60 protein-coding genes (1 of these 60 running past the window's edge) are annotated in these 54,941 nt (G+C 66.1%); 45 read left to right on the forward strand and 15 right to left on the reverse strand.

From position 1 onward, the window contains the following. Positions 1-138 precede the first annotated feature (138 nt). Both VHO04_RS11250 and VHO04_RS11255 read right to left on the reverse strand, forming a co-directional pair. Positions 139-486, reverse strand: a complete 348-nt coding sequence (locus tag VHO04_RS11250) for a GntR family transcriptional regulator (RefSeq protein WP_257550638.1) — start codon at positions 484-486, stop codon at positions 139-141. 70 nt (positions 487-556) lie between these two features. Further along, complete coding sequence (locus VHO04_RS11255) at positions 557-1,138, reverse strand: nitroreductase (protein ID WP_329628374.1); 582 nt, start codon at positions 1,136-1,138, stop codon at positions 557-559. 187 nt (positions 1,139-1,325) lie between these two features. On the opposite strand from VHO04_RS11255, the gene VHO04_RS11260 reads away from it, so the two are divergent. The 5 genes from VHO04_RS11260 (at position 1,326) to VHO04_RS11280 (ending at position 7,096) form a co-directional block, all read left to right on the forward strand. After that, positions 1,326-2,972, forward strand: a complete 1,647-nt coding sequence (locus VHO04_RS11260; RefSeq protein WP_329628375.1) for a peptide MFS transporter — start codon at positions 1,326-1,328, stop codon at positions 2,970-2,972. A 2-nt stretch (positions 2,973-2,974) separates the two neighbouring features. Next, positions 2,975-4,393, forward strand: coding sequence for an amidohydrolase (locus VHO04_RS11265; RefSeq protein ID WP_329628376.1), 1,419 nt, complete (start codon positions 2,975-2,977; stop codon positions 4,391-4,393). Beyond that, on the forward strand, positions 4,390-5,691 hold the full coding sequence (locus VHO04_RS11270) for an amidohydrolase family protein (protein ID WP_329628377.1): 1,302 nt from the start codon (positions 4,390-4,392) through the stop codon (positions 5,689-5,691). The genes VHO04_RS11265 and VHO04_RS11270 overlap by 4 nt, the downstream gene beginning before the upstream one ends. A 148-nt stretch (positions 5,692-5,839) precedes the next feature. Further along, the gene (locus tag VHO04_RS11275) at positions 5,840-6,541 is read left to right on the forward strand and encodes an NnrU family protein (protein WP_329628378.1); all 702 of its coding nucleotides are present in this window, start codon (positions 5,840-5,842) and stop codon (positions 6,539-6,541) included. A gap of 6 nt (positions 6,542-6,547) precedes the next feature. Next, positions 6,548-7,096, forward strand: coding sequence for a DUF1003 domain-containing protein (locus VHO04_RS11280; protein ID WP_329628379.1), 549 nt, complete (start codon positions 6,548-6,550; stop codon positions 7,094-7,096). A gap of 156 nt (positions 7,097-7,252) precedes the next feature. Here VHO04_RS11280 and VHO04_RS11285 read toward each other — a convergent pair whose 3' ends face one another. Both VHO04_RS11285 and VHO04_RS11290 read right to left on the reverse strand, forming a co-directional pair. Then, entirely contained in the window at positions 7,253-8,248 is a 996-nt protein-coding gene (locus VHO04_RS11285) for an aldo/keto reductase (protein WP_329628380.1), read from the reverse strand. Then, the gene (locus VHO04_RS11290) at positions 8,245-9,492 is read right to left on the reverse strand and encodes a dicarboxylate/amino acid:cation symporter (RefSeq protein WP_329628381.1); all 1,248 of its coding nucleotides are present in this window, start codon (positions 9,490-9,492) and stop codon (positions 8,245-8,247) included. The genes VHO04_RS11285 and VHO04_RS11290 overlap by 4 nt, the downstream gene beginning before the upstream one ends. 119 nt (positions 9,493-9,611) lie before the next feature. On the opposite strand from VHO04_RS11290, the gene glmM reads away from it, so the two are divergent. From glmM to folP, 8 genes are all read left to right on the forward strand, one after another. After that, positions 9,612-10,952 carry a phosphoglucosamine mutase gene (glmM, locus tag VHO04_RS11295; protein WP_329628382.1) on the forward strand — a complete coding sequence of 447 codons (1,341 nt, stop codon included), beginning with the start codon at positions 9,612-9,614 and terminating at the stop codon, positions 10,950-10,952. A gap of 194 nt (positions 10,953-11,146) precedes the next feature. Then, a complete protein-coding gene (locus tag VHO04_RS11300; RefSeq protein ID WP_003051183.1) occupies positions 11,147-11,371 on the forward strand; it encodes a DUF1272 domain-containing protein in 225 nt (74 codons plus the stop codon). After that, positions 11,368-12,522, forward strand: a complete 1,155-nt coding sequence (thiD, locus tag VHO04_RS11305) for a bifunctional hydroxymethylpyrimidine kinase/phosphomethylpyrimidine kinase (RefSeq protein WP_329628383.1) — start codon at positions 11,368-11,370, stop codon at positions 12,520-12,522. The genes VHO04_RS11300 and thiD overlap by 4 nt, the downstream gene beginning before the upstream one ends. Before the next feature lie 166 nt (positions 12,523-12,688). Continuing rightward, positions 12,689-13,246 carry a ribonuclease HII gene (locus tag VHO04_RS11310; protein ID WP_329628384.1) on the forward strand — a complete coding sequence of 186 codons (558 nt, stop codon included), beginning with the start codon at positions 12,689-12,691 and terminating at the stop codon, positions 13,244-13,246. A 16-nt stretch (positions 13,247-13,262) separates the two neighbouring features. After that, positions 13,263-14,159: an oxidoreductase gene (locus VHO04_RS11315; RefSeq protein WP_329628385.1), complete on the forward strand. Its 897-nt coding sequence runs from the start codon at positions 13,263-13,265 to the stop codon at positions 14,157-14,159. A gap of 14 nt (positions 14,160-14,173) precedes the next feature. Next, the gene (locus tag VHO04_RS11320; protein ID WP_329628386.1) at positions 14,174-15,196 is read left to right on the forward strand and encodes a DUF2804 domain-containing protein; all 1,023 of its coding nucleotides are present in this window, start codon (positions 14,174-14,176) and stop codon (positions 15,194-15,196) included. A 221-nt stretch (positions 15,197-15,417) separates the two neighbouring features. Continuing rightward, the gene (locus tag VHO04_RS11325) at positions 15,418-16,557 is read left to right on the forward strand and encodes a site-specific DNA-methyltransferase (RefSeq protein ID WP_297662885.1); all 1,140 of its coding nucleotides are present in this window, start codon (positions 15,418-15,420) and stop codon (positions 16,555-16,557) included. Positions 16,558-16,671: 114 nt separating this feature from the next. Further along, positions 16,672-17,802 carry a dihydropteroate synthase gene (gene folP / locus VHO04_RS11330; protein WP_329628628.1) on the forward strand — a complete coding sequence of 377 codons (1,131 nt, stop codon included), beginning with the start codon at positions 16,672-16,674 and terminating at the stop codon, positions 17,800-17,802. 30 nt (positions 17,803-17,832) lie between these two features. Here the strand turns inward: folP and VHO04_RS11335 are convergent, their stop codons facing one another. Next, on the reverse strand, positions 17,833-19,266 hold the full coding sequence (locus VHO04_RS11335) for a sigma-54-dependent transcriptional regulator (RefSeq protein WP_257550607.1): 1,434 nt from the start codon (positions 19,264-19,266) through the stop codon (positions 17,833-17,835). Positions 19,267-19,632: 366 nt separating this feature from the next. Here VHO04_RS11335 and VHO04_RS11345 point away from each other — a divergent pair, with 366 nt between their 5' ends. The 4 genes from VHO04_RS11345 (at position 19,633) to VHO04_RS11360 (ending at position 24,221) form a co-directional block, all read left to right on the forward strand. Then, a complete protein-coding gene (locus tag VHO04_RS11345) occupies positions 19,633-20,754 on the forward strand; it encodes an NAD(P) transhydrogenase subunit alpha (protein WP_329628388.1) in 1,122 nt (373 codons plus the stop codon). A gap of 24 nt (positions 20,755-20,778) precedes the next feature. Next, the gene (locus VHO04_RS11350) at positions 20,779-21,060 is read left to right on the forward strand and encodes a proton-translocating transhydrogenase family protein (RefSeq protein ID WP_257550601.1); all 282 of its coding nucleotides are present in this window, start codon (positions 20,779-20,781) and stop codon (positions 21,058-21,060) included. A 112-nt stretch (positions 21,061-21,172) separates the two neighbouring features. Further along, entirely contained in the window at positions 21,173-22,642 is a 1,470-nt protein-coding gene (locus tag VHO04_RS11355; protein ID WP_329628389.1) for an NAD(P)(+) transhydrogenase (Re/Si-specific) subunit beta, read from the forward strand. 13 nt (positions 22,643-22,655) lie between these two features. Beyond that, a complete protein-coding gene (locus tag VHO04_RS11360) occupies positions 22,656-24,221 on the forward strand; it encodes an FAD-binding oxidoreductase (RefSeq protein ID WP_329628390.1) in 1,566 nt (521 codons plus the stop codon). Here the strand turns inward: VHO04_RS11360 and VHO04_RS11365 are convergent. The 3 genes from VHO04_RS11365 to VHO04_RS11375 are packed head-to-tail and all read right to left on the reverse strand — an operon-like array spanning position 24,211 to position 25,969. Beyond that, positions 24,211-24,504 carry a hypothetical protein gene (locus tag VHO04_RS11365; RefSeq protein ID WP_329628391.1) on the reverse strand — a complete coding sequence of 98 codons (294 nt, stop codon included), beginning with the start codon at positions 24,502-24,504 and terminating at the stop codon, positions 24,211-24,213. The genes VHO04_RS11360 and VHO04_RS11365 overlap by 11 nt on opposite strands. Continuing rightward, positions 24,504-25,565 carry a hypothetical protein gene (locus VHO04_RS11370; protein WP_329628392.1) on the reverse strand — a complete coding sequence of 354 codons (1,062 nt, stop codon included), beginning with the start codon at positions 25,563-25,565 and terminating at the stop codon, positions 24,504-24,506. The genes VHO04_RS11365 and VHO04_RS11370 overlap by 1 nt, the downstream gene beginning before the upstream one ends. Then, the gene (locus VHO04_RS11375) at positions 25,562-25,969 is read right to left on the reverse strand and encodes a DUF4383 domain-containing protein (RefSeq protein WP_329628393.1); all 408 of its coding nucleotides are present in this window, start codon (positions 25,967-25,969) and stop codon (positions 25,562-25,564) included. The genes VHO04_RS11370 and VHO04_RS11375 overlap by 4 nt, the downstream gene beginning before the upstream one ends. A gap of 146 nt (positions 25,970-26,115) precedes the next feature. Here VHO04_RS11375 and VHO04_RS11380 point away from each other — a divergent pair, with 146 nt between their 5' ends. Next, on the forward strand, positions 26,116-26,814 hold the full coding sequence (locus VHO04_RS11380) for an aspartate/glutamate racemase family protein (RefSeq protein WP_257550591.1): 699 nt from the start codon (positions 26,116-26,118) through the stop codon (positions 26,812-26,814). A gap of 30 nt (positions 26,815-26,844) precedes the next feature. Here VHO04_RS11380 and VHO04_RS11385 read toward each other — a convergent pair whose 3' ends face one another. Next, positions 26,845-27,246 carry a DUF2147 domain-containing protein gene (locus tag VHO04_RS11385; protein ID WP_329628394.1) on the reverse strand — a complete coding sequence of 134 codons (402 nt, stop codon included), beginning with the start codon at positions 27,244-27,246 and terminating at the stop codon, positions 26,845-26,847. Positions 27,247-27,357: 111 nt separating this feature from the next. Between VHO04_RS11385 and VHO04_RS11390 the strand changes: the two genes are divergently transcribed. The 8 genes from VHO04_RS11390 to VHO04_RS11425 all read left to right on the forward strand — a co-directional run bounded on the left by VHO04_RS11390 (position 27,358) and on the right by VHO04_RS11425 (position 35,247). After that, the gene (locus tag VHO04_RS11390; protein WP_329628395.1) at positions 27,358-28,575 is read left to right on the forward strand and encodes a parallel beta-helix domain-containing protein; all 1,218 of its coding nucleotides are present in this window, start codon (positions 27,358-27,360) and stop codon (positions 28,573-28,575) included. Further along, positions 28,572-29,594 (forward strand): SO2930 family diheme c-type cytochrome, encoded by a 1,023-nt coding sequence (locus VHO04_RS11395; protein ID WP_329628396.1) that lies wholly within the window; start codon positions 28,572-28,574, stop codon positions 29,592-29,594. Before VHO04_RS11390 ends, VHO04_RS11395 begins: the two co-directional genes overlap by 4 nt. A gap of 285 nt (positions 29,595-29,879) precedes the next feature. Then, positions 29,880-30,512 carry a maleylacetoacetate isomerase gene (gene maiA, locus VHO04_RS11400; RefSeq protein ID WP_329628397.1) on the forward strand — a complete coding sequence of 211 codons (633 nt, stop codon included), beginning with the start codon at positions 29,880-29,882 and terminating at the stop codon, positions 30,510-30,512. A 176-nt stretch (positions 30,513-30,688) separates the two neighbouring features. Further along, positions 30,689-32,566, forward strand: coding sequence for a TonB-dependent receptor (locus VHO04_RS11405; protein WP_329628398.1), 1,878 nt, complete (start codon positions 30,689-30,691; stop codon positions 32,564-32,566). A 69-nt stretch (positions 32,567-32,635) separates the two neighbouring features. Further along, positions 32,636-33,082 carry a MarR family winged helix-turn-helix transcriptional regulator gene (locus tag VHO04_RS11410; RefSeq protein ID WP_257550578.1) on the forward strand — a complete coding sequence of 149 codons (447 nt, stop codon included), beginning with the start codon at positions 32,636-32,638 and terminating at the stop codon, positions 33,080-33,082. Further along, positions 33,075-33,356 (forward strand): HPr-rel-A system PqqD family peptide chaperone, encoded by a 282-nt coding sequence (locus VHO04_RS11415; RefSeq protein ID WP_329628399.1) that lies wholly within the window; start codon positions 33,075-33,077, stop codon positions 33,354-33,356. Before VHO04_RS11410 ends, VHO04_RS11415 begins: the two co-directional genes overlap by 8 nt. Then, positions 33,353-34,219, forward strand: coding sequence for an HprK-related kinase A (locus VHO04_RS11420; protein ID WP_329628400.1), 867 nt, complete (start codon positions 33,353-33,355; stop codon positions 34,217-34,219). Before VHO04_RS11415 ends, VHO04_RS11420 begins: the two co-directional genes overlap by 4 nt. Beyond that, the gene (locus VHO04_RS11425; protein WP_329628401.1) at positions 34,216-35,247 is read left to right on the forward strand and encodes a nucleotidyltransferase family protein; all 1,032 of its coding nucleotides are present in this window, start codon (positions 34,216-34,218) and stop codon (positions 35,245-35,247) included. The genes VHO04_RS11420 and VHO04_RS11425 overlap by 4 nt, the downstream gene beginning before the upstream one ends. Before the next feature lie 131 nt (positions 35,248-35,378). Here the strand turns inward: VHO04_RS11425 and VHO04_RS11430 are convergent, their stop codons facing one another. Then, the gene (locus tag VHO04_RS11430) at positions 35,379-36,041 is read right to left on the reverse strand and encodes an HAD-IA family hydrolase (protein ID WP_329628402.1); all 663 of its coding nucleotides are present in this window, start codon (positions 36,039-36,041) and stop codon (positions 35,379-35,381) included. 60 nt (positions 36,042-36,101) lie between these two features. Between VHO04_RS11430 and glmU the strand changes: the two genes are divergently transcribed. After that, positions 36,102-37,454 (forward strand): bifunctional UDP-N-acetylglucosamine diphosphorylase/glucosamine-1-phosphate N-acetyltransferase GlmU, encoded by a 1,353-nt coding sequence (glmU, locus tag VHO04_RS11435; RefSeq protein ID WP_329628403.1) that lies wholly within the window; start codon positions 36,102-36,104, stop codon positions 37,452-37,454. 12 nt (positions 37,455-37,466) lie between these two features. Here glmU and VHO04_RS11440 read toward each other — a convergent pair whose 3' ends face one another. Further along, on the reverse strand, positions 37,467-38,087 hold the full coding sequence (locus tag VHO04_RS11440) for a tetratricopeptide repeat protein (RefSeq protein WP_329628404.1): 621 nt from the start codon (positions 38,085-38,087) through the stop codon (positions 37,467-37,469). Between the two features lie 264 nt (positions 38,088-38,351). Here VHO04_RS11440 and VHO04_RS11445 point away from each other — a divergent pair, with 264 nt between their 5' ends. The 9 genes from VHO04_RS11445 (at position 38,352) to VHO04_RS11485 (ending at position 44,797) form a co-directional block, all read left to right on the forward strand. Continuing rightward, a complete protein-coding gene (locus VHO04_RS11445) occupies positions 38,352-38,666 on the forward strand; it encodes a hypothetical protein (protein WP_329628405.1) in 315 nt (104 codons plus the stop codon). A gap of 1 nt (position 38,667) precedes the next feature. After that, positions 38,668-39,132 (forward strand): GNAT family N-acetyltransferase, encoded by a 465-nt coding sequence (locus VHO04_RS11450; protein ID WP_329628406.1) that lies wholly within the window; start codon positions 38,668-38,670, stop codon positions 39,130-39,132. A gap of 30 nt (positions 39,133-39,162) precedes the next feature. Beyond that, entirely contained in the window at positions 39,163-39,594 is a 432-nt protein-coding gene (locus VHO04_RS11455) for a ribbon-helix-helix domain-containing protein (RefSeq protein WP_329628407.1), read from the forward strand. Further along, positions 39,591-39,968 carry a type II toxin-antitoxin system VapC family toxin gene (locus tag VHO04_RS11460; RefSeq protein ID WP_329628408.1) on the forward strand — a complete coding sequence of 126 codons (378 nt, stop codon included), beginning with the start codon at positions 39,591-39,593 and terminating at the stop codon, positions 39,966-39,968. Before VHO04_RS11455 ends, VHO04_RS11460 begins: the two co-directional genes overlap by 4 nt. A 16-nt stretch (positions 39,969-39,984) precedes the next feature. After that, entirely contained in the window at positions 39,985-41,808 is a 1,824-nt protein-coding gene (gene glmS, locus VHO04_RS11465) for a glutamine--fructose-6-phosphate transaminase (isomerizing) (RefSeq protein ID WP_329628409.1), read from the forward strand. Then, positions 41,805-42,410: a hypothetical protein gene (locus VHO04_RS11470; protein ID WP_329628410.1), complete on the forward strand. Its 606-nt coding sequence runs from the start codon at positions 41,805-41,807 to the stop codon at positions 42,408-42,410. The genes glmS and VHO04_RS11470 overlap by 4 nt, the downstream gene beginning before the upstream one ends. Beyond that, a complete protein-coding gene (locus VHO04_RS11475) occupies positions 42,410-43,069 on the forward strand; it encodes an HAD family phosphatase (RefSeq protein WP_329628411.1) in 660 nt (219 codons plus the stop codon). Before VHO04_RS11470 ends, VHO04_RS11475 begins: the two co-directional genes overlap by 1 nt. Positions 43,070-43,332: 263 nt before the next feature. Beyond that, entirely contained in the window at positions 43,333-44,202 is an 870-nt protein-coding gene (locus tag VHO04_RS11480) for a dienelactone hydrolase family protein (RefSeq protein ID WP_329628412.1), read from the forward strand. A gap of 13 nt (positions 44,203-44,215) precedes the next feature. Continuing rightward, positions 44,216-44,797 (forward strand): hypothetical protein, encoded by a 582-nt coding sequence (locus tag VHO04_RS11485; RefSeq protein WP_329628413.1) that lies wholly within the window; start codon positions 44,216-44,218, stop codon positions 44,795-44,797. Here the strand turns inward: VHO04_RS11485 and VHO04_RS11490 are convergent. Together VHO04_RS11490 and VHO04_RS11495 are read right to left on the reverse strand one after the other, a co-directional pair. Next, the gene (locus tag VHO04_RS11490; protein ID WP_329628414.1) at positions 44,782-45,798 is read right to left on the reverse strand and encodes an aldo/keto reductase; all 1,017 of its coding nucleotides are present in this window, start codon (positions 45,796-45,798) and stop codon (positions 44,782-44,784) included. The two genes, VHO04_RS11485 and VHO04_RS11490, sit on opposite strands and share 16 nt — an antisense overlap. A gap of 63 nt (positions 45,799-45,861) precedes the next feature. Then, a complete protein-coding gene (locus VHO04_RS11495; RefSeq protein WP_329628415.1) occupies positions 45,862-46,452 on the reverse strand; it encodes a LysE family translocator in 591 nt (196 codons plus the stop codon). Between the two features lie 72 nt (positions 46,453-46,524). On the opposite strand from VHO04_RS11495, the gene VHO04_RS11500 reads away from it, so the two are divergent. The 8 genes from VHO04_RS11500 to queE all read left to right on the forward strand — a co-directional run bounded on the left by VHO04_RS11500 (position 46,525) and on the right by queE (position 53,238). Further along, positions 46,525-46,977, forward strand: coding sequence for an Lrp/AsnC family transcriptional regulator (locus VHO04_RS11500; protein WP_257550539.1), 453 nt, complete (start codon positions 46,525-46,527; stop codon positions 46,975-46,977). Between the two features lie 92 nt (positions 46,978-47,069). After that, positions 47,070-48,056 carry an LLM class flavin-dependent oxidoreductase gene (locus tag VHO04_RS11505; RefSeq protein ID WP_329628416.1) on the forward strand — a complete coding sequence of 329 codons (987 nt, stop codon included), beginning with the start codon at positions 47,070-47,072 and terminating at the stop codon, positions 48,054-48,056. A gap of 107 nt (positions 48,057-48,163) precedes the next feature. Continuing rightward, the gene (locus tag VHO04_RS11510) at positions 48,164-49,351 is read left to right on the forward strand and encodes an aspartate aminotransferase family protein (RefSeq protein WP_329628417.1); all 1,188 of its coding nucleotides are present in this window, start codon (positions 48,164-48,166) and stop codon (positions 49,349-49,351) included. Then, the gene (gene argF / locus VHO04_RS11515; protein WP_329628418.1) at positions 49,351-50,274 is read left to right on the forward strand and encodes an ornithine carbamoyltransferase; all 924 of its coding nucleotides are present in this window, start codon (positions 49,351-49,353) and stop codon (positions 50,272-50,274) included. The genes VHO04_RS11510 and argF overlap by 1 nt, the downstream gene beginning before the upstream one ends. Further along, positions 50,271-51,194 (forward strand): Hsp33 family molecular chaperone HslO, encoded by a 924-nt coding sequence (locus VHO04_RS11520; protein ID WP_329628419.1) that lies wholly within the window; start codon positions 50,271-50,273, stop codon positions 51,192-51,194. Before argF ends, VHO04_RS11520 begins: the two co-directional genes overlap by 4 nt. A 164-nt stretch (positions 51,195-51,358) precedes the next feature. Continuing rightward, positions 51,359-51,736: a hypothetical protein gene (locus VHO04_RS11525; protein WP_329628420.1), complete on the forward strand. Its 378-nt coding sequence runs from the start codon at positions 51,359-51,361 to the stop codon at positions 51,734-51,736. A gap of 181 nt (positions 51,737-51,917) precedes the next feature. Further along, entirely contained in the window at positions 51,918-52,601 is a 684-nt protein-coding gene (gene queC / locus VHO04_RS11530) for a 7-cyano-7-deazaguanine synthase QueC (protein WP_329628421.1), read from the forward strand. 4 nt (positions 52,602-52,605) lie between these two features. After that, positions 52,606-53,238: a 7-carboxy-7-deazaguanine synthase gene (queE, locus tag VHO04_RS11535; protein WP_329628422.1), complete on the forward strand. Its 633-nt coding sequence runs from the start codon at positions 52,606-52,608 to the stop codon at positions 53,236-53,238. Positions 53,239-53,349: 111 nt separating this feature from the next. Here queE and VHO04_RS11540 read toward each other — a convergent pair whose 3' ends face one another. Continuing rightward, positions 53,350-53,679 carry a hypothetical protein gene (locus tag VHO04_RS11540; RefSeq protein WP_329628423.1) on the reverse strand — a complete coding sequence of 110 codons (330 nt, stop codon included), beginning with the start codon at positions 53,677-53,679 and terminating at the stop codon, positions 53,350-53,352. 10 nt (positions 53,680-53,689) lie between these two features. Continuing rightward, entirely contained in the window at positions 53,690-54,343 is a 654-nt protein-coding gene (lipB, locus tag VHO04_RS11545; RefSeq protein ID WP_329628424.1) for a lipoyl(octanoyl) transferase LipB, read from the reverse strand. A gap of 108 nt (positions 54,344-54,451) precedes the next feature. On the opposite strand from lipB, the gene VHO04_RS11550 reads away from it, so the two are divergent. After that, positions 54,452-54,941, forward strand: partial view of a glycerophosphoryl diester phosphodiesterase membrane domain-containing protein gene (locus tag VHO04_RS11550; protein WP_329628425.1) — the 5' portion only. Its footprint extends 254 nt past the window's final position; the window shows 490 of its 744 coding nt (coding positions 1-490); it begins with the start codon at positions 54,452-54,454; its stop codon lies beyond the right edge, outside the window.

The following is a 54,941-nucleotide window of genomic DNA, read 5'->3' on the forward strand; positions in this document are numbered from 1 at the left end:
GGGGCAGGTGCGTCATGGCGCGCCTTTTCTGGATCGAAGCGTAAACCGAGGGTGCCCCTCCACCATGCTTCGCATGGTCCCCCTCCCCGTGCCGGGGAGGATATCTTGTCAGCAATCGGTCGAAACCCGCCGTTAGGCTTACGCCTCGCTCAGGTCGAGCAATTCGCGCGCATCCAACCCGATGCGGCGCATCTGCTGGGCGACGGGGGGCCAGATATTGGTCAGGAAGTCCTCGCGCATCAGGTCGCGCAGCCGGTCGGTCGCGCCCTCGGCGACGAACATGCCGACCCCGCGTTTCACCGTGACCAGCGCCTCGTCCTGAAAGGTCTGATAGGCCTTGGCGACCGTCAGCGGATTGGCGCCTTCTTCGGCGGCAAGCGACCGCACCGAGGGTAGCATGTCGCCGTCGCGGTAGGTGCCGTCGAGAATCGCGTTGGCGATGGTGTCGCGCAGGCGTTGATACACGGGTTTGGATTGATCGAGCATGGCGCTTTAATGCCATAAGACAGCAGCACAGTCAAATCAGGATATTAGGTAACAGAGGCCTCGTTTGATATTATATGTCCCAGGTGCTCACGACATCGTCATATTCCGGGCGCGGCCGTTCGGAGAGATCGGCGCCCGCCGTGCCGAGGAAGAAATAGCCGACGATTGTGTCTCCCGCGCGCGCGCCGAAGGCCCGGACGACCGCGGGGCTGTAGGCCGCCCAGCCGGTCAGCCAGCTTCCCACGAAACCATGCGCGTGCGCGGCGTGGAGCAGGTTCATGCCGACCGCGCCCGCCGACATCTGCTGCTCCCACAGCGGGATCTTGCTGTCCGCGACGGGGGTCGAGAGCAACACGAGCAGCGTGGGCGCCTGATGCGCGAACTGGTCGAGCGCCGACAGGTCCATGCCCGCGGCGCCGGGATTCTCATCGACCCACGCCCGCTTGAGCAATTGGGCGAATGCATCGCGTTGGTCGTCGGCGACCGTCACGATCCGCCACGGCGCGAGCTTGCCGTGATCGGGGGTGCGCAGCGCCAGCGCGATGATGGCGCGCAGCGTCGCGGCGTCGGGGCCGGGCGCGACCATGTCGCGCGCCTTGCCCGAGCGGCGAGTGGCGAGATGCGAACGGAGCGAGGAGATGTCGTTGAACATGGGGCGTCCTTTGGGCGTCTTTCCGTTGCGACGCAAGTGTTGCGAACGGTTCGCAATAAATTCGCGGCGGCCGACATGGTTTCACGCGCAATTAGATTCTTCCCTTGCGCAATTTTCGCGCTAGGTTGCCCGATATGCGCGGCGAAAAAGCCGCAGACACGACAATCGGGGTAAGGGACGCAATCGCATGAAAGACATGGCCTTGTGGAATGAAGGGGACTGGATCGCGGTCATCGCGCTCGTCCTCCTCGCGGTATTCCTCAGCATCGGCGCGCTGATCGCCGGGAGCAAGAAACCCGAATTCGCGGGTCATCCCAAGGGCCTCTACATGCTCTTCTTCGCCGAGATGTGGGAGCGTTTCTCCTATTACGGCATGCGGGCGCTGCTGATCTTCTATCTGACGCAGCACTGGCTGTTTTCGGATTCCAAATCGAACCTGATCTATGGCGCCTATACCGCGCTCGTCTATATCACCCCGGTGCTCGGCGGCTATCTCGCCGACCGTTATCTGGGGCAGCGCAAGGCGGTGCTGTTCGGCGGCGTGCTGCTCGCGCTCGGCCATTTGTTCATGGCGTTCGAGGGCGATCACGGGATCACCGACGCCGCGACCAAGCAGGCCGACGGCGCGATCAACATCTTCTGGCTCGCGCTGGCGCTGATCATCGTCGGCTCGGGCTTCCTCAAGGCCAATATTTCGGTGATGGTCGGCCAGCTCTATCGCCTGACCGACCTGCGCCGCGACGCCGCCTACACCATCTTCTACATGGGGATTAACGTCGGCGCCGCGCTCGGCACGATCCTCGTCGGTTATCTCGGGCAGAAGATCGGCTGGTCCTATGGTTTCGGCCTTGCCGGCATCGGCATGGTCGCGGGGCTGATCGTCTTCGTGCTCGGCAAGAAGGTGCTGCTCGGCGCCGGCGAAGCCCCCGCGCCGCTCGCGCGGCAGAAGGAATTCGCGATCTACGGCGTCGGCCTCGCCGCGGTCGCGGTGATGTGGGCGCTCGTCCAATATCAGGACGTCATCCAGACGCTTCTGATCGTCTCGGGTGTCGCGCTGCTCGGCTATGTCCTCTACGAAAGCTTCAAGCTCGACAAGGAACCGCGCGAGCGCATGTTCGCGATCCTCTTCCTGATCGCGCTCAATCCGCTCTTCTGGGGACTGTTCGAGCAGGCGGGCGGCAGTTTCAACCTCTATACCGACCGCTATGTCGACAAGGGCGGCGTGCCCGCGTCGGTGTTCCAGTCGATCAATCCCATCTACATCATCCTGTTTGCGCCGATGTTCGCCGCATTGTGGCAATGGCTCGGCAAGCGTGGGCTCGAGCCGTCGGCGCCCGCGAAATTCGCGCTGGCGCTGGCGCAGGTCGGCGCGGGCTTTCTCGTCTTCGTCTGGGGCGCGAACAGCGTCGGACCCGAGGTGGCGACGCCGGTGCTCTTCGTCTTTCTGCTTTATATGCTCCACACGACCGGCGAGCTTTGCCTGTCGCCCGTCGGGCTCAGCGCGATGAACCGGCTGGCGCCGAGCTTCCTCGCCTCGCTGATCATGGGCGCGTGGTTCTACATGACCGCGGTCGGCAATTTCGTCGCGGGCAAGATCGGCGAAGCGACCGGCGGCGAAAGCGGCAACATGACCAAGGAGGCGACGCTCGCCATCTATCAGGAGATCGGCCTGATCACGATCGGCGTCAGCATCGTCGTGCTGGCGCTGTCGCCGATCGTGAAGAAATGGATGCACCTCGACACGCTGCGCGACCGCGACGATGCGGTGGCGGGCGAGAGCGAGCTTGGCGAAGCGCAGGCCGCGGGTGTCCATCCCGAACCCAAGGGGGCGTGAAGATGATGAAGGGCGTGAAGGGCGGCCTGCTCGCCGCGGTATCGCTGGCGCTCGTCGGCTGCGCGGCGACGGGCACTGAAGCGAAATCGGCGAGCGACAAGCCCGCCGCGACGGCGTCGGCCGACCGGCCGGCGCGGTTCGACAAGAACCCCTATCCCTCGACCTACAAGCCCTATCCCTCGCGGCTGACGGTGGTGAAGAACGTCACCATCTTCGACGGCGAGGGCGGGCGGATCGACCATGGCTCGATCGTCCTGTCGAGCGGCAAGGTCCTGTCGCTCGGCGGCCCCGACATGGACTTGCCGACCGACGCCGACGTCTATGACGGCACGGGCAAATATCTGACCCCCGGCGTGATCGACATCCACAGCCACCTCGGCGACTATCCGAGCCCGAGTGTCGAGGGCCTTTCGGACGGAAATGAAGCGACCGGGCCGGTGACCGCCGAAGTCTGGGCCGAGCATAGCGTCTGGCCGCAGGACCCCGGCTTTACCCGCGCGCTCGCCAACGGAGGCATCACCACGCTCGAAATCCTGCCGGGCAGCGCGAACCTGATGGGCGGCCGCTCGGTGGTGCTCAAGAATGTGCCCGCACGCACGGTGCAGGGGATGAAATTCCCCGGCGCGCCCTATGGCCTCAAGATGGCGTGCGGCGAGAATCCGAAGCGCGTCTATGGCAACAAGGGCCGGATGCCCTCGACCCGCATGGGCAATATGGCGGTCGACCGCCAGACCTGGGCGAAAGCGGTCGCCTACAAGAAGAAGCTCGACGAGGGGAAAGCCGTCGACCGCGACCTAGCGATGGAAACGCTCGCGGGCGTGCTGTCGGGCGAAATTCTGATCCAGAACCATTGCTACCGCGCCGACGAAATGGCGCAGGTCATCGATATGAGCCACGAGTTCGGCTACAAGGTTTCGGCCTTCCACCACGCGGTCGAGGCCTATAAGATCGCGGACCTGCTCAAGAAGGAAGACATCTGCGCCGCGATGTGGGCCGACTGGTGGGGCTTCAAGATGGAAGCCTATGATTCGGTGCCCGAAAATATCGCACTTGTGTACAAGGAAGGCGCCTGCACGATCGTCCATTCGGACGACGCGAACCAGATTCAGCGGCTCAATCAGGAAGCCGCCAAGGCGCTCGCCGCCGGGCGCCGCATGGGGATGCAGATCAGCGACGAACAGGCCTGGACCTGGCTCGGCATCAACCCAGCAAAAGCGATCGGACTGGCCGACAAGATCGGCAGCTTGAAGCCCGGCAAGATGGCCGACGTCGTGCTGTGGAACGGCAATCCGTTCAGCGTTTATACGCGGCCGGAGAAGGTCTGGATTGATGGCGCGCTGATGTTCGACGCGAATGATCCGAAACGGCGGCCCGTGACCGACTTCGAACTGGGGCAGCCGGGCGAAGGGGATGTGAAATGATCCGCACGCTTCTTCTTTCCGCCGCCGCGCTGATCGCGCTTCCCGCCGCCGCGCAGGACGTCGCCATCACCAATGCGAAGCTCGTCATCGGTGACGGCAGCGCGCCGATCGAGGGCGGCACCGTCGTCGTGCGCGGCGGCAAGGTCATTGCCGCCGGGCGCGGCGTCGCGGTGCCCGCGGGCGTCGAAAGCGTCGATGCTGAGGGCCGTTACGTCACCCCCGGCATCGTCGCGGCATTCAGCCGTGTCGGGCTCGTCGAGGTCGATTCGGTGGCGGGCAGCAACGACCGTTCGGCAAGCCGGTCGCGCTTTTCGGCGGGGCTCGACATCGCGCCCGCGCTCAACCCGATGGGTTCGCCGGTCGCGGTCAATCGTGCGGCGGGCGTCACCCGCGCGATCGTCGCACCGGGATCGAGCAGCAATTTGTTCGCCGGGCAGGGCGCGGTCGTCGACCTTGCCGACGACATGGACATGGTGACGAAACCGCGCGCGCTGCAGTTCGTCGCCTTTGGCGAGGATGGGTCGGCGAAAGCGGGCGGTAGCCGCGCCGCGACCTTCCTGCTGTTCCGCGAGCAGTTGCTCGCGGCGCGCAGCTATGCCCGCAACCCCGCGACGCTTGCCGAATGGGGCAATGACGCGATGATCCAGCGCGCCGATGCCGAGGCGCTGGTGCGCGTCATCAACGGCACGACGCCGCTGTTCGTGCGCGTCGACCGCGCTGCCGACATATTGAACGTGCTGAAGCTGAAGGGGGATTTTCCGGCGCTCAAGCTCGTCCTCGTCGGCGCGACCGAAGGCTGGCTCGTCGCGCGCGAGATTGCGGCGGCGAAGGTGCCGGCGATCGTCTCGCCGCTCAGCGACCTGCCCGACAGTTTCGAGCGGCTGGGCGCGACCCAGTCGAATGCTGGGCGGCTGGAGGCGGCCGGGGTCGATGTCTCGGTCGGCGTGTTCGACGACGACGACGCGCACAAGATGGGCTATACCACCCAATATGCGGGCAACCTCGTCGGTCTGACCAAGCTGCCGGGCGCGAGCGGGCTGACGTGGGATCAGGCCTTCGCCGCGATCACCAGCGCCCCGGCGCGCGCGGCCCAGATGGAGGGCAGCATCGGCTCGCTGAAACCGGGGCGCGTCGGCGACGTCGTGATCTGGGACCATGATCCGCTCGAACTGGGCAGCCGCCCGGTCCAGATCTGGATCGACGGCAAGCGCCAGTCGCTGACCACGCGCCAGGACCGCCTGCGCGACCGCTATCTGACGCCCGAGGAAGGCGCGCTGCCGAAAGCGTATGATCGGTGATTATAGGTGATGGCAGCGTTTGTTTTCCCATTTCGTCATTCCGGCGAAGGCCGGAATCTCGACCTAGCGATATTACGCTCGGGTGAGATCCCGGCCTTCGCCGGGATGACAAAGAAATGGAGGGCGGCGCTGGGAGGAGAGGACTCCGATGCAACCCATGTCGCTTCTTGTCGTCACCGGCGCGCTGTTCGTCGGCACGCACTTCGCCCTGTCGCATCCGCTGCGTGACGGACTTTCGCGGGGACTTGGCGAACGCGGGTTCCTGATCGTCTATTCGGTCGTGGCGATCGCGACCTTCGTCCTGATGGTGCAGGCGTTTCGCGGCCTGCCGCCCGAGCCGCCGCTCTGGACCGTCGGCGATCCCCTGTGGGCGGTCGCTTCGCTGCTCGTGCTGTTTGCCAGCATCCTGTTCATGGGGTCGCTGATTGGCAATCCCGCTTTGCCCGCGCCGGGCGCGGCGGCGAGCGCGCAGGGCGCGCCGCGCGGGGTCTTCGCGATCACCCGCCACCCGATGATGTGGGGCTTCGCGCTCTGGGCGCTCGCGCATGGGCTGGTGATGCCGACGCCGGGGCAGATTATATTGTCGGCGATCATCGCCTTCCTCGCGCTCGTCGGATCGGCGGGACAGGACGCGAAGAAGGCGCGGCTGATGGGCGATGCGTGGCGGCACTGGGCCGCGCGGACGAGCTTCATCCCTTTCGCGCGGCAGGTCGCGGGCACCACCCCATGGGGCGACACGATCCCGCGCGGACACGCCTTGCTCGGCGGAATAGTGCTGTGGCTCGCCGCGACCTGGGCGCATGGCGCGCTCGGCTATATGGTCGCGGGGATCTGGCGCTGGGTGGGATAGAGCCCGATGAATCACGAGGAAAAAGTCGCTGATCTGTCGCTGCGCCTGCTCGGCCGCGCTTACGATCAACTCGACGGGGGCGAGCAGCGCGTCATTCTTGCGATCGCCGAACGCGCGCCGACGAGCCGCAGTCCGGACGGCAGCGATGACGACGCCGATCCGTCGCAGACGAGCTTCGGCGAACGGCTGGCCGACCGCGTTGCGGCGATTGGCGGATCGTGGGGGTTCATCATCGGCTTTGCAATCGTGCTGTTCGCGTGGATGCTGATCAATTCGAAAGCGCTTGAGGGTTTGGGGCTCAGCTTCGACCCGTTTCCCTTCATCTTCCTCAATCTGATGCTGTCGATGCTGGCGGCGATCCAGGCGCCGGTGATCATGATGAGCCAGAATCGGCAGGCGGCGAAGGACCGGCTGACCGAGAAACTGGACTATGAGATCAACCTGCGCGCCGAGCTGGAGATCATGAGGCTGCACGAAAAGCTTGATCAGATGCGGTTTCACGAGCTTCGGGATAAGGTTGAGGAACTATGCGAGCGGTTGGACCGGAGGGGGTAGGGCGGCGGCTTTGGGGTGGGGAGCAGCTCCTTCCTAACTCTCGTCATCCCGGACTTGATCCGGGATCCATTCATCCGGCGCTGAGAGAATGGATCCCGGATCAAGTCCGGGATGACGATGCAAGATAGGTCCGCTTCCGATCGAAACCCGGAAACCCTACAGCCGCACCATCCGCATTCCCATCTCACCATAGCGCGGACCGCTCGTCCCGCCCACCGGCGCGGCGGCTTCGATCGCGGCGAGGTCGTCGGCGGTCAGGGTGACGTCGGCCGCTCCGACGCTGTCCTCCATCGTCGCGCGGCGCTTGGTGCCGGGGATCGGCACGATGTCGTCCCCCTGCGCGAGCAACCAGGCGAGCGCGACCTGCGCGTTCGACACGCCATGCTTCGCCGCGACCCCGGCGATCGCATCGACGATCGCGAGGTTGGCGGGAAAATTCTCTTCAGAATAGCGCGGGTCGTTGCGGCGCCAATCGTTCTCGGGCAGCTCGTCGCGGCTGCGCACGGCGCCCGCGAGGAAGCCGCGGCCGAGCGGCGAATAGGGGACGAAACCGATGCCATATTCGCGGCAGACGGGCAGGATTTCGGCCTCGACGTCGCGCTCCCAGATCGAATATTCGCTCTGCAAGGCGGTGATCGGCGCCGCCTTGGCGGCGCGCCGCAGCGTTTCGGGGCCGGCTTCGGACAGCGCGATGTGGCGGACCTTGCCTTCCTTGACGAGATCCATCATCGCGCCGACCGTATCCTCGATCGGCACCGAGGGGTCGACGCGATGCTGATAAAAGAGGTCGATCGTGTCGATGCCGAGCCGCCGGAGCGAACCCTCGCAGGCGCGGCGCGCATTTTCGGGCGAGCCATCGACGCCGACGATCTGCTTGCCGTCGAATTTGAAGCCGAATTTGGTGGCGATCACCAGCCCCTCGCGCTTGCCGCGGATCGCCTCGCCGAGCAATTCCTCGTTGCTGAACGGGCCGTAGATTTCGGCGGTGTCGAAGAAAGTGACGCCAAGGTCGATCGCGCGGTGGATCGTCCGCGTCGCCTCGTCCATGTCGGCGGCCTCGCCATAGAGGATATTGCCGCCCTTGATCATCGGCATGCAGCCGATGCCGATCGCGGAGACTTCGAGACCCTGGCCGAGCTTGCGATATTTCATGGCGTTTCTCCTGTGCTGTCGCTGCCGACTCCATCGGCGGCGAATTTGGTGGCGGCGACATCGGCGATAACATTGCCGATGGTCCGGAAGATGTCGGGAAAGGTCTCGACCGCGACGAGCAGCCCCAACGGCGCGACGGGCACACCCATGGCGATCGCGATCGGCGCGATCGAGGTGACGAAGCTGATCGACCCGGGCAGGCTGACCGAAGAGAGCGCCGCCGCCAGCGCGACCGCAAGGCCGACCGCCATCGCCCACGGCGACAGCGAAATGCCGAACAACCACGCGACATAGACGACCACCGCGAGGTTCATCGCCGGGCTGGTGAAACGGAACAGCGCGACCGCGAGCGGCAGCACGACATCGGCCTTCTTGGGATCGACGCCCAGATCGGCGGTCGCGCGCAGCATCGCGGGCAGGCTGGCGAGCGAGCTTTGGGTGCTGAGCGCCACCGCGAAGGTCGGCACCATCGCGCGGAGGAAGCGCGGCAGGGGGATGCGCGCGGCGAGCACCGCGAGCAACAGGCCGAGCAGGATCGTCGCGGTGCCGATCGCCGAGAGCATCAGCACATAATGGAGCAGCCCGCCGAAGGCCGAGACCCCGGCCTTGACCGCGAGCGCATAGCCCAGGGCAAAGACGCCGATCGGCGCGAGCGCGAGAACCCAGCCGATGACGACGAGCATCGCGTCGCCGAGCGCCTTGAACAGGCCCGACAGGATGGCGCGCTCGGCGGTGCCGACGCGGGTAATCGCGAAAGCGAAGATGGTGGTGAAGACGATCAGCGGCAGGATCGCGGTTTCCGCCGCGGCGGCGATCGGATTGGTCGGGATGAGCGACAGCAGGAAGTCGGCGAAGCTCGGCGACGGCCCCGTGCCGGGGGTTCCGCCGAGCCCGTGGCGCAGCCCTTCGGCGGCGGCGGACGAAAGCGGAAAGAGCTTCAGGAGAAGCGGCAGCAGCAGCAGCGTCATCAGTCCCGCGAGAATATTGGCGCCGATGAAGGTGGCAACCGCGCGCCCCGCGAGCCGGCCCGCGCGCGCGGCGTCGGCGGTGGCGGTGATGCCGGTGACGAGCAGCGCGACGACGAGCGGGACGATCGTCATCTTGAGCGCGTTCAGCCACAGGATTCCGACCGGCTCGATGAAGGGCAGCGAGGCGGTGCCGGTGTCGGGAGACGCCATCTCGATCCCGATCCCGAGCAACATGCCGGCGACCAGCGCCGAAAGGATGATCCATGCCGATTTCAAGTTCAAATCCCCCAAAGGAAGAGAGCCCAGCTTGCCAAGCAAAAACGGGTGACCTAGGGCCTCCCTATATGCCGGGGTCGGCTCTTGTCCTGCGACCCGGATTAAGTAGCAGAGGTGCCATGCGCAAGTTTTTCGGAACCGACGGGATTCGCGGACTGACCAACCAGGTTCCGATGACCGCGGAGGTCGCGATGCGCGTCGGCATGGCGGCGGGCGCGCATTTCCTGCGCGGCACCCACAAGCACCGCGTCGTGATCGGCAAGGATACGCGATTGTCGGGCTATATGCTCGAAAATGCGCTGGTCGCGGGCTTCACCAGCGTCGGCATGGACGTGGTCCAGGTCGGGCCGATGCCGACCCCGGCGGTCGCGATGCTGACGCGATCGATGCGCGCCGACCTGGGCGTCATGATCTCGGCGAGCCACAATCCCTATGCCGACAACGGCATCAAATTATTCGGCCCCGACGGCTATAAATTGTCCGACGAGGACGAGACGCAGATCGAGCGGCGGCTGACGCAGGAACCGGCGCTCGCCCAGCCAGCGCATGTGGGCCGTGCGAAGCGCATCGAGGACGCGCGCGGCCGCTATATTCACGACGTGAAGCAGAGCCTGCCCGAATCGGTCCGGCTCGACGGCCTCAGGATCGTGCTCGATTGCGCCAACGGCGCCGCCTATAACAGCGCGCCGACGGTGTTCTGGGAGTTGGGGGCCGACGTCGTCGCGATCGGGGTCGAGCCCAATGGCGTCAACATCAACGACCGCTGCGGCTCGACCGCGCCCGGCCTGCTGCAGGAAACCGTGGTCGCGAGCGGTGCCGACATCGGCGTCGCGCTCGACGGCGACGCCGACCGGCTGATCGTCGTCGACGAAAAGGGCGCGATCGTCGACGGCGACCAGATCATGGGGCTGATCGGCGCGAGCTGGGCGCGGCAGGGGCTGCTGAAAGGCGGCGGGATCGTCGCGACGGTGATGTCGAACCTGGGGCTTGAACGCTTTCTGGAGGGCGAGGGGCTGCGGCTCGAACGCACCAAGGTCGGCGACCGCTATGTGCTTGAACGGATGAAGAGCGGCGGGTTCAACGTCGGCGGCGAGCAGTCGGGGCATATGATCCTGTCGGATCATGCGACGACCGGCGACGGCACGCTCGCGGCGCTGCAGGTGCTCGCCGAACTGGTGCGGTCGGAAAAGCCCGCAAGCGAGCTGCTGCACCAGTTCGATCCGGTGCCGCAGCTTTTGAAGAATGTCCGCTTCGCGGGCGGCAAGCCGCTCGAGAATGGCGACGTTCAGGCGGCGATCGCCGAGGGCGAAGCGGCACTGAACGGCCGCGGCCGCCTCGTCATCCGGGCGTCGGGGACCGAACCCGTGATCCGGGTGATGGCCGAAGGCGACGATGCCGGGCAGGTCGAACAAGTCGTCGACATGATCTGCGACGCGGTGCGGGTCGCGGCGGCGAATTGACTGCCCCTCTCGACACGAACGGATTGAAAGTTGAAGAGCAAGGCGTGATTATCCTCTCGTCACCCCGGACTTGATCCGGGGTCCCGCTCAGCGACGCCGGAAAGCGGGACCCCGGATCAAGTCCGGGGTGACGGAAGAGGGCAGGTTTCGGAAGCCGTACGGCCTCACCACCGATTTTGAAGGAAGTTTTGAAAATGCTTGAAATGCGACCCGATTGCGAACGCTGCGGCCGCGATCTGCCCGCCGATATCCACGGCGCGTTCATCTGCTCGTTCGAATGCACCTTCTGCGCGACCTGCGCCGACAAGCTCGACGAGCGCTGCCCCAATTGCGGCGGCGATCTGCTCGACCGGCCGCTGCGCGAAGGCGCGGCGCTCGCCAAATTCCCCGCTTCGACGGAGCGAAAGTTCAAGCGTTGACCGCACGCGTCCTGATTATCGCCGGCTCGGACAGCGGCGGCGGCGCGGGCATCCAGGCCGACATCAAGGCGGTGACGATGCTCGGCGGCCATGCGATGACCGCGATCACCGCGATCACCGCGCAGAATACGCTGGGCGTGCAGGGCGTCCATGCGATCCCGACCGAGATGGTGCTCGCGCAGATCGACAGCGTCGCATCGGACATCGGCGTCGATGCGGTGAAGATCGGCATGATCGGCAGCGCGGAGACGGCGGCGGCGGTCGCCGAGCGGCTGACGCGGCCCGATCTGGCCGAGGCAGCGGTGGTGTTCGACCCGGTGATGATCGCGACGAGCGGATCGGTGCTTGCCGATACGGCGACGATCGCGGCGTTTCGCGCGCTGCTGAATCGCGCGATGGTCGCGACCCCGAACCTGCCCGAACTCGAGGCGCTCGGCGGCGAGGAGGCGGTGCTCGCGCATGGTTGCTCGCTGCTGGTGAAGGGCGGCCATGCCGAGGGCGAGACGGTGATCGACCGCCTCTTCGAAACCGGCGAGGGCGAAGTCGCGCGCTGGGAGGCGCCGCGGATCGACACGCCGCACAGCCACGGCACCGGCTGCACGCTGGCGAGTGCGATCGCGACCGGGCTGGCGCAGGGTATGCCGCTGGAACCCGCGATCGCGCGCGCGCGCGATTTCGTGCGGCTGTCGCTGCTCGACGCGCCGGGGCTGGGGAGCGGCCATGGCCCGATGGGGCAGCAGGCGGTGCGCAACGACGGACTGTTCACCGGACCGGCGCTCAACCAGATCACGCTGCCCGCCACGGATTATGCGGCGTCGGTGGCGTTCTACAAGCAACTCGGCCTGACACAGATCGTCGATAGTCCGGGCGCTGAAGGCCTTGGGGGATACGCCCGCTTCGAGGCCGCGAACGGCGTCACCCTGTCGATCCACGTCGGCGACGGCGCGGCAGGCGGCGCGACGGCCTATCTGGAAAGCGGCGCGCTCGATGCCTGGGTCGCCTATCTCGCGCGGCGCGGCGTGCAGTTCGAGCAGATGCCGAAGGACGAGGAATGGGGCTGGCGCGAGGCGCGGCTGACTGACCCCGCCGGCAATCGCCTCTGCCTCTATCAGGCGGGCGAATATCGGAGGTATCCGCCGTGGCGGATTTGACCGGAAAAGGCCGCCAATTTGGCCGTTCGTGTCGAGCGAAGTCGAGACACCCATCGGGTCGGCGCTTCACTGATGGGCATCTCGACTTCGCTCGATGCGAACGGGATATTTTAAGTTGCATCGATGCCGCATCTCAAAGCGCCTCCTTGAAGTCGGGAGGAGGCCCATGCTGATCGTCGGCGTCGACGAAGCCGGGCGCGGGCCGCTCGCGGGGCCGGTCGTCGCGGCGGCGGTGCTGCTGTGCGAGGGCGGCATCGCCGGGCTCGACGACAGCAAGAAACTCACCGCGAAACGCCGCGGCGAGCTGGAGATTCTGATCAAGGCGCGCTGCCGCTGGGGCGTCGGCGAGGCGAGCGTTGCGGAGATCGACCGCATCAACATATTGCAGGCGACCTTCCTCGCGATGACACGCGCGGTCGAGGCGCTGGGCTTCGACCCGCACGAGGTGCTGGTCGACGGCAACCGCCTGCCCAAATGGCGCTACAGCGCGCGTGCGATCGTCGGCGGCGACGCGCTCCATCCGTGCATTTCGGCGGCGAGCATCATCGCCAAGGAGCATCGCGACCGCTTCATGGTCGCCGCGGCGCGCGACTATCCGGGCTTTGGCTGGGACCGGAATATGGGCTATGGCACGCCCGAACATATGGCGGCGCTGCGCAAGCATGGGCCGACGCCGCACCACCGCGCGAGCTTTGCGCCGGTCGCGCAGCTCATGCTGATCTGACGGACGGGAGAGGGCGATGCGCAGCGGATTCACGGCCGATGACGTTGCGACCCAGAGCGGACGGCGCTTCCTGATCACCGGTGCCAACGCCGGGATTGGTTTCGAGGCGGCGAAGCTGCTGGCGGCGCGCGGCGCGCATGTCGTGCTCGCCTGCCGCGACGCGGGCCGCGCCGAGGCCGCGATGGGCCGCATCCGCGCCGATACGCCCGCCGCCGACCTGTCGTTCCAGCCGCTCGACCTCGCCGATCTCGATCAGGTGAAGGAGGCGGCGGGGGCGGTGCTGGCGGGGCCGCGCATCGATGGGCTGATCAACAATGCCGGGGTGATGATCCCGCCGCGGACGCTGACCAAGCAGGGGTATGAACTGCAATTCGGGGTCAACCACCTCGGCACCTTTGCCTTCACCGGGCTGGTCCACGGCCATGTAGACGACCGCATCGTCGTCACCGCCAGCCTCGCGCACAAGGGCGGGACGATGGATTACAGCGACCTTGGCGCGCAGCGCAGCTATCATCACTGGCAGCGTTACCAGACGAGCAAGCTCGCGAACCTGCTCTTCATGTTCGAGCTCGACCGTCGGCTCAGCGCCGCGGGCCGCGCGACGCAGGCGATCGGCTGTCATCCGGGCGTCGCGCTGACCGAGCTCACGCGGCACCTGCCGTTCCCGCTGCGCGGCATGACGCCGCTCGCGACGCCCTTCTTCAACAGCGCGGCGCAGGGCGCCTGGCCGACCTTGCAGGCGGCGACCGGCGCGCATGTGCAGGGCGGCGACTATCTGGGGCCGCAGGGTCTGGGCGAGATATCGGGGCGTTCGGGCCCGGCGCGCGCCAGCGGCAAGGCGCGCGACCCGAAACCGGCGCGCGAGTTGTGGAACCGCTCGATCGACCTTACCGGCGTCGATCCGGGGCTGTGAAAGGGACGCGGGGGATGGCGCAGCATCTTATGGGCGAGGGGCCGCTGCACGATGCCGCCGGGCATCTGATCGACCCCGGCTATGCGACGCGCGAGGTGCGCCGCTACGACCGCGCCGCGATCGCCGCCGATCCGGCGCGGATCAAGGAATGGGATTATTATTGCGTGCTCGATGCCGATTTCGGGCTCGCGCTGACCGTCGCCGACAATGGCTATGTCGGCTTTCTCGGCGTGTCGTGGATGGATTTGCGGGGACGGAGCTTCGTCAATCACGGCGCGCTGGTCACCGAGCCGATGGGCGGCATGGCGCTGCCGCCGAGCGCCGATCGCGGTGATATCGTTCAGGCGCAGGACGGGCTCGAACTCGCTTTCCGGCACGAGCCCGGCGGACGGCGGCTGACCGTCCATGCACCGGGCTTCGACGAGGGCCGCGGGCTGTCGGGCGAGATATGGCTCGATCAGCCGGCGATGGACCGGATGGTGATCGCAACGCCCTTCGCCGACGATATGCAGGCCTTTTACTACAACCAGAAGATCAACTGCATGGCAGCGCAGGGGCGTGTAAAGGTCGGGTCAGAAGCGCGTGATTTCGTGCCGAAAACGGCCTTTGCGGTGCTCGACTGGGGGCGCGGCGTCTGGACCTATGACAATGTCTGGTATTGGGGATCGGCGTCGGGGCTGGTCGACGGACGCCCGTTCGGTTTCAACATCGGCTACGGTTTTGGCGACACCTCGGCGGCGAGCGAGAATATGCTGTTCGTCGACGGCCGCGCGCACAAGCTCGATCAGGTGATCTTCCACATGCCCGATGGCGCGCCCGACAGCGCTCCGTGGCGCTTCACGAGCAACGACGGCCGCTTCGAGATGGATTTCGCGCCCGCGGTCAACCGCTGGGCGAAGGTCGATGCCGGGATGGTCCAGACCGAGCAGGATCAGGTCTTCGGTTATTTCTCCGGCCGGGCGGTCCTCGACGACGGCACCGCACTGACGGTGCGGGGCCTGCCGGGTTTCGCCGAGAAGGTCGCGAACCGCTGGTAGCCATCGCTGCGCGAAATTTTTTCCGCGAGTGAGTCCCGATCGTCACACCACCAGTGGTTGAGTCCGCGAGTCGCAACAGACTCCATATGTCGTGGCAGACTCCTTTCGTTCTCCTTCCTTTAACCATTTGGACACGCGGAATCCCTAGAGTCCCGGGCTTGACGGCGGACTCCGCCGGACTCATCAAGGCCTTCTTTGCAATGGAAACAGGGGCAAGCGGCATGGGTGTGATGGAACGGGTCAAGGCCCCGGCGGCGAAGCAGCGGGCACCGAAGGCGGTCCCGGCCGACCTGCCGCTCGACAGCATCCTGCAGGGCGACTGCATTGCGATGATGCGTTCGCTGCCCGCGGCCTCGATCGACATGATCTTCGCCGATCCGCCCTATAATCTGCAACTCGGCGGCGACCTGCATCGCCCCGATGGCAGCCAGGTCGATGCGGTCGACGACGAATGGGACAAGTTCGACAGCCTCGCGACCTATGACCGCTTCACCCATGCCTGGCTGAAGGAAGCGAAACGCATCCTGAAGCCCGGCGGCAGCATCTGGGTTATCGGCAGCTATCACAACATCTTCCGCGTCGGTGCTGCCTTGCAGGATCAAGGCTATTGGATCCTCAACGACATCGTGTGGCGCAAGGCGAACCCGATGCCCAATTTCAAGGGCACGCGCTTCACCAACGCGCACGAGACTTTGATCTGGGCCTCGATGGGCGAAAAGGCGCGCTACACCTTCAACTATCGCGCGATGAAGACGCTCAATGACGAATTGCAGATGCGCAGCGACTGGCTGATTCCGATCTGCGGCGGGCAGGAGCGACTCAAGAAGGGCGGGCACAAGGTCCACCCGACGCAGAAGCCCGAGGCCTTGCTCTATCGCATCCTGCTCGCCTGCTCGAACCCCGGCGACGTGATCCTCGATCCCTTTTTCGGCACCGGCACGACGGGCGCGGTCGCCAAGCGCCTCGGCCGCCATTTCATCGGCATCGAGCGCGAGGATGACTATATCGCGGCGGCGAAAGAACGCATCGAGATGGCGCTGCCGCTCGACGAGAGCACGGTGAAGACGATGATGGCGCCGAAAGCCGCGACGCGCGTCGCCTTCGGCACGCTGGTCGAAGGCGGGATGATCGCGCCGGGATCGGTGCTCACCGACGCAAAACGCCGCTGGAAAGCGGTGGTGCGCGTCGACGGCTCGCTCGATTGCGCCGGGCAGGACGCGGGATCGATCCACAAGGTCGGCGCGGGCGTGCAGGGCGCGCCGAGCTGCAACGGCTGGACCTTCTGGCACATCGACGACGGCAAGCAATTGCGCGTGATCGACGCGGTGCGGCAGGACTGGCTGCTCGCGAACGAGGCGTAGCTACCATCGAAATCCGTTCGCCCTGAGCTTGTCGAAGGGCTGTCCTTCTCTTCAACGTCGCAAAGGAAGAACGGTGCTTCGACAAGCTCAGCACGAACGGATAGGGGGATGACGATGTTCGCCCCGCTAACCAAACCCGTCCTCGGCACGACGTGGGAAGACGCCCGCGTATACCTCCGCCCGGCCTGCTTCGTCGATCGGCCGCACGAACTCGACGATGCCTGCCTGCGCCTTACCGATACGATGGTCTGGTTCGCGGCGTGGCACGTCAGCCTGCGCGACGACGGCAATGTAAAATCGGCGATCGTCCCGGTGCCCGAACTCGACGCGTGGATCGCGGCGATGCCCGACCGGCTCGCCGAAGCTGCAACGGCGCAGCGCGCCGCGGTGGCGCGTCCGCGCGGCAATCTTCAGCTCGGCGAGCGCGTCGTGCGGCTTGGCGAGCCGCAGCTCATGGGCATTATCAACGCCACCCCCGACAGCTTCTCGGACGGCGGCAAGCATGTCGACACCGCGGCGGCGATCGACGCGGGTTTCGCCATGGCGTCGGCGGGCGCGGCGATCGTCGATGTCGGCGGCGAATCGACCCGCCCCGGCGCGCCGCTGGTATGGGAAGGCGACGAGATTCAACGCATCGAGGGCGTCGTTTCGGCGCTCGCCAAGGGCGGCGTCGCGGTGTCGATCGACACGCGCAAGGCCGCGGTGATGGAAGCGGCGCTTGCCGCGGGCGCGACGATCGTCAACGACATCTCGGCGCTGCGGTATGACGAGCGCGCGATGGAGGTCGTCGCCAGGGCTGGCTGCCCCGTCGTGCTGATGCACGCACCGTCGGCCAAGAGCGATCCGCACGAGGGCGGAACCTATGCGCACCCCGTTTTCGACGTCTATGACCTGCTCGCCGAGCGCGTCGCGGCGTGCAGGGCGGCGGGGATCGATCCCGCGAAAATCATCGTCGATCCGGGCATCGGCTTCGGCAAGGGGATCGGCGACAATCTGGCGCTGGTGAACGCGCTGGCGCTGTTCCATACGCTCGGTTGCCCGCTGCTGTTCGGTGCGAGCCGCAAGCGGATGATCGGTGCGCTCGACAATGAAGCCCCCGCCGACGCGCGGCTCGGGGGCAGCGTGGCGCTGCATTATCAGGCAGCGACGCAGGGCGCGCAGTTGTTGCGCGTGCACGACGTGGCGGAAAACCGGCAGGCGCTACGCGTGTGGCGCGGGCTTAGGGATGCGGCGCTGACGGCCTGATCTCTTCGCCGGGATGACGATAAGGGGGGCTCAAGCCGCCGTATCGATCCCCAGATCGCTCAGCTTGCGATAGAGCGTCGAGCGTCCGATTCCCAGCCGCCGCGCGACTTCGCTCATGCGGCCGCGGTAGTGGCCGATCGCGAGGCGGATGACGTCGGCCTCGATTTCTTCCAGCGGCCGCAAATTGCCGTCGGGCAGGTAAAGCGTGATGCCGATCGCTTCGCCGTTGATCGCGACATCGCCTTCGCCCCCCGGCGTGCCGCCGCCGAGCGCGGCCTCGATCGCCTTGAGATCGGCGCTGGTGAGGACGTCGGTCTTGCTCGACGTCGCGGCGCGGAACAGCACGTCCTGCAACTGGCGGACATTGCCCGGCCAGGCATAGGCGGCGAGCAGGCGCAGCGCGTCATCGGTGACACCGATCGGCCCCATGCCGGGCAATCCGCCGATGCGCGCGAGCAGGTGGCGCGCGAGCGGGCCGACGTCGCCGCGGCGCTCCGAGAGCGAGGGCAAAGTGAATTGCGCGGTCGACAGCGCGTAGAACAGATCCTCGCGGAAATGTCCCGCCTCGATCAGCTTGTCGAGCGGGCTCGCGCTCGTCGCGATGATGCGGACGTCGACGCTCTGACGGATGCTGCCGCCGATCATCTGGACCTCGCCGCTGTTCAAGAATTCGACGAGCTTTGCCTGCGTTTCCAGCGGAATGCATTCGACATGGTCGATGATGATGCTGCCGCCGTCGGCTTGCACCAGTCGCCCAACCTGACGGTCGAAGGCGCCGGGGAAGGCGCCGCGTTCGTGGCCGAACAGCCCCGATCCGATCAGCCCCGGTGACACCGCCGAGCAGTCGACCATGACGAGCTGGCCGCGGGCGCGGGGGGATGCGCTGTGGATTGCACGCGCGAAGACCTCCTTGCCGGTGCCGGGCTTGCCGTTGATCATCACCGGGACGCGCGCGCGTGCCGCCTTGGCGGCGATGGCGAGGGCGCTGCGAAAATTGGGGCTCGACCCGATGATCTCCTCGAACGCTAGCGGCGCACGCAGTTTCTCGGTGAGCGGGCGAAGCTCGCCCTGCGGGCCGTTCGGGGCGACGATGCGGTCGAGCGCGCCGAGCAGCCGGTCGGGGGCGATCGGCTTCTGCACGAAATCGCTCGCTCCCGCGCGCATCGACGCGACCGCGATCTCGACCCCGTTGCGCATCGTGATGACGATCAGCGGCAGCGCGGGGCGCCAGCGGCGCAGTTCGGCGACGAATTCGGCGATCGGCATCCCCGGCGTGCCCTGGTCGACGAGCACCGCGTCGAGCGCCATGCCTTCCTGGGTGCCGAGCTTGGCGAGCGCGGTGTCGGTATCGCCCGCGACGACGCTGCGCCAGCCGCCGCGCGAGACCAGGGCCGACAGAAAGCGCTGCTGAGCAGGCTCGCTATCGACGATCATCACCATTCGCGTGTCGCGCGCATTCGCCATCGTTCTGATTCTGCCCCCTTTTGGCGACATTTGCCATGCCGGATTCCGCGGTGGCGCCAAGATGTAGCCGTAAGGGGTAAAAGGGGCATTAAGGCCGTTCGGCTTTTGCCGCGCGCCGATTTGGACAAAGCGCCCTTGAGCATCGCGGGCGGCGTGGCTAAGACCGGCGCGATATTCCGATTCTGGGCGCGCGGGCGCGTGCCTTTCGGGCAGAAAGGCAAAGGGGACAGGTCATGGCAGAGCAGGAAATGAAGGCAGCGAACGAAACCTATGCGGGTTTCCTGAGCCTGTTCAAGGTCGGCGCAATCGCAAGCGCGATCGCGGCGGTCATCGTCGTCCTTCTGATCTCCTGACCGGCCCTCCGGCATGCGCATCGCCGTATTGAAGGAGCTCGCCCCCGGCGAGACCCGCGTCGCCGCGACTCCCGAAACCGTGAAGAAATTCATCGGGCTGGGCGCCGAACTCGCCGTCGAGACAGGGGCAGGGGAAACCGCTTCGATCGCCGACGCCGACTATGTCGCCGCAGGCGCAACGGTCGGCAGCCGCGCCGAGGTGCTGAAGGGCGCGAACATCATCCTTGGCGTGCAGGGCCCCGACCCTGCGGGGCTGAAGGGCTTTGCCGACGGCGCCTGGCTTGCCGCCGGGCTCAACCCGTTCGGGGAGCGCGCGCGGGTCGATGACTATGCCAAGCTCGGGATCGAGGCGCTGGCGATGGAATTCATGCCGCGCATCACCCGCGCGCAGTCGATGGACATCCTTTCCAGCCAGTCGAACCTTGCGGGCTACAAGGCGGTGCTGATGGCGGCGAACGCCTATGGCCGCGCCTTTCCGATGATGATGACCGCGGCGGGCACGGTCAGCGCCGCCAAGGCGTTCGTCATGGGGGTCGGCGTCGCGGGTCTGCAGGCGATCGCGACCGCGCGCCGCCTCGGCGCGCAGGTCAGCGCGACCGACGTGCGCGCGGCGACCAAGGAACAGATTCTCAGCCTCGGCGCCAAGCCGATCTTCGTCGAGACGGTCGCGGGGATCGAGGGCGAAGGCACGGGCGGCTATGCCACCGAAATGTCCGACGAATATAAGGCGGCGCAGGCCGATCTCGTGTCGTCGCATATCGCCAAGCAGGATATCGTCATCACCACCGCGCTGATCCCCGGGCGCCCCGCGCCGCGGCTGATCTCCGACGCGCAGCTTGCGACGATGCGCAGCGGCAGCGTGATCGTCGACATGGCGGCCGAAAGCGGCGGCAATGTCGAAGGATCGGTGTCGGGCGAGGCGAAGAAGATTCACGGCGTCACCGTGATCGGCGCCAAGAATATCGCCGCGCTGATGCCCGCCGACACGAGCGCGCTGTTCAGCCGCAACCTGTTCAACTTCCTCTCGGCCTTCTGGGACAAGGAAGCGGGCAAGCCCGTGCTCGACGAGGAAATCGGCAATGCGGTGCGCCTGACGCAGGGCGGCAAGGTCGTCAACGAACGGCTGCTCGCCTGACCGGCGGCTAGCGGGAGATACGCAATGGACTTCATTTCCATCTTTTCGATTTTTCTTCTGGCCTGCTTCGTCGGCTATTTCGTCGTCTGGTCGGTGACCCCGGCGCTGCACACGCCGCTGATGAGCGTCACCAACGCGATCTCGTCGGTGATCATCGTCGGCGCGCTGATCGCCAGCGCCGCCGCAGGTTCGGCCTCGTCGAAATGGCTGGGCCTCGCCGCGGTGGTGATGGCGAGCATCAACATCTTTGGCGGCTTCGCGGTCACCGAACGGATGCTGGCAATGTACAAGAAGAAGGAGCGCTGAGGCGCTGGTTCATTCGCCACCCCGGCGCAGGCCGGGGTCTCGCCGTCGAGATCGAACGCGGCGATGAGAACCCGGCCTTCGCCGGGATGACGGGCAGGGGGAAGAGTTTCACATGCACGAAGTAGCACCGATCAATCCCTGGGTGGCGCTGGCCTATCTGGCCTCGGGCATCCTCTTCATCCTCGCGCTGCGCGGGCTTTCGAGCCCCGCCTCGTCGCGGCGCGGCAACCGTTTCGGCATGATCGGCATGACCATCGCGGTCGTGACGACGCTGATCACCCATGCGCCGTGGAAAAGCGGCGATGCCGCGAACAGCTATGTCGGCATCGATGCCGTCGCGATGGCCGAGATATTGGGCGCGATCGCGATCGGCGCGATCATCGGCATCGTCATGGCGCGCAAGATCGCGATGACCGCGATGCCGCAACTCGTCGCGGCCTTCCACAGCCTCGTCGGTCTTGCCGCGGTGGCGGTGGCGGCGGCGGCCTATCTCAACCCCGGCGCCTTCCACATCGCCGATGCCGCCGGGCAGATCTTCACGGTCAGCCGCGTCGAGATGGGGCTGGGCATCGCGATCGGCGCGATCACCTTCTCGGGGAGCGTGATCGCGTTCCTGAAGCTCAACGGCAACATGTCGGGCGCGCCGATCATGCTGCCCGGCCGCCATGTCATCAATCTCGCGACGCTCGCTGCGATCCTCGGGCTGATCGGCTATTTCCTGACCGACCAGTCGCCGGCGGTGTTCTGGACGATCACGGCCCTGAGCTTCCTGATCGGTTTCCTGCTGATCATTCCGATCGGCGGCGCCGACATGCCGGTCGTCGTGTCGATGCTCAACAGCTATTCGGGCTGGGCGGCGGCGGCGATGGGCTTCACTCTCGGCAACACCGCGATGATCATCACCGGCGCGCTCGTCGGATCGTCGGGCGCGATCCTCTCCTACATCATGTGCCGCGCGATGAACCGGAGCTTCATCAGCGTGATCGCGGGTGGTTTCGGCGCCGATTCCAGCGCGGCGGCCGGCGGAGCCAAGGAACAGCGCCCTTGGAAGCCGGGCAGTGCCGACGATGCCGCCTTCCTGATGAGCCAGGCCGAGAATGTCATCATCGTCCCCGGATACGGCATGGCGGTTGCGCAGGCGCAACACGCGCTGCGCGAAATGGCCGACGTGCTCAAGAAAGAGGGCGTCAACGTCAAATATGCGATCCACCCGGTCGCGGGGCGTATGCCGGGCCATATGAACGTGCTGCTCGCCGAAGCGAACGTGCCTTATGACGAGGTGTTCGAGCTGGAAGACATCAACGGCGAGTTCGCGCAGGCCGACGTCGCTTTCGTGATCGGCGCCAACGACGTGACCAACCCGGCGGCCAAGACCGACAAGACCTCGCCGATCTACGGCATGCCGGTGCTCGACGTCGAAAAGGCGAAGACGGTGCTGTTCGTCAAGCGTTCGATGGGCGGGGTCGGCTATGCCGGCGTCGACAACGACGTCTTTTACATGGACAACACGATGATGCTGCTCGGCGACGCCAAGAAGATGGCCGATGACATCGTCAAGGCGCTGAACGGCGGCGGACACTAAGGGCCGCGGCGAGGTGGTCAGAAAGCGCTGGGTCGTCGGCGGCGTCGCCGCGGCCTCGGCGACCGGCGCGGCGATCTGGGCCGCGCCGCTGGCCGCCGACCCCGACGGCGTCAAGGACTGCGGGCCCGACGTTGCGAAGCTCGCTTTCGGCAAGGCACAGGCCGATGCCGCCGCCGAGCCCGACTGGGCGCAGGCGGGCGGCACGATCAACGACGAAAGCTGCCTCAACCGCACCGCGATCCGCGGCATCGTCGCCCCGGCGACCGAAGCGCAGCTTGCTGACGCGCTCGCCTATGCGCGCGCGAACAAGCTGCCGGTGACCGCGGCGGGCGCGAAGCACAGCATGGGCGGGCAAGCCTTCGCCAAGGGCGGTGTCGTCGTCGACATGCGGCGGATGAATGCGGTTCAACTTGATCGCGAAGCGCAAACGATCACCGTCGGCGCGGGTGCGCGCTGGCACGATATCCAGAACCGGATTCATCCCGAATATGCGGTAAAGGCGATGCAGTCGACCGACGTCTTCACCGTCGGCGGGTCGATCGCGGTCAACGCGCACGGCATGGACCACCGCGCCGGGGCGATGATGGGATCGATCCGCGCGCTGCGCGTGATGCTCGCCGACGGGCGCGTCGTTACCGCGTCGCGCGCGGAGAATCCCGATCTCTTTCGCCATGTCGTCGGCGGTTACGGCCTGCTCGGAATCGTCACCGAGGCAACGCTCGACGTCGTTCCGAACGCCATCTACCAATCGAGCCGCGCTGTGATCGCGACGAAGGATTTCCCGAAGACCTTCGCGGCGCTCGAAGCCGATCCTAAGGTCGGGCTGACCTACACCCATCTATCGACCGCGCCGGGCAGCCTGCTCGATGAGGCGCTGGTCTATCGCTACACCAAGGTGCCCGACGAAGCGGGGCTGGAGCGCGCGCCGTTGGCGGAGGTCGGCGCGGTCAAGTTGCGCCGCCTGACGGTCAACATGTCGAAGCGCGCCGACTGGCTCAAATCGCTCAAATGGTGGACCGAGAAAAATGTCGAGCATCGCATCGAAAGCTGCACCGTGACGCGGGCACAGGCGATGCAGGACGGCGAAGCGTGCCTCGTGTCGCGCAACGACCCGATGCATGACTCGGTGCCCTATCTTTACAACGATCTTCGCGACGAGACCGACATCCTCCACGAATATTTCGTGCCGCGCGCGGCGCTGCTGCCGTTCGTCGCCGACCTGCGCGCCGCCTTCAAGCGCCATAGGACCAACCTGCTCAACGCCTCGATCCGCGCGGTCGAGAAGGAGGAGAATGCGCTGAGCTATGCCCCCGAACGGGCGTTTTCGGTCGTTCTCTATATCAACCAGCCGACCGATGCCGCAGGAAATGCGGAGATGGACCGGCTGACCCGCGAGCTGATCGACCTGACGGCGAAGCATGGCGGGCGCTTCTTTCTGCCCTACCAGCTTCATTATTCGGGCGAGCAACTCCGGCGGGCCTATCCCGAGTTCGATGCGTTCGTCGCCGAGAAGAGGAAATGGGACCCGGAGGAGCTGTTCCGGAACCGGTGGTATGATCGTTACGCGCCTAGCGCGTAGCAACCGGAAAACAGGCCGCGGCGATCCGGCCCTCGATCACCAGCGGCGCCCCGTTCCGGTAGAGGCGCCACACGAACCCCCGATCGTCGGTCGCGACCGCTATCACCGCATTCTTGCGCACCGCGACGACGCGCCCGCCGGCATCGGCGATCGTGCGCAATGCCTTGCCCGTATCGCCCACGACCGCGACCTGCCGCCCCGACGGGCCGACGAACGGCAGGGCGAGCATGATCGCGGCCCAGACCAGCAGGGCAAGGACGGCGCCGATCAGCGTGCGCTTCATCAGTAGTCGTAGATATGTTCGAGGGTCGCACCCTCGGCGGGCAGCGCGGCGAGCTTCGCCGACAGTGCGGACACCTTGACCAGATAGCCGCGCCGTTCCCAGCCCGGCCGGTCGCCGAGTGCCATCGACAGCAGCGGCTTGCCTGCGGGCGTCGATGCGGGCGCGAGGACGGTGATGAAAATATCGTCATTGCCCGCGATCTCGCGGAAGGCGATGCCCGCGGTGGCGGTCTTTTGTGCGAGGTCGGTGAATTGCGCATAGCGCGGCGTATCGACGACGGTGCCTTGCGCGCCGGACGAAATGACCTTCAGTCGCGGGTCGATCGCCGCGACCTGTTCGGGCGTTGCATCGAGCACCAGCCGCATCCGCACCTCGTCGGCGCCGAGCGCGGTGCCGCTCGCCCAGCCGATGAGCTTTGCATAGCCCGTCTTCACTCCATATTCGAGGCTGAGCGCGACCCGCCGCTCGACCCCGCGCACGCCGCCGAAATCGGTGCGCCAGAGACCGGTGAACGCCTGCCCGAAGGGAAAGCGATACCAGGGCGTTTCGTGCATGAAGGCGCCGTAACGCTGCTGTACCCCCGCAGCATAGCGATCCTCGGCGCTGCGATAGCCGCCGATCCATTCGAAGGCGCGACCGATCGTGTTTTCCCACGCCGCCTTCACCGCCATTTCGGCGCTGAAGCTGATCCCGATCGTATAGAGCATCAGCTTTGCGTCGCCCGCATCGCCGGGGTCGGCGGCACGATTCAGCGCGCAATAGCTCGACCAGAAGCTGCGAATGTCGCGGAGATAGCGATAGCCGCTCGGCGGCCTGTCGGCGAGGTGGCGGCCCAGGCTCTCGGCCGAATAGACGATGTGCCATTCGGGATAGGTCAGGAGTGTGCGGGCCTCGGGCCGCCGGTCGGCCGCGTTCGCGAGCAGCGGCCGGTAAGGCGCGGCGGCCTGCGCCGATGGCCCGCAGCCGAGCTCGATATACAGGATCGGCCACAGGATCAGCGCGAAGAGCAGCAGCGCCAGCGCGTAGCGCTTTTTGAAGCGGCGCTTCTGCTTTCCGGTCACGCGGTCTTCCGCGCCATCGCATAGCCGACATACGCCGCCCAGCCGCCGAGGATCAGGTGCGGCAGGTTGGCGAAGAAGCGGGTGATCAGCGGCAGGTCAACGGGCCCGTAGAGAAAGATGCCGCCGTCGAGATAGCCCATGCCGGTGACGAGCCCGAGCACCCCGTCGAGGAAATAGAGCGGGCCGAAGACCCGGAAATATTGTTCGGCGGCGCGGCGCGAATGCCAGGCGGCGATCCCGCCCCACAGGCCCGAGGCGAGGTGGAGCGCGTCGTCATAGAGATCGAGCTTGAACAGGCCGAAAAGATTGCCGTCGGCATCCTCGAACGCAGGGACATAGCCGACGATCACCACCGCGACGAGCGCGGCGAAATAGATCCAGCCCCATCTGCGTATCGGGTCCATCGCCTTGCTCCTCCTTCCGCGCGGCGCACGCCGTCCGCCCTTCGTCCCAGATGAACGATATTCGGCGCGGCGGGTCAAGCTGCGCCTCGACCGGGCGGCAACTTGCCGGTAAGGCAGGCAAAAATTCGAACCAGGGAAATGATCATATGCGCAAAATCGGCCTGATCGGCGGCATGAGCTGGGCCTCGACCGAGCTTTATTACCGCCATCTCAACAAGGGAGTGCAGAAGCGGATCGGGACGTCGTGCTCGGCGCCGATCCTGCTCGAAAGCCTCAACTATTGCGAACTTTCGCGCCTTTCGACCCCCGAGCAATGGGACCATGCGAAAGAGGTGCTGATCGCATCGGCGAAGCGGCTGGAGGATGCGGGCGCGACCGCGCTGATGATCGCGGCCAATTCGATGCACAAGGTCGCCGAGGATGTCGCGGCGGCGATCTCTATCCCGCTGCTCCACATCGTCGACGAGACGGGCGAGAAGATGAAGGCCGACGGGATCAGGTCGGCGGCGGTGATCGGCACCCGCAATGTGATGGCCGAACCCTGGTTCCGCCAGCGCCTCGTCCGCCACGGGCTGACCCTCGCGCCCTATGACGCCTCGCGCGCCGAGGTGATCGACGATATCATCTATGACCAGCTCATGCAGGGCAAGGTGACCGAAGACGCGCGCCGCACGATGCGAACCTTCATCACCGACATCGCCAAGCAGGATGTCCAGGCGCTGGTGCTCGCCTGCACCGAGCTGGTGATGCTCGTCGATCCCGACGCCAATGTCCTGCCGATCTATGACACGACGCGCATCCACGTCGCGGCGGGGGTGGACTGGATACTGGGGGATGCACCCTAAAGGTTCCCCTCCCTTTCAGGGAGGGGGGTGTCAACCGATCCGCGTCCACGTTACCGTGCGGCAGAAGACCGCGACGCAGCCCTTCATCGTCAGCTTGTTGCCCGCGACGCGCAGGTGGGCCTTGTAATAGCGGCCGTCCTCCGGACTATAGCCCTGACCGCGCCAGCCGTCGTCGCTCGGCACGAGATCCCAATAGATTTGCAGCCCGGTCACCGCGCGGCCGCGCTTCGCCTTGTCGGGATTGCGCTCGTCGAGCTGGCCGCCTGCCGGCTGTTTGATCAGCAGGCGCTCGATCCGCCCGCACATCTTCGCGCCGCACGGCGCCATCGCGACGATGGCTTTCCCGTCGTCGGTCTTCCAGCGCCCACCGACCGACGCGGGCGCGGCGGCTACGGACGGAACGGCGATCAGGGCGCCAAGCGCCCACATCATTCTTTGAACCACTGCGACCTCTCCCCGGCTTATTAGCTACAGTCATGTCAGCAACCTGCTTGGCATCCGTCAAGTCTTGCCGCATGATCCCCCCAAACAAGGGAGAGACCTATGCGATTCCACGGCTTTCGCCACGCGGCGACGCTTGCCCTCGTCGCGGCCTTTATCGCCAGCCCGGTGGCGGCAAAGACGATCAGCGTCAGCGCCGATACGCCCGACGCCAATGAAAAGCTGCAGGAGGCACTGATCCTCGCCGAGCCCGGCGACACGGTCGAACTCGGCGCAGGGGTATGGAAGCTGACCGACGGCCTGTCGCTCGATGTCGACAATGTCACCGTGCGCGGCGCGGGGACCAAGGACGGCGAGGGATCGATCCTCGACTTTTCGGGGCAGCAGGGCGCGGGCGAGGGGCTGCTCGTCACCTCCGACGATGTTTTCCTGACCGATTTCGCGGTGCTCAACACGCGCGGCGACGGGATCAAGTCGAAGGGCGCTGACCGCATCGTCTATCACCAGCTTCGCGTCGAATGGACCGGAGGGCCGAAGGCGACCAACGGCGCCTATGGCGTCTATCCGGTCGAGAGCAGCGACGTGCTGATCGACAGCGTCTATGTCCGCGGCGCCTCCGACGCGGGCATCTATGTCGGCCAGTCGAAGAATATCGTCGTCCGCGATTCGATCGCGACTGAAAATGTCGCGGGGATCGAGATCGAGAACAGCTTCGACGCCGACGTCCACGACAATATCGCGACGAAGAACACCGGCGGCATATTGGTGTTCGACCTGCCGAACCTGCCGCAGCAGGGCGGGCATAATGTCCGGGTGTTCGAGAATATCGTCAATGACAACAGCACGCCGAACTTCGCGCCGAAGGGCAATATCGTCGCGAGCGTGCCGACCGGCACCGGCGTGCTGGTGATGGCGAACACCCATGTTGAGGTGTTCGGCAACGCTTTCGACCAGAACGGCACCGCGAATGTGATGATCGTCGGCTATCGCTACGATCAGAAGGACCCCAAATATCAGCCGCTGCCGAAGGGCATCGTCGTGCGCGATAACCAGCATGGCAAGGCGGGCTATGCCCCCGCCTTCGCGGGCGGCGCCGAGATCGCGGCGGCGTTGGGCGGCGCGATTCCGCCGATCCTGTGGGACGGCGCGGGCGACGCGGTGGTGCTCGACAAGGTCGGGGTGCTGTCGCTGGGCCTGCCCGACGTGACGACGCCGCAGAGCGAAGCGAAGCCGGCGCCCGCCGACCTGTCGAAGGGCACGCCGCCCGCGCCGCTCCCCGGCATCACGCTGCCCGAAGCCATGGAGGCGAAGGTCCAGTGAAACGCGCGGTCGCGGCGCTGGTGGCGGCGCTGCTATGCGCCAGTGGCGCAAGCGGCGGGGCGCCGCCGCATGTCGATCAGGCGCTGATCGACGGCGATGCGATGCCGCCGAAGCTGTCGGCGTTCGGGCTGTTCGCCGCGAACGATCCCGCGCGCCCCGTCGCGAGCTTTGCCTATACGCTGGAGACGCCGCTGTTCAGCGACTATGCCGAAAAGCATCGCTTCGTCTCGATCCCCGCGGGGCAGAAGGCGAAGGTGCGCGCGGACGGGACGATCGATTTTCCGGTCGGTACGGTCATCGTCAAGAGTTTCGGCTGGCCCGACTGGAACGGCGGCCGCCCGGTCGAGACGCGGCTTTTGATCCACCGCGCCAAGGGTTGGACCGCGCTCCCCTATATATGGGACGCCGATGGCAAGGACGCCTCGCTCGCCATCGCCGGGCGCCGCGTGCCGGTGACGTTCAAAAGCCCCGATGGCGAGGCGCACAGCATCCAGTATGGCGTGCCCAACCGCAACCAGTGCAAGGAATGCCACAATCTGGCGGGAACGATCGAGCCGATCGGCCCGAAGGCGCGCAACCTCGTGCTGCCGACCGCGATGACGGATGATGCAAGGCACCTCTATTTCGATAATCCCGAGGCGTTGAAGCCGATCATGCCACGCTGGGACGACCCGAAGAGCGGAACGGTTCAGGACCGCGCCCGCGCCTATCTGGAGGCGAATTGCGCGCATTGCCACAATCCGGAAGGCAGCGCGTCGAACAGCGGCCTGTTCCTGCGCTGGACCGACCCGGTCGGGGTCAACTACGGCATCGGCAAGCGCCCCACCGCGGCGGGGCGCGGCAGCGGGGGCATGGATTTCGCGATCGCACCGGGCGACCCCAACCACAGCTTCCTCATCTATCGCCTCGAAAGCCTCGACCCCGGAATCGCGATGCCCGAACTCGGGCGCTCGACGGTGCACAAGGAAGGCGCGGCGTTGCTGCGGCAATGGATTGCAGAGATGCCGAAGAGCGAGTGATGGCGGGGCGTTTCATTCCCCATCTCGTCATTGCGAGCGGAGCGAAGCAATCCAGAGCGGTTTACGCAAGCTCTGGATTGCCGCGCGGCTTTGCCGCTCGCAATGACGGAGCTTTGCCGGTCGCGCCACCCCATGGACCGTCATTGCGAGGAGCCGCAGGCGACGTGGCAATCTCCAGCTATCGTACTGAAAGATCGCGAACTGGAGATTGCTTCGCTCCGCTCGCAATGACGCTGCCTTTGTGGGGCGCTTGCCAAAAGGGCTGAACTGATCGTAGGTCCGCGCATGACCTCTCTCGTCCTCCACGATTATTTCCGCTCCTCGGCCAGCTACCGCGTCCGCATCGCGCTGAACCTCAAAAGGCTCGCTTACGAGCGTGTCGAGGTCAGCCTGATCGCGGGCGAGCAGAAGAGCGACGAATATCTGGCGCAGAATGCGCAGGGCTTCGTGCCGATGCTGGTCGCCGACGGGGAGGCGATCATCCAGAGCCTCGCGATCATCGACTGGCTCGACCGCGCCTTTCCCGAGCCGCGGCTGATTCCCGACGAAGCGATGCCGCGCGCGGTCGCGCTCGCGCAGGCCTATGTCGTCGCCTGCGACATCCACCCGCTCAACAATCTGCGCATCCTCAAATATCTGACCCGCGATCTGGGACTGAACGAGCGGACCAAGGATCGCTGGATTCACGAATGGATCTTGCAGGGCTTCGACGCGCTCGAAGCGATGGCGGGCGAAGGCACCTATCTCGGCGGCGACGCGCCGGGGATCGCCGACTGCTGCCTCGTGCCGCAGATGTATAATGCGCGGCGCTTCGAGGTGCCCATCGACCATTATCCGCGCCTGATCGAGATCGACGCCGCGTGCATGGAGTTGGAGGCGTTTCGGAAGGCGCATCCCGATGCGGTGAAAGCGGCGTGATCCGTTTTCTGATCGGAACCGCCGCGCTGGCGCTGCCGGCGGCCGTGATGGCGCAGACTAGCGACGAAACAGGAATTTGTGCGAGTTGCGCCGAATGCCATTGCAGCTTCAGCAAACCCGATCCACGTGAGATAGTCGTTCTTGGCGGGCTCCTTCGATCCAATCAAGGCGATCAGGTGCAGGCTTCGGCCATCCTCCGCGACCTCGATCCCGGTCTCGGCGCGCGCATCGAAAACCGCCTTCGCGACGAAGCGGGGATCGTCCAGTTCCGCCGCTCGGACGGGCGCACCGCGCATCCGACGAGCCAGGGCGTCACCTTGCGCGGACTCGGCGGCAATGCGTCGAGCCGCGCGCTGGTGACGCTCGACGGGGTGCCGCAGGCCGATCCCTTCGGTGGCTGGGTCGCCTGGTCGGCCTATGACGCGATCAACCTCGGCGGTATCATCGTCACGCGCGGCGGCGGCAGCGGGGTCGACGGGCCCGGCGCGCTGGCGGGGACGATCGGCGTCTATTCGACGATGACCGACGGCGCCGAAGCGAGCGCCGCCTACGGCAGCCGCGACAGCCTCGATTTTTCGGCCAGCGCCGGAGGCAATCTCGGCAATGGGCAGGTGGCAATTGACGGCCGCTACAGCCGCGGCGATGGCTTCGTTCCGATCGTGAAGAGCCAGCGCGGCGCGGTCGATCGCGCCGCGCCCTATGAGCAGGGCGGGCTCGGCATCCGCCTGCGCTTCGACGCCGGCGCCGACAGCCGGATCGAGGCGAGCCTGCGCGGTTTCTCGGATCGGCGCGACCGCGGCACCGATTACACGACGAGCAAGTTCGACGGGATCGACGCCAGCCTGCGTTTCGTCCACGATCCGTGGGGCGCGACCCAGTGGCTTGCGCTCGCCTACGTCCAGCTTCGCGATTTCGACAGCGGCTTCGCGAGCATCGCGGCGGGGCGGAACAGCATCGCGCCCGCGCTCTTTCAAAGCGTTCCCGCGACCGGGATCGGCACGCGGGTCGAGGTGCGGCCCGCGATCGGCGATGCCAATCCGCTCCGCGTCGGCGTCGACTGGCGCCGCACCACCGGGCGCACCGAAGAGGATTATTTCTTTTCCGGCGGCACTCCGAGCCGCCACCGCATCGCCGGGGGCAGCAGCGACACGGTCGGTGCGTTCGCCGAATGGAGTTCGGGCGACGCGGACGAAGGCTTTCTCTGGACGCTCGGCGGTCGGCTCGATCGCTGGCGGCTCGGCACCGGCTATCGGCTCGAACGCAATATCGGTGGATCGCTGATCACCGACCTCGCTTTTCCGGCGCGAAGCGGCTGGGAAGGGAGCGGCCGCGCGGGCGTGCGCTGGACCTCGGGTGGCTTCGCGCTGCGCGCCGCGGCCTATCGCGGCTGGCGTCTGCCGACTCTCAACGAACTCTATCGCCCGTTCCGGGTGGGCGCCGATACGACCACCGCGAACGAATTGCTCAAGCCCGAGCGGCTGTGGGGCGGCGAGGTCGGTGCGGACTGGAGCCGCGACGGCACCAGGCTGTCGGTGACCTTCTTCGCCAACCGGCTCGAAAATGCGATCGCCAATGTGACGCTCGCGCCGAATCTCAGCCAGCGGCAGAATCTGGGTGCGATCGACAGCAAGGGGATCGAATTCGCCGCCGATCAGCAGCTTGGCCCGGTGGCGCTGCGCGCGACCTGGGCTTTCACCGATGCGAAGGTCGACGCCGCGGGCGCCGCGGCAAGCCTCGACGGCCGCCGCCCGGCCCAGATCGCGAAGAACAGCGGCAGCGTGTCGCTGCGGTCGACCGCGAGCGGCCCGTTCGGCGGTTTTGCGACCCTGCGCTATATCAGCAAGCAGAATGAGGATGACCTCGGACTTCAGGTGCTGGACGACGCGCTGACGCTCGATGCCGGCCTGTCGTGGCGCATCACCGATGCGGTCAGCATCGAGGCGCGGGGCGAAAATCTGACCAACACCCTCGTGCCCGCGGCGATTTCGTCGGCGGGGATCGTCGAGCGTGCGACGCCGCGCACGCTCTGGATCGGCGCGCGGCTCGGCTTCTGAAGGCTTCACAGCGCGAAATCAGGCGATAGGATGGGCCGCACCGGGACCAGCGTTGGGGATTTTGAAGGCATGGCCGCGAAGAAGCTGAATCTCGACAATTTCCTGCCTTACCGCCTGTCGATCGCGTCGAACACGCTGTCGAGCCGGATTGCCGCCGAATATCAGAACCGCTTCGGGCTCAAGATTCCCGAATGGCGGCTGATGGCGGTGCTGGGCGAAGGCAAGCCCAAGACGCAACGCGAGCTCGTCGCTGCGACGCGGATGGACAAGGTGACGGTCAACCGCGCGGCCAAGGCGCTCGCCGACCGGCACCTGATCGCGCGTCAGGCGCACGAGGCCGACGGGCGCTCGCACCATCTGGAACTGACCGACACCGGCCGCTCGCTCTACGACGCCATCGTGCCCGCCGCGCTCGCCAGCGAGGCGCAACTCGAATCGAACCTCAGCGGCAGCGAGCGCGCGACGCTGATGGCGATCCTGGCGAAGCTGACCGCGGCCGCCGAAGACTATGGCTGACCGCGTCTATCGCGCGGCGCCGCCGGAGACATTGCGCATCGAGGCGCTCGGCGAGCTGACCGTGCTGTTCGACCGCCGATCGATGCAGACGCATCTGATGACTCAGCCGATGCCCGAGATATTGGCCGTGATGGCCGGCGACCCCTGCAATGCGGCGACGGTTGCCGAGCGGCTGGCGGCGCGCTTCGACCTGGGCGGCGGCGGCGACCCGACGCCGCTGATTGCCGAGCGGCTGGCCGAACTCGCGGCGATGGGACTGGTGGCGGAGGCGTGAGGCACAGCACGCGCATCGCGGTCGGCCCGGTCCAGTTTCGCATCGGCAGCGACTGGCGCGCCCCGGTCGCGGCGCTGGGTCGGCTCTATGCAGGCTATCCGCGCGACACGGCGCGGCCCGCCGACGCGACGGTGCGGCTGTTCGCGGCGCGCCCGTGGCGGCGCTGGCTGCGTCCCTCGGTAGAGATCGGCGGCGATTTCACCGTGCCCGACGCTCTGCCGCTGCCACTCTCGATGGGACTGCTCGCCGCCGAAATGGGGATGAATTTGCAGGTCGCGCTCGGCTGGCGGCGGCATCTGCTGCTTCACGCGAGCGCGGTCGCGCGCGACGGGCGCGCCGTCATCATGTCGGGCGAGTCGGGGTCGGGCAAATCGACGCTCGCGGCGCTGCTCGGCGAGGATGGCTGGCGGCTGATGGGCGACGAGTTCACGCTGATCGACCCGGCGGGCGGCGACGCGCTGGCGTTCCCGCGCGCGGTCAGCCTCAAGAATGCGGCGATCGCCGAGGTCGCGGCGCGGGTCGATGCCGCACGGCTCGGCCCTTTGCTCGCGGGAACACCGAAGGGCGATATCCGTCACCTGATTCCGCGTGCCGACGCCATCGCCGCGATGCACGAGCCCGCGCGCCCCGTGCTGCTGCTTTTCCCGCGCTTCGGCGGCGAAGCCGGGATCGAACCGATGGGGGAGGGCGAGGCCTTCGTTCGCCTGACCGAAGCCTCGACCAACTATGTCGCGCTCGGCGAAGCGGGTTTCGCAGCGCTGACGCGGCTGGTGCGCGAGACGCCGGCGTTCGGCATCTCCTACCCTGACAGCACGACCGGCCTGGCGCTGGTCGAGCAGCTTTTCGCCGAGGCGGTCCGGTGAGCGCCATCCGCACCTTCGTCGATCTGCTCGCCGGGCGGCGCGAGGCGGGGGCGCTGGCGCCGCGCGAGTGGGACGGTGTGATCTCGGTCGCGCGGGCGGAGGCGATGCTGGCGACGCTCGCGCACCGGCTGGAGGGCGCCGACTTGCCGCCCACCGTCGCCGCACTGTTCGCCGACCAGCGTGCGGCGGCGGCGGTCGCGCGGGCGCAATCCTTGTGGGAGGCCGAAATGGCGCGCCGCGCGCTTGCGAGCGAGCGGATCGAGTTCGTGCTGCTCAAGGGCACCGCCTATGCCGCCGCGGGCCTGTCCTGCGCCGAGGGGCGGCAGATCGGCGACCTCGACATCCTCGTCCTCGTCAGCGACATCGGCCGCGCCGAGAATGAACTGCTCGAGGCGGGGTGGGAGTGGGTCAAGTCCGACCCCTATGACGACGCCTATTACCGCGAGCATATGCATGAACTGCCGCCGCTGATCCACAAGGCGCGCGACCGCATGATCGACGTGCATCACACGATTTTGCCGCGCACCCACCGGGTCACTCCCGATCCGCTGGTCCTGATGGCGGAGGCCGTTGAAACGCCGACGGGCTTTCGCGTCCTCAGTCCGCCCGCGATGGTCTGTCACTGTGCCGCGCACCTGCTCGCCGACGGGGATTTGCAAGGGGGGCTGCGCAATTTATGGGATTTCCACCAGCTGGTGGTCGATTTTCTGAACGATGACCCGGAGTTTTACCTGAGGTTGATGGAGGAGGCGCACCTCCACGGTCTTTGGACGGTTGTCCTTCGCGCGTTGCGGCTGTCGAACCGTCTCTATGGCACGCCGCTCGTCGAATATGATGCGCCGTTTCGGCTTCGTTTCGAGCCCGAACGGGCAGACGGCCTGTTCATCCGCCGTCTGCTCGCGCGCGACGATTGGGGGCGCCCGACGCAGTTCATGCTGCATCAGGCCTTCTACATCCGCTCGCACTGGCTGCGGATGCCGCCGCTGATGCTGTCGCGGCATTTGTGGACCAAGTGGCGGAAACGCTGAAAGCGAACCTCGACAAGCAACGTCATTGCGAGGAGCCGAAGGCGACGCGGCAATCCAGAGTCGCGCAAACCGCTCTGGATTGCTTCGCTTCGCTCGCAATGACGGAGTGGGTCAATCTAAAGTCACTTGCCCTAAAGCCCTGCGAGCAACGGCACCAGCTCGTCATAATGGTCGATGACATGATCGGCGCCCAGTTCCTCGGCCGGCCGGTCGAGGAAGCCGAAGCGGACGACGACGCTGGTCACGCCGGCATTTTTGGCCGCCATGACGTCAAAGATGCTGTCGCCGACGAACGCGGCGTGTCCGCCGCCGCTCTGCTTGATCATCGCCAGGATCGGCTCGGCGGCGGGTTTGCGGACGGCAAGCGTGTCGCCGCCGACGATCGCGGCCATGCGGTTCGCAAGCCCCAGTTCCCCAAGCAGCTTTCGCGCCATCCCCTCGGCCTTGTTGGTCGCGACCGCGGTGAGAACGCCGAGCGCATCGAGCCGGTCGAGCGCGGCGGTCAGGCCGGGAAAAGGCCGACTGTGCACGGCGATATGCGCTTCATAATAGCGCAGCAGGTCGGGATAGAGCCGCTCGACGAGGCCGTCCTCGGTGCCGCCGGTCGCGCGAAGCCCCTGTTCGAGCATATGCTTCGCGCCGAGCCCGATCATCGGCCGCACCTCGGCCTCGCTCAGCGGCGCGCGGTCGATCAGCGACAGCGCATGGTTCACGGCGGCAGTCAGGTCAGCGGCGGTATCGACGAGGGTGCCGTCGAGGTCGAAGCCTACGACGCGGAAGGGGAAATCGCTCATATCGGTCCGCATGGCGCGACGGGCTGGAATCCGCAATGATTTGCTGGCATGGCGCGCGACATGACCAAGCAGATCGCCGCCATCATCCTCGCCGCGGGCAAGGGCACCCGCATGAAGTCCGACCTCCACAAGGTGCTGCACCCGATCGCCGGGCGGCCGATGCTGCTCCACCTGATGGCGAGCGTCGATGCGCTGACCCCTGCGAAGAAGGTCGTCGTCGTCGGCGACAAGGCCGACCAGATCGAGGCCGCGCTCGCGGGCAGCGCCGCGCTTGCAGTACAGGAGCCGCAACTCGGTACCGGCCATGCCGTGCAGCAGGCCGAGAGCGCGCTTGCCGGTTTCGACGGCGATGTGCTGATCCTCTATGGCGACGTGCCCTTCGTACCGGCCGCAACGATGCAGGCGATGATCGAACGGCTCGGCGCCCCCGATGCCCCCGCGGTCGTCGTGCTCGCGTTCGAGCCCGCCGATCCGCTGCAATATGGCCGCGTCATCACCGAAGGCGATCGTGTCGTGAAGATGGTCGAGCACAAGGATGCGACCGACGCCGAGCGCGCGGTGCGGCTTTGCAATTCGGGGCTGATGGCGGCGAAGGCGCGCGACCTGTTCGCGCTGCTCGCGCGCGTGACTGACGATAATGCGGCGAAGGAATATTATCTCGTCGATATCGTCAACATCGCCAATGCCGACGGCCGGGCTTGCGCGGTCGTCAAGACCGACCCCGATGATGTCGCCGGCATCAACAGCCGCGCCGAACTCGCGGCTGCCGAAGCGCAGTGGCAGGCCTTCAAGCGCGAGGAGGCGATGGCGGGCGGCGCCTCGCTGCGCGCGCCCGATACCGTCTGGTTCTCGTGGGATACCGAACTCGGCCGCGACGTGACGATCGAACCCAATGTCTTCTTCGGCCCCGGCGTGACAGTCGCCGACAAGGTGACGATCCGCGCCAACTGCCACATCGAGGGGGCGACGATCGGCGAGGGCTGCGAGGTCGGTCCCTTCGCGCGCCTCCGCCCCGGCACCGTGCTCGGCGAGAAGGCGAAGATCGGCAATTTCGTCGAGACCAAGAAAGCCGTGCTCGGCAAGGGCGCCAAGGCGAACCACCTCACTTATCTGGGCGACGTCAGCGTCGGCGCGGGCGCCAACATCGGCGCGGGGACGATCACCTGCAATTACGACGGCTATTTCAAATACCGGACCGAGATCGGCGACAATGCCTTCATCGGGTCGAACAGCGCGCTCGTCGCGCCGGTCAGGATCGGCCGCGACGCGATCGTCGGCGCGGGCAGCACGGTGACGGCCGACGTGATGGACGGCGAGCTTCGCCTCGTCCGCGCCGAGCAGTCGGTAAAGCCCGGCTGGGCCGACCGCTTCCACGACGCGATGCGCAAGAAGAAGGCGGCGGAGAAGAAATAGCGCCTGCCCGGTTCAGCGGTCCTTGCCGCTCTGTTCGGCGATATAGGCCAGTTCATTGAGCGAGCCGGGGTCGTTCGGATGGATCGTCAGGCATTTCTGCAGCGCGGCACGCGCGTCGTCCCAGCGACGGAGTTCGGATTGGCTGAAGGAAATGCCGCGATAGGAGCGGCAAAGCCGGTCGCCGCGAATGCGCTTCGCCTCGGCCTTGTTGTCGAGATAGTCGAGCGAAAGATCGCGGGTCTCGCTCGCCCGGGTAAAGACTTCGAGCGACTTCTCCCATTGGCGGCCGGTCTTGTACCATTCGCCCAGTTCATTGAGATAATGGCTGTTGTCGGGGTCCATCGCGATCGCGGTTTCGAGATTGGGTAGCGCATCGGCGCGGCGACCCAGGTCGACGAGAGCAAAACCCTTGAGGAAATAGGCGTCGCAGATATTGGACGACACCGCGACGGTGGTCGCTGGCTCCCCGCCATTTCCTTTGTCTTTGGACAGTGCGGCGCCGAAGAGTTGGGTCAGCGTATCGGGCCCGCCCGATGCACAGAGATAGACCGCGTCGGGTCTTCGTCCGGTTTCGAAGCGCGTGATGATCTCCTGCGCCTTCACGACCGCGCCGTCGAAATCCTTTGCCGCCAAGGCGTCGAAACCCTGCCGAAGCGTCGGTGCATCGGGGTCGGCATCCGGTTCGGCGAAGGCGGGCTGAATCTAGAAGCAAGCGGCTGCGGCCAGGGCCCAGGCAAATCGCTGAAACATGGTCGTTCCCTCCCTCGAAGACCTCATAGATAGCGCGGTGCGCGCAGGAGGCAATTTTTTAGCGGTGCAGGGATTGCGCGAGCCTTGCATTTGCCGGCTATCGCTGTTCAGTAGCTCCCCGACGTAAGCTGCAAGCAGAGAGACATCGTGAGCGACCGATACGAAGACAAGCCCTTCCTGCGCTATGTCGATGCCTGGGTGCTGAATGCGATCGGCCATCTCGACGAGCCGACGCGCGCCTATTGCGTGGCGATGGAGCCGACGCTGCGCCAGAGCCTGGGGCAGGCCGGAAGCTGGACCGAGATCGTCGCGAAGCAGATGAAATTCCCGCCCGAACTGCCCGCGCAGATCCGCAAGATCTGGGAAGAGGGCAAGCTGCGGTTCGAGGCCGGCAACGGCCGCCCCGCCGACCCCGCGCAATTCGCGATGACCTTCGTCGACCGCAATTTCGGGCGCGTCTGAGATGGCCGGCGGGATGATCGTCCGGCCCGTCCAGCGCGCCGATTACGACCGCTGGCTGCCGCTCTGGGACGGATACAACGCCTTTTACGGGCGCACCGGCGCGGCTGCGCTGGCGCCCGAAATTACCGCGGCGACATGGGAGCGCTTCTTCGATCCCTATGAGCCGATGTTCGCGCTCGTCGCCGAGCAGGACGACGCGCTTCTTGGCCTGACGCATTATCTGTTCCACCGCAGCACCACGGCGTTGCTGCCGTCGCTCTATTTGCAGGACCTGTTCACTTCGGCCGACGCGCGCGGAAAGGGCGTCGGCCGCGCGTTGATCGAGGCGGTCTATGCCGCGGCGCGCGGGCAAGGGCTGTCGCGCGTCTATTGGCAGACGCACGAGACGAACGCGACCGCGATGAAGCTTTATGACCGGATCGCCGAAAAACCGGGCTTTCTCGTCTATCGAAAGCTCTTCGATTGACATGATATCATGATATGATATCAGTATATCATGACTCGCATTCTCGCCGACCTTCCCGATGAGGACATCAAGTGGCTCGACCAGCTTGCCGCGGAGCAGGGCAAGTCGCGCGCGTCGATCTTGCGCGAGGCGGTGGCATCCTATCGTGCGGAAGCGCCCAGCGACTGGCTGGAGGTCGGGTTCGGGGCGTGGAAGGACCGCACCGATATCGGCGATGCGGTCGAATGGCAGCGGCGCGAACGCGCTTCCTGGACGCGGCCCTGGGACTCCGATTATGAGGAGGTTCGCGCCGAATTTCCCGACCTGTTCGACGAACAGGACGACCGCGAGCATGAAATCCACAAAGCCTGGGCCACCGAGCACGGGATTGAATTGGGCGAAGCCTATCCCGACCTTGCCGCGGCAAGGGCGACGTCTGGCAAGGCCAGTGCGCAACCGAAGAAGAAAAAAGCGGGCAAGTGAGCGGTTTCACCTTCGACAGCAATATATTGATCGACACGCTGCGCGGCTTTCCCCAGCCGCGAAGCGAAATCGAGCGCGCCCTTCAGCGCGGACGCCTGTGGGTCAGCCGAATGGTATGGATCGAGGTCATGTCCAAGGGCCAAGGGGAGGGGTTGCGCCGCGCCCAGATATTGCTGTCCGGCTTTGGTATCGATGAAGTCGATGAGGAAATTGCCGGGCGCGCGGCCGCCTTGCGCCGCGACCGGCCCGGGCTGAAATCGCCCGACGCCATCATCCTTGCCACCGCCCAGTCGCGCGGGCGCGTGCTCGTTACCCGGAATACCAAGGATTTCCCGGCGTCGATGCCGGGCATCCGTGTCCCCTACACACTCTGAAGAAAGCCAGCCAACTATGTGCGGAATCATCGGAATTATCGGCAAGACCCAGGTCGCGGATCGTCTCGTCGACGGCCTTCGGCGCATGGAATATCGCGGCTATGACTCGGCGGGCGTCTGCACGGTCGACGGCGGCCGGCTCATCCGTCGCCGCGCCGAGGGGAAGCTGAACAATCTCGTCAAGGAACTCTCGGGCAATCCCGCGCCCGGCACCGTCGGCATCGCACACACGCGCTGGGCGACGCACGGTGCGCCGACGACGAGCAACGCGCACCCGCACGCGACCGGCGAGATTGCGCTGGTCCACAACGGCATCATCGAAAATTTCAAGCCGCTGCGCGAAGCTTTGCAGGCGCGCGGCCGCAGCTTCGAGAGCGAGACCGATACCGAGGTCGTCGCGCACCTCGTGTCCGAACAGGTCGAGGCGGGTCAGTCGCCCGCGGACGCGGTGAAAGCAGTGCTGCCGCAGCTTCGCGGCGCCTTCGCGCTCGCCATCGCTTTCCGTCAGCATCCCGACCTGCTGATCGGCGCGCGTCTCGGCTCGCCGCTTGTCGTCGGTTACGGAGATGGAGAGACCTATCTCGGCTCCGACGCGCTTGCGCTCGCGCCGCTGACGCAGAAGATCGCCTATCTGGAGGAGGGCGACTGGGTCGTCATCACCCGCAAGGGCGCTCAGATTTTTGATAGTGAAAATAATCCCGTAGAGCGCGATATTACGACGTCGGGCGTCACCGCCGCGGCGGTCGAGAAGGGCAATTACCGCCATTTCATGCAGAAGGAGATTTTCGAGCAGCCGACCGTGGTCGCGCAGACGCTCTCCTCCTACATCCGCCCGCTCGAACAGACGGTCGCGCTGCCGCAGATGGATTTCGACCTGTCGAAGATCGAACGCATTACCATCGTCGCCTGCGGCACCAGCTTCTACGCCGGGATGGTCGCCAAATATTGGTTCGAGACGTTCGCGCGCGTCCCCGTTGACATCGATGTCGCGTCGGAGTTCCGCTATCGCGACCCGGTGCTTCAGCCGGGCGGGCTCGCGCTGTTCATCTCGCAGTCGGGCGAGACTGCCGACACGCTCGCGGCGCTGCGCCATTGCAAGGCGAACGGGCAGACGATCGCGGTCGTTGTCAACGTGCCGACGAGCAGCATGGCGCGCGAGGCCGACCTGCTGCTCCCGACCCATGCGGGGCCGGAGATCGGCGTCGCCTCGACCAAGGCTTTCACCTGCCAGCTCGCGGTGCTCGCGGCGCTCGCCGCACACCTCGCGCTCAAGAAGGGCAAGCTCAGCGAGGCCGAGGAGCGCGAAATTGTCCGCCACCTGATCGAGGCGCCCGCCGCGCTCAACGCCGCGCTTGCGCACGACGAGGAGATTGCGAAGATGGCGCACCTCGTCGCCCCGGCGCGCGACGTGCTCTATCTGGGGCGCGGCCCCGACTATCCGCTCGCGCTCGAGGGCGCGCTGAAGCTCAAGGAAATCAGCTATATCCACGCCGAAGGCTATGCCTCGGGCGAAATGAAGCACGGCCCGATCGCGCTGATCGACGAGGCGGTTCCGGTGATCGTCCTCGCGCCGAGCGGCCCGCTGTTCGAAAAGACCGTCAGCAACATGCAGGAGGTGATGGCGCGCGGCGGCAAGGTGGTGCTGATCAGCGATGCGGAAGGGCTCGCCGAAGCGGGCGAAGGCTGCATGGCGACGATCGAGATGCCCAAGGTCCACCCGCTGATCGCCCCGCTCGTCTATGCGGTGCCGGTGCAGTTACTCGCCTATCATGTCGCGGTCGCCAAGGGCACTGACGTCGACCAGCCGCGCAACCTCGCCAAGTCGGTGACGGTGGAGTGAGCGCGGACGCTGCGCTCCCCTTTCAGGCGGTATTTCGTCAGAACGATGCGGAGGCGGCGCGGGGCAAATATCTCGCACGTCTGTTCGGCATTTTTTCTGAAACGCTGGTCGATCTCTGGTGTCGGGATGCTCGCTCTCCCTATGAGAATCTGGGGCGGCCGACGGTGCATCATGACGGAAAGCGGCACACGCTTGATTTCCTCTTTCGCGACCGGCGCACCGGGCGAATCCACGTCGTCGAACAGAAGTGCGAGATCGAATATCAGGGCTATCGCTATCTGACCCTGACCGAACCGCGGCAGCTCGACCATCATCGCAAACCGGCCTTTGCCGCCTTTCTCGCTGCGGCGCGGGGCGAGCGCCTGCAGGTGACGCTGAAAGGGACGGCGCAGCCGGTCGATGGCGCTATCCTGATCTGGGGCGCTGTGGATGCCGGCGGTCGTGCAAGCACGAAGGCGGAAACGGGCCTTGACGATATCGTGGCGCTGGCGGACGTCATTGCCGATCTGCAGGCGTGGCGACCCGAGGCCTATGTCGCCCTCATCGAGCAGCGCCGGAAATGGGCGGGCGAGCTGTTCGATTTCCTCGATAGGCGGCGCTGATGACCCCCGCCGCCATCATCTTCGACTTCGACGGCGTTATCGCCGACAGCGAGGTGCGCGCGAACCGGACACTCGCCGAAAGCCTGACCGCGATCGGGCTGCCGACCACATATGAAGACTGCCTGCGCGACTATTGCGGGCATAATTGGCAGGAGACCGAGCGACGGATCGTCGCCCGCTTCGGGCGCCCGTTGCCCGCCGATTTTCGCGAACAGCATCGTGCGCGGGCGCAGATCCGTTTCGCCGAGGGATTTTCGCCGGTCCCCGGCGCACCGGCGTTTCTCGATACGCTCGGCGACCGGCCGCGCGCGATCGCGTCGTCGAGCGGCCCCGCCTATATTGCGGCATCGCTCGATCGCTTCGGGCTCGCGCATCATTTCGGGCGGCATGTCTACAGCGCCGATGGCTGGGAGCGCGGCAAGCCGCACCCCGACATCTACCTCGCCGCGGCGAAGGGGCTCGGTCTCGATCCCGCGGCCTGCCTCGCGATCGAGGATTCGCCGATCGGCGCCCGCGCGGCGTTGGCGGCGGGAATGACGGTGATCGGTTTCTGCGGCGCGGGCCATATCCTCGACCGCATCGCGCATGGTGCGAAGCTGCGCGAGGTCGGCGTGCATCAGGTTGCGCACAGCTACGATGATCTCATTGCCGTCCGCTGACCCTGCTTCTCGTCATCCCCGTTTCTTCCTCGTCATCCCCGCCTTCGCGGGGATGACGAGGAAGAAACGGGGTGATCAGGAGAGGAGGGGAAGGCCTTTCCTATTATGCCTGGCCGTGCTTAGCTGGTTCATAGGCATCGGCATCGCCCGGGCGATTCCAGTGTAAAGTTGCGCAGTTTTCCGCGCCTTTCCTCGAATCGCCTTTCACGGTCGCAGCCTTTGGCATTCCGCCGCGTATCGATGCCGGAAAGAGGAGAAAGCCCATGTGCGACGACATCACCGAAGCCGATCTGGACCGCGCCGGCATCCCCGTCCGCCGCCGCGATTTCGGGGCGCTGGTCGGCGCGGGAGCGATCGCCTCGATCCTGCCCGCCGCAGCCTGCGCCGCCGGGTCGGTCAAGGGCCGCGACGTGGAAATCAAGACCGCCGATGGGACCGTCGATGCGTATTTCGTCGCGCCGGCCGAGGGCAAGCATCCCGGTGTGCTGATCTGGCCCGACATCCGCGGCTTGCGCCCCGCCTTTCGCCAGATGGCCGAACGGCTGGCGGGCGAGGGCTATGCGGTGCTGTGCGTGAACCCCTTCTATCGCTGGGCCAAGGCGCCGGTCGTCCATGCCGGGCATGATTTCGACGATCCGGGCGTGCGCGAGACGCTGTTCAGCTACCTCAAGCAATTGAACCGCACGCTCGTGCAGACCGACGCCAAAGCGTATCTCGCCTTCCTCGACGCCCAGGCCGAGGTCGATACCGCGAAAGGGCTTGGCACCGCGGGCTATTGCATGGGCGGGCCGATGGTCATTTATACCGCGGCGCTCAGCCCGGCGCGGGTCAAGGCAGCGGCGAGCTTCCACGGCGCGTCGGTCGGCACCGACAAGCCCGACAGCCCGCATCTGCTGATTCCCGAAACGCGGGCGGGTTTCCTCTTCGCCATCGCCGACAATGACGACCAGAAGGATCCCGAAGAAAAGAACCGGCTCAAGGCCGTGCTCGACCCGCGCCCGGAATGGCACGAGGTCGAGGTCTACAAGGGTGCGATGCACGGCTGGTGTCCGCCCGACGGCCGCGCCTATGACGAGGCGGCGGCAGAGAAGGCGTGGGGGCGGATGCGCGAACTGTTCAAGGCGAGTCTCTGAGACCGATGCTGCGATGAAGGTGCATTTCATCCGGTCGGGCGAGCGACGCTATGCGATGCGGATCGAGCGGGGCTCGGGGCCGATGCTGGAGATGGACCCGGCGCCGGGCTTCGATCGCGACCTTCCGCACGATATGGTGCATTTCGTCGTCGAGGCGGTGCTCGGGTTGAAGAGCGGCGTGTTCGGGCAGATTGCGGCGGGCGGCAATGCTGGCTCGTTTCATATCGGCGGACCCCAAGGCGCCGATGCCAAGGACCATCGCCGCGCGGCGCGCAAGCAGGCCGCAAAGGGGGCGGCGCTGCTGAAGGCGCAGGGGCGCGAAGGCGAATTGTCGGAGCTTGCCGCCTTCCTGTTTGATATCGGCTGGCGCAGCGAGACGCGTGCCAGCAGCGCCGCGCAGCAGGCGGCGCTCGGCGAGGCGGCGCGGGTGCGCGCGACGCTTAGCGGCGAAGAGCGTGCGCGGTTCGAAGCCGCCCAAGCGGATATATTCGCAGCCTTCGACGCGGCATCGAAGGTTTGGCGTGCGCTGAAGGTCGGCGAGGCGCTCGTCCTCGAATGGCCGACGCTCCGCCGGATCGATCACCCCATCGGGTAGAGGATATCCCTGCCGACCTTGTTCAGCGCCTTCATCAGATCGTCGCTGAGTACCAGTTCCTTCGCCGCGAGGATCGGCTCGACCTGATCGTAAGCGCTGACGCCGACGATCGTCGACGCGACGAAGTCATGTTGCTTCGACCAGGCGGTCGCCATCGTCACCGGGTGCAGCCCGGCCTCTTCGGCGATTGTCAGATAGCGTTCGGTCGCGGCGAGGCTCCGTTCGTTGACGAAGCGGCGTCCCATCGCCGCCTGCCGGCCCTCCATCGCCAGATAGCGGGAGAAGCGCGCGCCTTCGGGCCGGGCGCCGCCCTGATATTTGCCCGACAATACCCCGCCGGCGAGCGGCGAATAGGGGATCAGGCTGACGCCTTCCTGCCGGCACACCTGCGCCAGTTCATCCTCGAAGCGGCGGTTGTTGAGGCTGAAATTATTCTGGATCGTGTGATGGCGCGCCACACCGAGCCGCTCCGACGCAGCGAGCGATTTCATCAGCCCCCAGCTCGTCTCGTTCGAGCAGCCGAGAATGCGCACCTTGCCCTCGCGGACCAGTTCGTCGAGCGCGTCCATCATCTCGTCATAGGGCGCGTCGGGGTCTGGCCAGTGGGTTTGATAAAGGTCGACATAGTCGGTTTGCAGCCGCGTCAGGCTGCCCTCGATCGCGCTGCGGATGTTGTGGCGGTCGAGCGCCGTCATCCCGCCGCGGCACGGCGACTTGAACCAGATGTGGCTCGGCCCCGAAACCTTGGTCGCGAGGATGATCGCGTCGCGCTTCTTGGTCTTCAACCAGCGCCCGACGATCTCCTCGGTGCGGCCGACCCATTTGGTGTCGGGCGGCACCGGATAGCCTTCGGCGGTATCGTAGAAATCGATCCCCTCGTCGAAGCAGCGGTCGAGGATGCGATGCGCTTCGGCCTCGTCGGTCTGGCTGCCGAAGGTCATCGTCCCCATGCAAATGTCGGAGACGTGGATGGCGCTCTTACCAAGGCGGCGGCTTTGCATGGCTCTCTTCTCCTGTGAGGGGAGCGCCGTCTTTAGGTTGCGATCCGCAACCTTGCAATCGGGTCAGAGAAGCAGCGCGAGCGACCCCACCAGCAGCGCCGCCATCGTCCAGTTGAAGGCGCGCAGCCGCCCCGGATTCGACAGCCAACCGCGCAGCGACACGCCCATCACCGCCCACAGGCTGGTCGAGGGAAGGTTGATGATTCCGAAGACGAGCGCGACGAGCAGCACCGCGGCCAGATTGCGGTCGGGCGCATAGAGCGCGATCGCGGTCAGCGCCATCGACCAGGCCTTCGGGTTGACCCACTGGAACAGTACCGCCTGGAAGAAGCTCATCGGCTTGCCTTGCGGACTCTCGCCGTCGCTCGGCGCGGCGGCATGCGCGATCTTCCACGCGAGCCAGAGCATATAGACGACGCTGACCAGTTTGAGCGCGGTGTTGAGAGCCGGAAACAGGTCGAACAGTTCCATCAGCCCGACGCCGACGAGGACGATCATCAGCGTGAAGCCGATGCCGACGCCGAGCGCATGCGGCACGGTGCGGCGGAGACCGAAATTGGCGCCCGACGCCATCAGCATCATATTGTTCGGCCCCGGCGTGATCGAGGTGGCGACGGCAAAGGCGGAGAGCGCAGCGAGGGCGGTTTGTTCCATGCACGCAATATATCGGGCTTTCAGAACGCCGGATTGCAAAGTTGAACCGAAATTCTGTATATGATGCAACCTATGAGCAAAATTGATGCAATAAGCCGCAATATATTGCAGGAATTGTCACGCGACGGGCGAATCTCGAACATCGAGCTGGCCGATCGCGTCGGCCTGTCGCCCTCGGCCTGTCTGCGCCGGGTGCAGGAGCTCGAACGCAGCGGGGTGATCAAGGGCTATCGCGCGGTGATCGATCCCGCGAAGCGCGGCCTGACCTTCCTTGCCTATGTCACCGTGGGCCTGTCGTCGCATACCAAGAAATCGCAAGCGGGTTTCGAGGCCGCGATGGCCGAGGCGCCCGAGGTGCGCGAATGCCACAACATCACCGGGACGATCGAATATCTTCTCCGCGTCGAGACGGCGGATCTGGCGGCCTACAAGCATTTCCACACTGAGGTGCTCGGCGTGTTGCCGCAGGTGCATTCGATCACCACCTATGTGCTGATGGATTCGCCGAAGGACGAGCGGGCCTGACCTTGCTTTACCCTGTTCCGTCATCCCCGCCTTCGCGGGGATGACGAGGTTGGGTGCTTGAACCTCCCGCCATCCCACCGCATATCCGTTGCATGGTGAAACTCTCCTTCCTCGACCTCGTCCCCGTCACCGACACCGGCACGATCTCGCAATCGCTCGCCAACGCCGCCGATCTCGCGCGCCATGCCGAGGCATTGGGCTACGAGCGCTACTGGGTCGCCGAGCATCACGGCATGGCGGGGATCGCGAGTGCCGCGACGTCGGTCGTGCTCGCGCATATCGGGCAGGCAACGTCGACGATCCGCATCGGCGCGGGCGGGATCATGCTGCCCAATCATGCGCCGATGGTGATCGCCGAGCAGTTCGGGACGCTGGAGGCCCTGTTCCCCGGCCGCATCGACCTCGGCCTTGGCCGCGCGCCCGGCTCGGACGGCGTCGTCGCGCGGGCGCTGCGCCGCAACCTCGCGAGCGACGAGCGGCAGTTCCCACAGGATGTCGTCGAGTTGCAGGCCTTTCTGGCGGGCGACGATCGTCTCGGCATCCGCGCGGTGCCGGGCGAGGGGACGAAGGTGCCGCTGTGGATTTTGGGATCGAGCCTGTTCGGTGCGCAACTCGCGGCGATGCTGGGGCTACCCTACGCTTTCGCGAGCCATTTCGCCCCCGATGCGCTCGATGAAGCGCTCGACATCTACCGCCGCCAGTTCAAGCCGTCGGAGCAGCTTTCGGAGCCTTACGCCGCCGCGGCGTTCAATGTCTTCGCTGCCGATACACGCGAGGAGGCCGAACTGCTCGCCTCGTCGCAGCAGCAGGCGTTCGTTGCGCTGCGCACCGGCAATCCGGGCAAGATGAAGTCGCCGCTCGCGGGCTATAAGGACAGCCTGCCGCCCAATGCGCGCGCGATCCTCGACCATGTGCTGCAATGCTCGGTGGTCGGCACCGTCGAGGATGTCGCTGCCGGGCTCAAGGCGTTTCAGGCGCGCACCGGTGCCGACGAGATCATCATTGCGTCGTCGATGTACGACCATACGGCGCGCAAACGCTCGGTCGCGCTCGCGATGGAGGCGGCGAAGTCGCTCTAACCCCATGTTGACGCGGCTCCGGCCGCGGCAGTATAGGGACGGCCCGAACGAGGGCGGCCCATTTCGGGGTCGCCTTTTTCCTTTATCCGTCTGGAAAGGTGCCTGACATGTCGATCACGCCGCTGATGCCCGTTTACCCCCGGTGCGCTGTGCGTCCGGTGCGAGGCGAAGGGGCCTATCTGATCGGCGAGCGCGGCGAGCGCTATCTCGATTTCGCGAGCGGCATCGCGGTCAATCTGCTCGGCCACGGCCATCCGCATCTGACCCAGGCGATTCAGGATCAAACGGCGACGCTGATCCATGTGTCGAACCTCTATGGCAGCCCGCAGGGCGAGGCTTTTGCCCAGCGGCTCGTCGATAACACATTCGCCGACACGGTGTTCTTCACCAACTCGGGCGCTGAAGCGGTCGAATGCGCGATCAAGACCGCGCGCGCCTATCATTCGAGCGCGGGCAATGCGCACAAGCATACGCTTATCACTTTCAACAACGCCTTCCACGGCCGCACCCTCGGCACCATCTCGGCGACCAATCAGGAAAAGCTGCGCAAGGGCTTCGATCCGCTGCTGCCCGGCTTCGCCTATGCGCCCTTTGACGATCTCAATGCGGCGCTCGATCTCGTCGACGACAGCACCGCGGGCTTCCTCGTCGAGCCGGTGCAGGGCGAGGGCGGCATCCGCCCCGCATCGCAGCCGTTCCTGCAGGGGCTGCGCGACATCTGCAACGAGCGCGACCTGATGCTGATCTTCGACGAGGTCCAGTGCGGCGTCGCGCGCACCGGCTCGCTCTACGCCTATGAACAATATGGCCTTGCCCCCGACATCCTCGCGAGCGCGAAGGGCATCGGCGGCGGTTTTCCGATGGGCGCTTGCCTCGCGACCGAAAAGGCGGCGCGCGGCATGACCATCGGCACCCACGGTTCGACCTATGGCGGCAATCCGCTCGCGATGGCGGCGGGGCAGGCGGTGTTCGACGTGATCCTCGAAGACGGCTTTCTCGATCAGGTCAAGGCGACCGGCGAACGGCTGCGCGGCGCGCTCGAACAGCTTATTCCGAACCATGACAGCCTGTTCGAAAGCGTGCGCGGCATGGGCCTGATGCTCGGTATCAAGATGAAGTCCGACAGCCGCGCCTTCGTCGCGCATCTGCGCGACAATCACGGGCTGCTGACGGTGGCGGCGGGCGACAATGTCATCCGCATCCTGCCTCCGCTCAACATCGAGCAGGGCCATATCGACGAGTGTATCGAGAAATTGTCGGCAGGGGCGGCGAGCTATACGCCGCCGGACGCCTAATGCCTAATTTCCTGAACCTGTCCGATGCGGGCGGGGACGCCGTCGCGGCGATGCTCGCCGACGCGATCGACCGCAAGGCGGCGCGCGCTAGCTGGCCGAAGGCGCGGCCCGACGCCGACAAGCCGCTCGCCGACCATGTGCTGGCAATGGTGTTCGAGAAGAATTCGACGCGCACGCGCTGCTCGTTCGATATCGCGATCCGCCAACTCGGCGGGGTGCCGATGATCCTCGACGCCGGGACGAGCCAACTCGGCCGCGGCGAGACGATCGCCGACACGGCGCGCGTCCTGTCGCGCTACGCTGACGCGATCATGATCCGCACCGACCATCATGACAAGATCGAAGAGCTGGCCGAACATGCCGATGTTCCGGTGATCAACGGGCTGACCGACCTGTCGCATCCGTGCCAGATCGTCGCCGACCTGCTGACGATCGTCGAGAGCGGCAAGGCGCTTCCGGGGCTGGAGCTTGCATGGCTCGGCGACGGCAACAATGTCCTCGCCTCGCTGATCGAAGCGGCGGGGCTGTTCGGCTTCAACGTCCGCGCCGGGGTGCCGCAGGGTTATGAACCCGATGCCAGCTTCGTTGAGGCGGCGCGGGCGCGCGGCGCGCGCATCGACATTGTCCGCGATGCGCGCGAAGCGGTCGCCGGTGCCGACCTTGTCGTCACCGACACCTGGGTGTCGATGGGGCAGGACCATGCGCACAACAAGCTCGCGGCGATGGCGCCGTTCCAGGTCGACGAACGGCTGATGGGCGCGGCGAAGATCGACGCGCTCTTTCTCCATTGCCTGCCCGCGCATCGCGGCGAGGAAGTCGTCGACGCGGTGATCGACGGCCAGCAGTCGCGCGTCTGGGACGAGGCCGAGAACCGCGTCCATGCGCAGAAATCGGTCCTGCTGTGGGCGCTCGGCAAGCTGTGAGCGAAACCCCGGAAACCTGGTTCGACCAGCCTTTGGTCTTTACGATCGCTGATCGCCATGTGCGCGGACGCCTGATCCGCCTCGGCCCCGTGCTGAACATGGTGATGGCGGCGCACAGCTATCCGCCCGTCGCCGAGAAACTGCTCGCCGAGGCGCTGGTGCTAACCGCGTTGCTCGGCTCGACGCTGAAGGGCGAGGAGAGCCAACTCACCCTGCAGGCGCAGACCGGCGGCGGGCCCGTCGAATTGCTCGTCTGCGATTACAAGGGCGGCGAGCTGCGCGGTTATCTGAAGTTCGATGCCGAGCGGCTGGCCGAGGTGGGGTCCGATCCCACCCTGTTCGCACTGTTCGGCGAGGGCTTCCTTGCCATCACCTTCGATCAGGCGGCGAGCGCCGAGCGCTATCAGGGCATCGTTCCGCTCGAAGGCGCGTCGATCGGCGACGCCGCCGAACATTATTTCGAGCAGTCCGAACAGATCCCCAGCCTGATCAAGCTCGCAGCGCGCCACGATGCGGAGGCGGGGTGCGTCGCGGGCGGCCTGCTGCTCCAGCATCTTCCAGAGGGCGAGGTCGGGCGCGATCGTCTGCACGTCCGCCACGACCATCCCGAATGGGACCATGCGCGCACGATCGCCGAGACGTTGAAGGGTGAGGAACTGACTGACCCTGCGACCTCGCTCGAGACGCTGGCGTGGCGGTTGTTCCACGAGGACGAAGTGCGCGTCGAATCCGGGCGCTTCGTTTCGCGCGGCTGTCGCTGCAGCACCGATTATTTCGCCGGCGTGCTGTCGAAATTTCCCGAAGTCGAGCGCGGCGAAATGGCCGACGCAGCGGGGCTGGTCAATGTCGACTGCGCCTTCTGCTCGCGCATCTTCCCCATCTCGCTCGACGAGATCGCCGCGCATGGATCGGCGGCTTAGCGCCGCTTTCCGGGTCGCTCTGACGGTGAAACGGGGCAAATCAGCGCCAAGCGGTTGAAATCCATCATCTGCGTTGCTACCTCTTGCTCGATGGGGTCGCATTTCCGTCCATGAAGGACGACCAGATGGAAGGAAATATGGCGATCTTTTCCCCCCTTTTCAGAATGTCCCTCGCGGCGCTCGGCCTTGCCGCAGCGACCGCGGTTCCGGCGCAGGCGCCGTCGCTCGCAATGCTCGACCGGCTCGAAAAAGGAAGCTGGCAACTCCGCGAGCGCGGCAAGGACGCGGTATTGCAGACGATGTGCCTCGGCGACGCGCGGCGGATGATCCAGATCGAGCATCCGCGCGCGAACTGCTCGCGCTATATCATCGAGGATACGCCGAATTCGGTGACGGTCCATTACACCTGTCCGGGCGCCGGGCACGGCCGCACGACGATCCGCAGCGAGACCAACCGGCTGGTCCAGATCGACACCCAGGGAATCGCCGAAGGCCGCCCCTTCTCGCAGGCGATCGAGGCGCGGCGCACGGGTGGCTGCTGATCCGTGCCGGTAACGGCTTGTTAACCACGCCCTGCTAATCGGGAGAGGCGACGCACTGATGTGTGTCCTTCTCCCTAACGGCTTCGTGCCGAACTGGGCCGTGCCGCAACCGCCGCGCGGCCCATTTCTTTGGTGCGCCGCAACACTTGCGCCTGCGAGGGCAGGGGCCTATCTGGCGCCGATGCAAAATCTTTCCGGAAAGACGGTGATCGTCCTCCTGTCGGGCGGGCTTGACTCGATGGTCTGCGCGGGGCTGGCGCGCGAAGCCGGCGCGCGCATCGTCGCGCTCACGGTCGACTATAACCAGCGCCACCGCGTCGAGCTCGAATCGGCGGCGCGCATCGCCGCCGATGTCGGCGCGGCCGAGCATATCGTGCTGCCGCTCGACCTTCGCCGTTTCGGCGGATCGGCGCTGACCGCCGACATCGACGTGCCCAAGGACGGGGTGGGGGACGAGGTTCCGGTCACTTACGTGCCCGCGCGCAATCTCATCTTCCTGTCGCTGACGCTCGGGCTGGCGGAGGCGCGGCAGGCGCAGGACATCATGATCGGCGTCAATGCGCTCGACTATTCGGGCTATCCCGACTGCCGCCCCGATTTCATTGCGGGCTTCGAGAAGCTGGCGGCGCTGGCGACGCGCGACGGCGACAGGGGCGTCGCCTTCCGCATCCAGGCCCCGCTCCAATATATGACCAAGGCCGATATCGCGGCCGAAGCGGCGCGGCTCGGCATGGACGCGGGGATGAGCTGGTCGTGTTACGACCCGACCCCGGATGGCCTGCATTGCGGCGCGTGCGACAGCTGCCGGCTGCGCAGCAAGGGCTTCGCCGAGGCCGGGCTCGTCGACCCGACGCGCTACGCCTGATCCGATGGCCTATGCCGTCAAAGAGATTTTTTTGACCCTGCAGGGCGAGGGCGCGCAGGCGGGGCGCCGCGCGGTCTTCTGTCGCTTCGCGGGCTGCAACCTGTGGACCGGGCGCGAGCGGGACCGTGCGAAAGCGGTCTGCAAATTCTGCGACACCGATTTCGTCGGCACCGACGGCACCCTCGGCGCGAAATATCCCGATGCAGCGGCGCTGGCGCGGGTGATCGGCGAAAGCTGGGGCGACGGGGCGGGCGACCGCTACGTCGTGCTGACCGGCGGCGAGCCGATGCTGCAGGTCGATGCACCGCTGATCGATGCCCTGCACGCTGAAGGCTTCACGATCGCGATCGAAACCAACGGCACCCACGCGGTGCCGCGCAGCATCGACTGGATCTGCGTCAGCCCCAAGGCCGGCAGCAAGCTCGTCCAGCGAAGCGGCGACGAACTGAAGCTCGTCTGGCCGCAGCCGGGCAGCGACGTCGCGGCGCTCGCGGAGCTCGATTTCGCGCATCGACTGATCCAGCCGCTCGACGATCCGAATGCCGCGGCCAATGTGCAGGCGTGCATCGATCTGGTGATGGCCGATCCGCGCTGGCGCCTGTCGCTGCAGACGCACAAATCGCTCGGGCTGCGCTAACGGCGTCATTGCGAGCGAAGCGAAGCAATCTCCAGCTATCGGCGTTTTGTAAGGCCGATAGCTGGAGATTGCTTCGTCGCTGCGCTCCTCGCAATGACGAAATGTGACGGACTATTCGGCCTTCGTCGCCGCGCTGTCGGCGGTCACCGCTTTCTTCGCCACCGGCGCCTCGACGGCATCGGGATTGTCCGATGCGACCTCGTCGCCTTCGGCCGTGTCGGTCGCGGGCTTGGTGCTGTCCTTTTTGGCGCCGTCGTCGGGGACGCTGTTGTCGACCGCGGTCCCGTCGCCCGCCGCATTGTCGAGGATGATCATCGAATCGCTGATCGAGCCGGGCTGAACCTCGACCGCGTCGAGCTTGGCGGTCGATTTGCCCGATGGCTCGTTGCCGCAGGCCGCGAGCGAAAGCAGGAGGAGCGAGCTGAGGATGATCCGCGTCATGGCGTCGTTCCTAGTCGCTCGCCCGCAGCTTGTCGAGAAAGGCGGGGAAGGCGTCGGCCAGCGCGCGGTCGACCTCGGCGAACGACGCCTGCTTTCCCAGCATCGCGAGGCTGGTGACCGGAAACTCGGCGATTCCGCACGGCACGATGCCCGAGAAATGCGTCATGTCGGGATCGACGTTGAGCGAAAAGCCGTGGAGCGTGACCCAGCGTTTCACCCGGACGCCGATCGCCCCGATCTTGGCTTCGCGGCCGCTCAGGTCGTCGGTCCAGATGCCGATGCGCCCCTCGGCGCGGCGCGCGGCGACCCCGAGCAGCGCGAGCGCGTCGATCACCCAGCCCTCGAGTGCCGAGACATAGGCGCGCACGTCGCGCCCGCGCTGCGCCAGGTCGAGCTGGACATAGCCGACGCGCTGGCCGGGGCCGTGATAGGTATAGCGGCCGCCGCGCCCGGCATCGAACACCGGAAAACGCGGGTCGAGCAGTTCGGCGGGATCGGCGCTGGTCCCGGCGGTATAGAGCGGTGGATGCTCGATCAGCCAGACGCGCTCGCGCCCCGTGCCCGCCTGGATCGCTGCGGCGCGCGCCTCCATGTCGGCGAGCGCGGCGGCATAATCGGTCTGGCCGCGTGCGACGGTCCATTCGGGGGTGGAAAGCCGGGTCATTGCGAGGGGTAAGTGCCGCTTCGCGGGCGCAGATGCAAGAGGCTGGACATTGGGGACGAAGGCCGTCAGTTTCGACCGCAACCGGGAAAAGAAAATGATGGGGTATCAATGACAAAATTCGACATGGGCGCGGCCTGGGACGATGCGACGATGCTGGTTCGCGCGCACCTGCCGCTGACCGGCGTGCTGGCCGGGCTGTTCTTTTTCCTGCCCGGCATGATGATGGCGCTGCTCGGCCCCGCGCCGCTTTCGCCGCCCGGCAATGTCACGCCCGAACAGCTCAATGCGATGCTCATGGCGGACCTGCGGCAACAATTCCCGTGGCTTCTGGCGATCACCATGGCATCGACGCTGGGTTCGCTTGCTATTTTGCGGCTGTGGCTTGCCCGGGCGGGCACCAGCGTCGGCGAGGCGCTGCTCTTTACGCTGGCGATGATCCCGACGATGATCGCGATGTTCGTGGTGCAATCGGCGCTGATGGCGATTGCGTTCCTGCTGCTGATCGTGCCGGCGATCTATCTCTTTGGCCGGCTCGCTGCCGCCTATCCCTTGCTGGCGGACCGCAATGTCAAGAATCCGTTCGCGGCCTTGATGGGTA

It is taken from the genome of Sphingopyxis sp. (assembly GCF_036261875.1).
Taxonomy (GTDB): domain Bacteria; phylum Pseudomonadota; class Alphaproteobacteria; order Sphingomonadales; family Sphingomonadaceae; genus Sphingopyxis.

Coding starts and splice junctions, on each gene's coding strand:
- VHO04_RS11265 (WP_329628376.1), top strand. CDS start 2,975: ATGATGAAGGGCGTGAAGGGCGGCCTGCTCGCCGCGGTATCGCTGGCG.
- VHO04_RS11345 (WP_329628388.1), top strand. CDS start 19,633: ATGCGCATCGCCGTATTGAAGGAGCTCGCCCCCGGCGAGACCCGCGTC.
- VHO04_RS11255 (WP_329628374.1), bottom strand. CDS start 1,138: ATGTTCAACGACATCTCCTCGCTCCGTTCGCATCTCGCCACTCGCCGC.
- VHO04_RS11490 (WP_329628414.1), bottom strand. CDS start 45,798: ATGCAAAGCCGCCGCCTTGGTAAGAGCGCCATCCACGTCTCCGACATT.
- VHO04_RS11385 (WP_329628394.1), bottom strand. CDS start 27,246: ATGATGTGGGCGCTTGGCGCCCTGATCGCCGTTCCGTCCGTAGCCGCC.
- VHO04_RS11495 (WP_329628415.1), bottom strand. CDS start 46,452: ATGGAACAAACCGCCCTCGCTGCGCTCTCCGCCTTTGCCGTCGCCACC.
- VHO04_RS11480 (WP_329628412.1), top strand. CDS start 43,333: ATGTGCGACGACATCACCGAAGCCGATCTGGACCGCGCCGGCATCCCC.
- VHO04_RS11510 (WP_329628417.1), top strand. CDS start 48,164: ATGTCGATCACGCCGCTGATGCCCGTTTACCCCCGGTGCGCTGTGCGT.
- VHO04_RS11280 (WP_329628379.1), top strand. CDS start 6,548: ATGAATCACGAGGAAAAAGTCGCTGATCTGTCGCTGCGCCTGCTCGGC.
- VHO04_RS11430 (WP_329628402.1), bottom strand. CDS start 36,041: ATGAGCGATTTCCCCTTCCGCGTCGTAGGCTTCGACCTCGACGGCACC.
- VHO04_RS11500 (WP_257550539.1), top strand. CDS start 46,525: ATGAGCAAAATTGATGCAATAAGCCGCAATATATTGCAGGAATTGTCA.
- VHO04_RS11380 (WP_257550591.1), top strand. CDS start 26,116: ATGCGCAAAATCGGCCTGATCGGCGGCATGAGCTGGGCCTCGACCGAG.
- VHO04_RS11450 (WP_329628406.1), top strand. CDS start 38,668: ATGGCCGGCGGGATGATCGTCCGGCCCGTCCAGCGCGCCGATTACGAC.
- VHO04_RS11270 (WP_329628377.1), top strand. CDS start 4,390: ATGATCCGCACGCTTCTTCTTTCCGCCGCCGCGCTGATCGCGCTTCCC.
- VHO04_RS11475 (WP_329628411.1), top strand. CDS start 42,410: ATGACCCCCGCCGCCATCATCTTCGACTTCGACGGCGTTATCGCCGAC.
- VHO04_RS11260 (WP_329628375.1), top strand. CDS start 1,326: ATGAAAGACATGGCCTTGTGGAATGAAGGGGACTGGATCGCGGTCATC.
- maiA (WP_329628397.1), top strand. CDS start 29,880: ATGACCTCTCTCGTCCTCCACGATTATTTCCGCTCCTCGGCCAGCTAC.
- glmS (WP_329628409.1), top strand. CDS start 39,985: ATGTGCGGAATCATCGGAATTATCGGCAAGACCCAGGTCGCGGATCGT.
- VHO04_RS11275 (WP_329628378.1), top strand. CDS start 5,840: ATGCAACCCATGTCGCTTCTTGTCGTCACCGGCGCGCTGTTCGTCGGC.
- VHO04_RS11365 (WP_329628391.1), bottom strand. CDS start 24,504: ATGAAGCGCACGCTGATCGGCGCCGTCCTTGCCCTGCTGGTCTGGGCC.
- VHO04_RS11325 (WP_297662885.1), top strand. CDS start 15,418: ATGGGTGTGATGGAACGGGTCAAGGCCCCGGCGGCGAAGCAGCGGGCA.
- argF (WP_329628418.1), top strand. CDS start 49,351: ATGCCTAATTTCCTGAACCTGTCCGATGCGGGCGGGGACGCCGTCGCG.
- queE (WP_329628422.1), top strand. CDS start 52,606: ATGGCCTATGCCGTCAAAGAGATTTTTTTGACCCTGCAGGGCGAGGGC.
- VHO04_RS11315 (WP_329628385.1), top strand. CDS start 13,263: ATGCGCAGCGGATTCACGGCCGATGACGTTGCGACCCAGAGCGGACGG.
- VHO04_RS11250 (WP_257550638.1), bottom strand. CDS start 486: ATGCTCGATCAATCCAAACCCGTGTATCAACGCCTGCGCGACACCATC.
- VHO04_RS11485 (WP_329628413.1), top strand. CDS start 44,216: ATGAAGGTGCATTTCATCCGGTCGGGCGAGCGACGCTATGCGATGCGG.
- VHO04_RS11525 (WP_329628420.1), top strand. CDS start 51,359: ATGTCCCTCGCGGCGCTCGGCCTTGCCGCAGCGACCGCGGTTCCGGCG.
- VHO04_RS11540 (WP_329628423.1), bottom strand. CDS start 53,679: ATGACGCGGATCATCCTCAGCTCGCTCCTCCTGCTTTCGCTCGCGGCC.
- VHO04_RS11310 (WP_329628384.1), top strand. CDS start 12,689: ATGCTGATCGTCGGCGTCGACGAAGCCGGGCGCGGGCCGCTCGCGGGG.
- queC (WP_329628421.1), top strand. CDS start 51,918: ATGCAAAATCTTTCCGGAAAGACGGTGATCGTCCTCCTGTCGGGCGGG.
- VHO04_RS11375 (WP_329628393.1), bottom strand. CDS start 25,969: ATGGACCCGATACGCAGATGGGGCTGGATCTATTTCGCCGCGCTCGTC.
- VHO04_RS11415 (WP_329628399.1), top strand. CDS start 33,075: ATGGCTGACCGCGTCTATCGCGCGGCGCCGCCGGAGACATTGCGCATC.
- folP (WP_329628628.1), top strand. CDS start 16,672: ATGTTCGCCCCGCTAACCAAACCCGTCCTCGGCACGACGTGGGAAGAC.
- glmM (WP_329628382.1), top strand. CDS start 9,612: ATGCGCAAGTTTTTCGGAACCGACGGGATTCGCGGACTGACCAACCAG.
- VHO04_RS11390 (WP_329628395.1), top strand. CDS start 27,358: ATGCGATTCCACGGCTTTCGCCACGCGGCGACGCTTGCCCTCGTCGCG.
- VHO04_RS11320 (WP_329628386.1), top strand. CDS start 14,174: ATGGCGCAGCATCTTATGGGCGAGGGGCCGCTGCACGATGCCGCCGGG.
- VHO04_RS11455 (WP_329628407.1), top strand. CDS start 39,163: ATGACTCGCATTCTCGCCGACCTTCCCGATGAGGACATCAAGTGGCTC.
- VHO04_RS11300 (WP_003051183.1), top strand. CDS start 11,147: ATGCTTGAAATGCGACCCGATTGCGAACGCTGCGGCCGCGATCTGCCC.
- VHO04_RS11410 (WP_257550578.1), top strand. CDS start 32,636: ATGGCCGCGAAGAAGCTGAATCTCGACAATTTCCTGCCTTACCGCCTG.
- VHO04_RS11285 (WP_329628380.1), bottom strand. CDS start 8,248: ATGAAATATCGCAAGCTCGGCCAGGGTCTCGAAGTCTCCGCGATCGGC.
- lipB (WP_329628424.1), bottom strand. CDS start 54,343: ATGACCCGGCTTTCCACCCCCGAATGGACCGTCGCACGCGGCCAGACC.
- VHO04_RS11505 (WP_329628416.1), top strand. CDS start 47,070: ATGGTGAAACTCTCCTTCCTCGACCTCGTCCCCGTCACCGACACCGGC.
- VHO04_RS11350 (WP_257550601.1), top strand. CDS start 20,779: ATGGACTTCATTTCCATCTTTTCGATTTTTCTTCTGGCCTGCTTCGTC.
- VHO04_RS11355 (WP_329628389.1), top strand. CDS start 21,173: ATGCACGAAGTAGCACCGATCAATCCCTGGGTGGCGCTGGCCTATCTG.
- glmU (WP_329628403.1), top strand. CDS start 36,102: ATGACCAAGCAGATCGCCGCCATCATCCTCGCCGCGGGCAAGGGCACC.
- VHO04_RS11335 (WP_257550607.1), bottom strand. CDS start 19,266: ATGGCGAATGCGCGCGACACGCGAATGGTGATGATCGTCGATAGCGAG.